The sequence below is a fragment of the Exiguobacterium sp. SL-9 genome (genome assembly GCF_004336985.1).
GTDB lineage: Bacteria > Bacillota > Bacilli > Exiguobacteriales > Exiguobacteriaceae > Exiguobacterium.
Genome location: NZ_SJUO01000002.1, coordinates 113,545 through 169,934, shown reverse-complemented (window position 1 = coordinate 169,934; position 56,390 = coordinate 113,545). Strand labels below are relative to the sequence as shown.

At 53.4% G+C, this 56,390-nt stretch carries 63 protein-coding genes (2 of these 63 only partly in view); 49 read left to right on the top strand and 14 right to left on the bottom strand.

The window, feature by feature from the left end:
- A protein-coding gene (gene gcvPB, locus EVJ34_RS05375) for an aminomethyl-transferring glycine dehydrogenase subunit GcvPB (RefSeq protein ID WP_131484915.1) crosses the window boundary here: on the top strand, positions 1-880 show its 3' portion. It extends 596 nt beyond the left edge of the window; 880 of the gene's 1,476 nt are visible here — the last part of the coding sequence; its start codon lies beyond the left edge, outside the window; its stop codon occupies positions 878-880.
- 93 nt (positions 881-973) lie between these two features.
- Here gcvPB and EVJ34_RS05370 read toward each other — a convergent pair whose 3' ends face one another.
- Entirely contained in the window at positions 974-1,354 is a 381-nt protein-coding gene (locus tag EVJ34_RS05370; protein ID WP_131436617.1) for a rhodanese-like domain-containing protein, read from the bottom strand.
- Between the two features lie 164 nt (positions 1,355-1,518).
- Between EVJ34_RS05370 and mntR the strand changes: the two genes are divergently transcribed.
- Both mntR and hpt read left to right on the top strand, forming a co-directional pair.
- A complete protein-coding gene (gene mntR / locus EVJ34_RS05365) occupies positions 1,519-1,947 on the top strand; it encodes a transcriptional regulator MntR (protein WP_131484914.1) in 429 nt (142 codons plus the stop codon).
- Between the two features lie 178 nt (positions 1,948-2,125).
- Positions 2,126-2,653: a hypoxanthine phosphoribosyltransferase gene (gene hpt, locus EVJ34_RS05360; protein WP_131436702.1), complete on the top strand. Its 528-nt coding sequence runs from the start codon at positions 2,126-2,128 to the stop codon at positions 2,651-2,653.
- Between the two features lie 55 nt (positions 2,654-2,708).
- Here the strand turns inward: hpt and EVJ34_RS05355 are convergent, their stop codons facing one another.
- A complete protein-coding gene (locus tag EVJ34_RS05355) occupies positions 2,709-3,122 on the bottom strand; it encodes an SA1362 family protein (protein WP_131436613.1) in 414 nt (137 codons plus the stop codon).
- 16 nt (positions 3,123-3,138) lie between these two features.
- The gene (locus EVJ34_RS05350) at positions 3,139-4,083 is read right to left on the bottom strand and encodes a DUF1385 domain-containing protein (protein WP_131484913.1); all 945 of its coding nucleotides are present in this window, start codon (positions 4,081-4,083) and stop codon (positions 3,139-3,141) included.
- A gap of 142 nt (positions 4,084-4,225) precedes the next feature.
- Between EVJ34_RS05350 and aroQ the strand changes: the two genes are divergently transcribed.
- The 15 genes from aroQ (at position 4,226) to spo0A (ending at position 17,952) form a co-directional block, all read left to right on the top strand.
- Entirely contained in the window at positions 4,226-4,663 is a 438-nt protein-coding gene (aroQ, locus tag EVJ34_RS05345) for a type II 3-dehydroquinate dehydratase (RefSeq protein WP_131436609.1), read from the top strand.
- Complete coding sequence (locus EVJ34_RS05340) at positions 4,659-5,726, top strand: M24 family metallopeptidase (RefSeq protein ID WP_131485288.1); 1,068 nt, start codon at positions 4,659-4,661, stop codon at positions 5,724-5,726. Before aroQ ends, EVJ34_RS05340 begins: the two co-directional genes overlap by 5 nt.
- 29 nt (positions 5,727-5,755) lie before the next feature.
- Entirely contained in the window at positions 5,756-6,322 is a 567-nt protein-coding gene (gene efp, locus EVJ34_RS05335; protein WP_131436607.1) for an elongation factor P, read from the top strand.
- A gap of 113 nt (positions 6,323-6,435) precedes the next feature.
- Positions 6,436-6,891, top strand: a complete 456-nt coding sequence (gene accB, locus EVJ34_RS05330) for an acetyl-CoA carboxylase biotin carboxyl carrier protein (protein ID WP_131484912.1) — start codon at positions 6,436-6,438, stop codon at positions 6,889-6,891.
- 7 nt (positions 6,892-6,898) lie between these two features.
- Complete coding sequence (accC, locus tag EVJ34_RS05325; RefSeq protein ID WP_483297321.1) at positions 6,899-8,242, top strand: acetyl-CoA carboxylase biotin carboxylase subunit; 1,344 nt, start codon at positions 6,899-6,901, stop codon at positions 8,240-8,242.
- A gap of 112 nt (positions 8,243-8,354) precedes the next feature.
- Positions 8,355-8,738, top strand: a complete 384-nt coding sequence (gene nusB, locus EVJ34_RS05320; RefSeq protein WP_034777985.1) for a transcription antitermination factor NusB — start codon at positions 8,355-8,357, stop codon at positions 8,736-8,738.
- 83 nt (positions 8,739-8,821) lie between these two features.
- Positions 8,822-9,658: a bifunctional methylenetetrahydrofolate dehydrogenase/methenyltetrahydrofolate cyclohydrolase FolD gene (gene folD, locus EVJ34_RS05315; RefSeq protein WP_131484910.1), complete on the top strand. Its 837-nt coding sequence runs from the start codon at positions 8,822-8,824 to the stop codon at positions 9,656-9,658.
- Positions 9,651-11,000 (top strand): exodeoxyribonuclease VII large subunit, encoded by a 1,350-nt coding sequence (gene xseA / locus EVJ34_RS05310; protein ID WP_131484909.1) that lies wholly within the window; start codon positions 9,651-9,653, stop codon positions 10,998-11,000. The genes folD and xseA overlap by 8 nt, the downstream gene beginning before the upstream one ends.
- A complete protein-coding gene (gene xseB, locus EVJ34_RS05305) occupies positions 10,969-11,199 on the top strand; it encodes an exodeoxyribonuclease VII small subunit (RefSeq protein ID WP_131484908.1) in 231 nt (76 codons plus the stop codon). Before xseA ends, xseB begins: the two co-directional genes overlap by 32 nt.
- Entirely contained in the window at positions 11,196-12,074 is an 879-nt protein-coding gene (locus EVJ34_RS05300) for a polyprenyl synthetase family protein (RefSeq protein ID WP_236634590.1), read from the top strand. Before xseB ends, EVJ34_RS05300 begins: the two co-directional genes overlap by 4 nt.
- Positions 12,075-12,197: 123 nt before the next feature.
- Positions 12,198-14,090 carry a 1-deoxy-D-xylulose-5-phosphate synthase gene (dxs, locus tag EVJ34_RS05295; RefSeq protein ID WP_201739919.1) on the top strand — a complete coding sequence of 631 codons (1,893 nt, stop codon included), beginning with the start codon at positions 12,198-12,200 and terminating at the stop codon, positions 14,088-14,090.
- A 6-nt stretch (positions 14,091-14,096) separates the two neighbouring features.
- The gene (locus EVJ34_RS05290) at positions 14,097-14,918 is read left to right on the top strand and encodes a TlyA family RNA methyltransferase (protein WP_131484906.1); all 822 of its coding nucleotides are present in this window, start codon (positions 14,097-14,099) and stop codon (positions 14,916-14,918) included.
- 141 nt (positions 14,919-15,059) lie between these two features.
- Positions 15,060-15,509 (top strand): transcriptional regulator AhrC/ArgR, encoded by a 450-nt coding sequence (ahrC, locus tag EVJ34_RS05285; protein WP_131436591.1) that lies wholly within the window; start codon positions 15,060-15,062, stop codon positions 15,507-15,509.
- A 13-nt stretch (positions 15,510-15,522) separates the two neighbouring features.
- Positions 15,523-17,220: a DNA repair protein RecN gene (gene recN / locus EVJ34_RS05280; RefSeq protein ID WP_131436589.1), complete on the top strand. Its 1,698-nt coding sequence runs from the start codon at positions 15,523-15,525 to the stop codon at positions 17,218-17,220.
- Complete coding sequence (gene spo0A / locus EVJ34_RS05275; RefSeq protein WP_131436587.1) at positions 17,221-17,952, top strand: sporulation transcription factor Spo0A; 732 nt, start codon at positions 17,221-17,223, stop codon at positions 17,950-17,952.
- Positions 17,953-18,565: 613 nt separating this feature from the next.
- On the opposite strand, the gene EVJ34_RS05270 is transcribed toward spo0A, so the two are convergent.
- A complete protein-coding gene (locus EVJ34_RS05270) occupies positions 18,566-18,814 on the bottom strand; it encodes a DUF2627 family protein (RefSeq protein ID WP_131436585.1) in 249 nt (82 codons plus the stop codon).
- A 130-nt stretch (positions 18,815-18,944) separates the two neighbouring features.
- Between EVJ34_RS05270 and EVJ34_RS05265 the strand changes: the two genes are divergently transcribed.
- From EVJ34_RS05265 to EVJ34_RS05230, 8 genes are all read left to right on the top strand, one after another.
- Positions 18,945-20,582 (top strand): sigma 54-interacting transcriptional regulator, encoded by a 1,638-nt coding sequence (locus EVJ34_RS05265; protein WP_131484905.1) that lies wholly within the window; start codon positions 18,945-18,947, stop codon positions 20,580-20,582.
- A gap of 122 nt (positions 20,583-20,704) precedes the next feature.
- On the top strand, positions 20,705-21,601 hold the full coding sequence (yqiS, locus tag EVJ34_RS05260) for a phosphate butyryltransferase (protein ID WP_131484904.1): 897 nt from the start codon (positions 20,705-20,707) through the stop codon (positions 21,599-21,601).
- 19 nt (positions 21,602-21,620) lie between these two features.
- Positions 21,621-22,742, top strand: coding sequence for a Glu/Leu/Phe/Val family dehydrogenase (locus EVJ34_RS05255; protein WP_131484903.1), 1,122 nt, complete (start codon positions 21,621-21,623; stop codon positions 22,740-22,742).
- 1 nt (position 22,743) lies between these two features.
- Positions 22,744-23,835 carry a butyrate kinase gene (gene buk, locus EVJ34_RS05250; protein ID WP_131484902.1) on the top strand — a complete coding sequence of 364 codons (1,092 nt, stop codon included), beginning with the start codon at positions 22,744-22,746 and terminating at the stop codon, positions 23,833-23,835.
- The gene (lpdA, locus tag EVJ34_RS05245) at positions 23,819-25,228 is read left to right on the top strand and encodes a dihydrolipoyl dehydrogenase (protein ID WP_131436576.1); all 1,410 of its coding nucleotides are present in this window, start codon (positions 23,819-23,821) and stop codon (positions 25,226-25,228) included. The genes buk and lpdA overlap by 17 nt, the downstream gene beginning before the upstream one ends.
- 21 nt (positions 25,229-25,249) lie before the next feature.
- A complete protein-coding gene (locus EVJ34_RS05240; RefSeq protein WP_029595280.1) occupies positions 25,250-26,248 on the top strand; it encodes a thiamine pyrophosphate-dependent dehydrogenase E1 component subunit alpha in 999 nt (332 codons plus the stop codon).
- Complete coding sequence (locus tag EVJ34_RS05235) at positions 26,248-27,225, top strand: alpha-ketoacid dehydrogenase subunit beta (RefSeq protein WP_131436574.1); 978 nt, start codon at positions 26,248-26,250, stop codon at positions 27,223-27,225. Before EVJ34_RS05240 ends, EVJ34_RS05235 begins: the two co-directional genes overlap by 1 nt.
- A gap of 11 nt (positions 27,226-27,236) precedes the next feature.
- Positions 27,237-28,559: a dihydrolipoamide acetyltransferase family protein gene (locus EVJ34_RS05230; RefSeq protein ID WP_131484901.1), complete on the top strand. Its 1,323-nt coding sequence runs from the start codon at positions 27,237-27,239 to the stop codon at positions 28,557-28,559.
- A gap of 77 nt (positions 28,560-28,636) precedes the next feature.
- Here the strand turns inward: EVJ34_RS05230 and EVJ34_RS05225 are convergent, their stop codons facing one another.
- The gene (locus EVJ34_RS05225; protein WP_131484900.1) at positions 28,637-29,413 is read right to left on the bottom strand and encodes a sporulation protein; all 777 of its coding nucleotides are present in this window, start codon (positions 29,411-29,413) and stop codon (positions 28,637-28,639) included.
- Between the two features lie 100 nt (positions 29,414-29,513).
- Between EVJ34_RS05225 and EVJ34_RS05220 the strand changes: the two genes are divergently transcribed.
- The 8 genes from EVJ34_RS05220 to EVJ34_RS05185 all read left to right on the top strand — a co-directional run bounded on the left by EVJ34_RS05220 (position 29,514) and on the right by EVJ34_RS05185 (position 35,266).
- The gene (locus tag EVJ34_RS05220) at positions 29,514-30,698 is read left to right on the top strand and encodes a class I SAM-dependent methyltransferase (protein WP_131484899.1); all 1,185 of its coding nucleotides are present in this window, start codon (positions 29,514-29,516) and stop codon (positions 30,696-30,698) included.
- A 34-nt stretch (positions 30,699-30,732) separates the two neighbouring features.
- Positions 30,733-31,161, top strand: a complete 429-nt coding sequence (locus tag EVJ34_RS05215) for a BrxA/BrxB family bacilliredoxin (protein ID WP_131484898.1) — start codon at positions 30,733-30,735, stop codon at positions 31,159-31,161.
- A 55-nt stretch (positions 31,162-31,216) separates the two neighbouring features.
- Entirely contained in the window at positions 31,217-31,558 is a 342-nt protein-coding gene (locus EVJ34_RS05210; protein ID WP_131484897.1) for a DUF952 domain-containing protein, read from the top strand.
- Positions 31,559-31,741: 183 nt separating this feature from the next.
- A complete protein-coding gene (locus EVJ34_RS05205) occupies positions 31,742-32,530 on the top strand; it encodes a transporter substrate-binding domain-containing protein (RefSeq protein WP_131485287.1) in 789 nt (262 codons plus the stop codon).
- Positions 32,531-32,586: 56 nt separating this feature from the next.
- Entirely contained in the window at positions 32,587-33,246 is a 660-nt protein-coding gene (locus EVJ34_RS05200; RefSeq protein WP_131436562.1) for an amino acid ABC transporter permease, read from the top strand.
- Positions 33,243-33,965 carry an amino acid ABC transporter ATP-binding protein gene (locus EVJ34_RS05195; RefSeq protein ID WP_131436560.1) on the top strand — a complete coding sequence of 241 codons (723 nt, stop codon included), beginning with the start codon at positions 33,243-33,245 and terminating at the stop codon, positions 33,963-33,965. The genes EVJ34_RS05200 and EVJ34_RS05195 overlap by 4 nt, the downstream gene beginning before the upstream one ends.
- 39 nt (positions 33,966-34,004) lie before the next feature.
- Positions 34,005-34,679, top strand: coding sequence for a metal-dependent hydrolase (locus tag EVJ34_RS05190; RefSeq protein WP_131436558.1), 675 nt, complete (start codon positions 34,005-34,007; stop codon positions 34,677-34,679).
- A 2-nt stretch (positions 34,680-34,681) separates the two neighbouring features.
- Positions 34,682-35,266: an HD domain-containing protein gene (locus tag EVJ34_RS05185; RefSeq protein WP_236636648.1), complete on the top strand. Its 585-nt coding sequence runs from the start codon at positions 34,682-34,684 to the stop codon at positions 35,264-35,266.
- A 32-nt stretch (positions 35,267-35,298) separates the two neighbouring features.
- On the opposite strand, the gene fadH is transcribed toward EVJ34_RS05185, so the two are convergent.
- Positions 35,299-36,063 carry a 2,4-dienoyl-CoA reductase gene (fadH, locus tag EVJ34_RS05180; RefSeq protein WP_131484895.1) on the bottom strand — a complete coding sequence of 255 codons (765 nt, stop codon included), beginning with the start codon at positions 36,061-36,063 and terminating at the stop codon, positions 35,299-35,301.
- 92 nt (positions 36,064-36,155) lie between these two features.
- Positions 36,156-37,235 carry an N-acetylglucosaminidase gene (locus tag EVJ34_RS05175; protein ID WP_236636671.1) on the bottom strand — a complete coding sequence of 360 codons (1,080 nt, stop codon included), beginning with the start codon at positions 37,233-37,235 and terminating at the stop codon, positions 36,156-36,158.
- 67 nt (positions 37,236-37,302) lie between these two features.
- On the opposite strand from EVJ34_RS05175, the gene EVJ34_RS05170 reads away from it, so the two are divergent.
- Together EVJ34_RS05170 and EVJ34_RS05165 are read left to right on the top strand one after the other, a co-directional pair.
- Positions 37,303-38,292, top strand: coding sequence for an aromatic acid exporter family protein (locus tag EVJ34_RS05170; protein ID WP_131436550.1), 990 nt, complete (start codon positions 37,303-37,305; stop codon positions 38,290-38,292).
- A 179-nt stretch (positions 38,293-38,471) separates the two neighbouring features.
- Positions 38,472-39,602: a M20/M25/M40 family metallo-hydrolase gene (locus tag EVJ34_RS05165; protein ID WP_131436548.1), complete on the top strand. Its 1,131-nt coding sequence runs from the start codon at positions 38,472-38,474 to the stop codon at positions 39,600-39,602.
- Positions 39,603-39,646: 44 nt separating this feature from the next.
- On the opposite strand, the gene EVJ34_RS15795 is transcribed toward EVJ34_RS05165, so the two are convergent.
- Together EVJ34_RS15795 and EVJ34_RS05160 are read right to left on the bottom strand one after the other, a co-directional pair.
- Positions 39,647-39,820 carry a hypothetical protein gene (locus EVJ34_RS15795; RefSeq protein WP_167491781.1) on the bottom strand — a complete coding sequence of 58 codons (174 nt, stop codon included), beginning with the start codon at positions 39,818-39,820 and terminating at the stop codon, positions 39,647-39,649.
- A gap of 272 nt (positions 39,821-40,092) precedes the next feature.
- The gene (locus EVJ34_RS05160) at positions 40,093-40,614 is read right to left on the bottom strand and encodes a hypothetical protein (protein ID WP_131484893.1); all 522 of its coding nucleotides are present in this window, start codon (positions 40,612-40,614) and stop codon (positions 40,093-40,095) included.
- A 296-nt stretch (positions 40,615-40,910) separates the two neighbouring features.
- Here EVJ34_RS05160 and rnz point away from each other — a divergent pair, with 296 nt between their 5' ends.
- The 7 genes from rnz to EVJ34_RS05125 are packed head-to-tail and all read left to right on the top strand — an operon-like array spanning position 40,911 to position 45,566.
- Positions 40,911-41,816 (top strand): ribonuclease Z, encoded by a 906-nt coding sequence (gene rnz, locus EVJ34_RS05155; protein ID WP_131484892.1) that lies wholly within the window; start codon positions 40,911-40,913, stop codon positions 41,814-41,816.
- 1 nt (position 41,817) lies between these two features.
- Complete coding sequence (locus EVJ34_RS05150) at positions 41,818-42,708, top strand: hypothetical protein (protein ID WP_131436544.1); 891 nt, start codon at positions 41,818-41,820, stop codon at positions 42,706-42,708.
- Positions 42,705-43,115, top strand: a complete 411-nt coding sequence (locus EVJ34_RS05145; protein WP_131436542.1) for a DUF4430 domain-containing protein — start codon at positions 42,705-42,707, stop codon at positions 43,113-43,115. Before EVJ34_RS05150 ends, EVJ34_RS05145 begins: the two co-directional genes overlap by 4 nt.
- A complete protein-coding gene (locus tag EVJ34_RS05140; RefSeq protein WP_131484891.1) occupies positions 43,093-43,761 on the top strand; it encodes a hypothetical protein in 669 nt (222 codons plus the stop codon). Before EVJ34_RS05145 ends, EVJ34_RS05140 begins: the two co-directional genes overlap by 23 nt.
- Positions 43,730-44,692 (top strand): ATP-binding cassette domain-containing protein, encoded by a 963-nt coding sequence (locus EVJ34_RS05135; protein WP_131484890.1) that lies wholly within the window; start codon positions 43,730-43,732, stop codon positions 44,690-44,692. The genes EVJ34_RS05140 and EVJ34_RS05135 overlap by 32 nt, the downstream gene beginning before the upstream one ends.
- On the top strand, positions 44,665-45,210 hold the full coding sequence (locus tag EVJ34_RS05130) for a hypothetical protein (protein ID WP_131484889.1): 546 nt from the start codon (positions 44,665-44,667) through the stop codon (positions 45,208-45,210). The genes EVJ34_RS05135 and EVJ34_RS05130 overlap by 28 nt, the downstream gene beginning before the upstream one ends.
- Before the next feature lie 35 nt (positions 45,211-45,245).
- Complete coding sequence (locus EVJ34_RS05125) at positions 45,246-45,566, top strand: hypothetical protein (protein WP_131436534.1); 321 nt, start codon at positions 45,246-45,248, stop codon at positions 45,564-45,566.
- Between the two features lie 69 nt (positions 45,567-45,635).
- Here the strand turns inward: EVJ34_RS05125 and EVJ34_RS05120 are convergent, their stop codons facing one another.
- Entirely contained in the window at positions 45,636-46,430 is a 795-nt protein-coding gene (locus tag EVJ34_RS05120; protein ID WP_236636647.1) for an SDR family NAD(P)-dependent oxidoreductase, read from the bottom strand.
- Between the two features lie 150 nt (positions 46,431-46,580).
- On the opposite strand from EVJ34_RS05120, the gene EVJ34_RS05115 reads away from it, so the two are divergent.
- The 3 genes from EVJ34_RS05115 to EVJ34_RS05105 all read left to right on the top strand — a co-directional run bounded on the left by EVJ34_RS05115 (position 46,581) and on the right by EVJ34_RS05105 (position 50,214).
- Positions 46,581-47,483 carry a peptidase U32 family protein gene (locus tag EVJ34_RS05115; protein WP_131436531.1) on the top strand — a complete coding sequence of 301 codons (903 nt, stop codon included), beginning with the start codon at positions 46,581-46,583 and terminating at the stop codon, positions 47,481-47,483.
- 10 nt (positions 47,484-47,493) lie between these two features.
- Positions 47,494-48,747, top strand: a complete 1,254-nt coding sequence (locus EVJ34_RS05110; RefSeq protein WP_131484887.1) for a peptidase U32 family protein — start codon at positions 47,494-47,496, stop codon at positions 48,745-48,747.
- Between the two features lie 81 nt (positions 48,748-48,828).
- Positions 48,829-50,214 carry an MATE family efflux transporter gene (locus EVJ34_RS05105; RefSeq protein WP_131484886.1) on the top strand — a complete coding sequence of 462 codons (1,386 nt, stop codon included), beginning with the start codon at positions 48,829-48,831 and terminating at the stop codon, positions 50,212-50,214.
- Here the strand turns inward: EVJ34_RS05105 and EVJ34_RS05100 are convergent.
- Positions 50,209-51,078, bottom strand: coding sequence for a DMT family transporter (locus EVJ34_RS05100; RefSeq protein WP_131484885.1), 870 nt, complete (start codon positions 51,076-51,078; stop codon positions 50,209-50,211). The genes EVJ34_RS05105 and EVJ34_RS05100 overlap by 6 nt on opposite strands.
- A 126-nt stretch (positions 51,079-51,204) precedes the next feature.
- On the opposite strand from EVJ34_RS05100, the gene EVJ34_RS05095 reads away from it, so the two are divergent.
- Positions 51,205-53,334, top strand: coding sequence for a DNA topoisomerase III (locus tag EVJ34_RS05095; protein WP_131484884.1), 2,130 nt, complete (start codon positions 51,205-51,207; stop codon positions 53,332-53,334).
- A 29-nt stretch (positions 53,335-53,363) separates the two neighbouring features.
- Here EVJ34_RS05095 and ytzI read toward each other — a convergent pair whose 3' ends face one another.
- A complete protein-coding gene (ytzI, locus tag EVJ34_RS05090) occupies positions 53,364-53,531 on the bottom strand; it encodes a YtzI protein (RefSeq protein ID WP_131436521.1) in 168 nt (55 codons plus the stop codon).
- Positions 53,532-53,692: 161 nt separating this feature from the next.
- Between ytzI and EVJ34_RS05085 the strand changes: the two genes are divergently transcribed.
- Positions 53,693-54,805 (top strand): PP2C family protein-serine/threonine phosphatase, encoded by a 1,113-nt coding sequence (locus EVJ34_RS05085; RefSeq protein WP_131484883.1) that lies wholly within the window; start codon positions 53,693-53,695, stop codon positions 54,803-54,805.
- 39 nt (positions 54,806-54,844) lie between these two features.
- On the opposite strand, the gene EVJ34_RS05080 is transcribed toward EVJ34_RS05085, so the two are convergent.
- Positions 54,845-55,780, bottom strand: coding sequence for a magnesium transporter CorA family protein (locus tag EVJ34_RS05080; protein ID WP_131436517.1), 936 nt, complete (start codon positions 55,778-55,780; stop codon positions 54,845-54,847).
- A gap of 141 nt (positions 55,781-55,921) precedes the next feature.
- On the opposite strand from EVJ34_RS05080, the gene EVJ34_RS05075 reads away from it, so the two are divergent.
- A complete protein-coding gene (locus EVJ34_RS05075; RefSeq protein ID WP_131436515.1) occupies positions 55,922-56,299 on the top strand; it encodes an Hpt domain-containing protein in 378 nt (125 codons plus the stop codon).
- A 42-nt stretch (positions 56,300-56,341) separates the two neighbouring features.
- Here the strand turns inward: EVJ34_RS05075 and EVJ34_RS05070 are convergent, their stop codons facing one another.
- Positions 56,342-56,390: the 3' portion of a chemotaxis protein CheV gene (locus tag EVJ34_RS05070; RefSeq protein WP_131485286.1), read on the bottom strand. The gene runs 827 nt beyond the window's last position; the window shows 49 of its 876 coding nt (coding positions 828-876); its start codon lies off the right edge, out of view; it ends in the stop codon at positions 56,342-56,344.

The window sequence follows — 56,390 nt, the reverse complement described above, 5'->3', positions numbered from 1 at the left end:
CGATGATTTGAAGTCGAAAGTCGGCGCCGATACGGCAGCGCTCATGCTGACGAATCCGAACACGCTCGGCCTGTTCGAGGCTGACATTTTAGAGATTGCCAAAGTCGTGCACGAGGCCGGAGGTAAACTCTATTACGACGGCGCCAACTCGAACGCGATTCTAGGTATCGCCCGTCCTGGGGATATGGGTTTCGACGTCGTCCACTTGAACCTGCATAAGACGTTCACAGGCCCGCACGGCGGTGGCGGTCCGGGATCTGGTCCGGTCGGGGTGAAACGCGACTTGATTCCATACTTGCCGACGCCGATCGCACGTCGCACCGAGTCTGGTTTCACGCTCGACTATGACCGTCCGCAGTCAATCGGACGCATCAAACCGTTCTACGGGAACTTCGGCATCAATGTCCGGGCCTATAGCTACATCAAGACGATGGGCGCGGAAGGGTTGACGCGCGTCTCGCGTGAAGCGGTATTAAACGCCAACTATATGTTCGCTCGTTTGAAGGACGCGTTTGATGTCCCGTATGATACGTTCTGCAAGCACGAGTTCGTCTTGTCTGGAAAACGCCAAAAAGCGCTCGGCGTACGTACGCTCGACATCGCCAAACGATTGCTCGATTTCGGCTACCACCCACCGACGATCTATTTCCCGCTCAACGTCGAGGAGTGCATCATGGTTGAGCCGACGGAGACGGAGTCGAAAGAGACGCTTGATGCGTTTTGCGACGCGATGCTCCAAATCGTGAAAGAGGCGGAGGAGAATCCGGAAATCGTTCAGACGGCCCCTCATACGACGGTCATCAAACGGTTGGACGAGACGCTTGCCGCTCGGAAACCGGTGCTCAAATACGAACGACGCCAACCCTCATCAATCAATTGAATCGAAACCGCTCGCACCGTGCGAGCGGTTTTTTTTTTTCTTAAATTAAAAAACGTCCCTCCTCGGAGTGAGGAGTGGACGTATGCATCCGGGTCAGCCTTTTTTGACTTTCCCTTTCCAATTCTTGAAGCCACCGTCGAGCATGTAGATGTCGGTATAGCCATTTTTCATAAGCAGCTTGGCCGCCTGGTTCGAACGTGACTTGCCTTGGCAATACATGAGGATCGGTTGATCTTTGCGAAGTTCTTTCATGCGGAGTTTCAATTGTCCGACCGGGATGTTGCGGGCGCCGACAATGTGGCCTCCCTTGTACTCGTTCGGTTCACGGACATCGATCAATTGACCTTTACGAAGCGACGCACGAAACTCTTCTTGTTTCATTTTCTTCAAACCGCGTGCCGGCAAGAAACGCCAAACGATGTATGCGATGAGCGCAGCCCATAGGATGATGACGAGGATGGTTTCGATTCCCATTGATGTTCTCCCTTTCTCTATTAAGTTTCACCAACATCCATTATAAAGAATTTAAGGTCATGAGACAATGATTGACTGATGGATTTACCCGTTCTGCTTTCGGTTTCTAGAAGGTTACGTTAAAATAGAGGTTGCAGAACGGAACATAAGGGGAGGCTACGCCCATGCCGACACCGAGTATGGAAGATTACTTAGAACGAATTTATTTGCTAATGGTCGAGAAAGGATACGCCCGCGTGTCCGATATCGCTGAACATTTAGGGGTGCATCCCTCCTCTGTCACGAAAATGGTGCAAAAGCTCGACCGGGAAGACTATTTGATTTATGAGAAATATAGAGGACTCATGTTGACGAAAAAAGGTCAAAAAATCGGGAAACGACTCGTCGAGCGTCATGCGATGCTCGAATCATTTTTGCGCTTGATTGGTGTCGACGAGGCCCATGTCTACGAAGACGTCGAAGGGATCGAGCACCATTTGAGCTCGAATACGCTCGACTGCATGACCCAGTTCGTCGAATTTTTTGAAGATAAGCCTGAACTGATGGCTCAGTTTCGTGCGTTCCAAGAACTGAATCAGACGGACAATGAGTAAGCCCAAAAGACCGCTCCGATGACTTGAATCGGAAGCGGTCTTTTTCTACATGGATGTAACTGAAAACCGAACAATCACTTTTAAATTATGAAGTGAAGTCTATTTTTTAGCTCGTTTTATGATAGAATGGGTGCTGTTAAGACTGATAAGGGGGTGACGGCGAACAATCGCCGACATGATGGATATTCAAATCAAAGGGAAACTGTTTGACGAGGCACAGATCAAACAACGCGTGGCGGAACTCGCCGAACAAATCGAACGGGATGCGGCCGGGACACCGATCGTCCTCGTGGCGGTATTGAAAGGGTCGCTCGTCTTCGCAGCTGATTTGATGCGGCAGATGACGGGCAGTGTCCAATTAGATACGGTCGCGACGTCTTCTTATGGGAAGAAATCGGTTTCAAGTGGGAACGTCCAACTCCGTAAAGATTTAGATCTCGATGTCGAAGGGAAGTACGTCGTCATCATTGAAGACATTATCGATACAGGGCAGACGCTCAAATTCTTGTGTCAGCATATGACGTTGCATCAACCCGGACAATTGAAGATTTGTACACTTCTCGACAAGCCGGCTCGCCGACTCGTCACGCTCGACGCTGATTACGTCGGTTTCGAGATCCCGGATGAGTTCGTCATCGGTTACGGGATCGATTATGCCGAACAATATCGTAACCTTCCGTATATCGGCTTCGTCGAAACGGATTGATTTTCGAATCACGACAAAAAACGAACCAGTTCGCCCGTGGCGACCTGGTTCGTTTTTACATATTCGCTTTCTTTTTCTTCTTGCCTTTTTTTCCCTCGATGACGGTAAGGTGAGGGGCGTCACTGCGATGCGTCGAACGGGTAGGGCGCTTCGAGAGCTTCGTCACGTTCGAACCGGGTTTTACTTTCTTTTTCGTCGTAGCGGATGGCTTCACTTTAGGGTTCGCACCGGGCCGTTGCATCCGTTTTTTTGAAGCCTGGGCTGTCTTCCGGTACCGTACATCCTCGGCTGAGATTTTAGGCGCCATGAACACACGGTAAATCACGTAGAAGATTAACCCGAAAATACCGATGAAGAGCAACTGTCTGAACAATCGACCGGGGTCGGTCGCGAGCATATGTCCGACTCCGATGAATCCTAAGATGAACACGATCGTGGCAGCGGTCGTTCCGATTCTTTGTCTGATCATGGTGCTTTCCTCCTCTTTATCCCTCTCTTTGCACGGCCGGTTGACCAAGTTCTGAACGTTCCCATGTTTCGAAAGCCTCGATGGCGACGCGGATTTGATCGTCGTTCGGTTCGCGTGTCGTCAACAGCTGTAACGATAGTCCCGGCTTGCCGAGGACGGACAGGAAGCGATGTTCACGAAAACGGTTTGTGAATTGAAGCACCTCAAACGAGATGCCGATGACTACCGGTAACAAGGCGATGCGGCTGACGAGTCGAACCCAAAGCGGATCGATTGGGACGACCATATAGACACCGATGCCGACGAAAACAGTGAATAGAATGAAGCTTGACCCACAACGATAGTGGAGACGTGAGCTCGAACGGACGTTCTCCACAGTGATCGGTCGTCCGGACTCATAACAGTTAATAACTTTGTGCTCAGCACCGTGATATTGAAACACGCGGCGAATGAGTGGCGTCAAAGAAATCAAATAGAGGTAACTGAGTAGCAATACTAATTTTATTCCCCCTTCGAGGAGGTTTTGAATCACGTGACCGGACAAGGCGGGCACGCTTTGGAACATGGCGGCGAGGAGTGCCGGCGTGACGTTGAAAATGAGCTTGCCAAACACGTACGAGATAATCCCGACGATCGCGATCATGACGACCATCAAAATATTCTGTTTCTTTTCATCCGGCTTCGTCGCCTCGTCCTCGCTCGGGTCGACATCATAACGGTCACTGGCGAAATTCATGTGGGCGGAACCGTTTTTGAGCGATTCGTATAAGGCGACCACACCGCGCAGGAACGGGACCTTCTTTAAAGATTGGACCCAAGGGACGAGGATGCGGGGTTGCTGGAACGTTTCGACGGACCCGTCCTTCCGGCGGATGGCCGAGGCACTCTCGGCGCGTCCTTGAAACATGACGCCTTCCACAAGTGCTTGGCCTCCAACAGGGATCAGTGGTTTAGTTTTCATGGCATTTCCTCGATTCCTACAGTTATATAGTTGAATTATACCGTGATTCGTCCGAAAAACGAAACCAGATGAACGTCAATTGTCGCTACAACCGTTAAATTTGTTACAATAGAGGCGACTTGACGAACAGGGGGGGAGACTTGTGCATATACTTGTCTTGAATGGGCCGAATTTGAATCTACTCGGAAGACGCGAACCGGACGTATATGGTGACGTTTCATTGAAGGGGCTGACGGCGGAGCTGTTACTCGCCGCGCCAGATGACGTCCAGTTGACTTTCGTCCAATCCAACCATGAAGGCGAACTGATTGATGCCCTGCACGAAGCGTATGATTATGCAGGGGTTATCTTCAACGCCGGGGCGTATACGCATACGTCGATCGCGCTCCGAGATGCCATCGCCGCCATCAAGGCCCCGGTCGTCGAAGTACATATCTCGAACGTGCATGCACGAGAGTCGTTTCGTCATGAATCCAAGCTCGCCGCTGTCTGTTTCGGTGTCATCAGCGGCTTTGGGTTGACGAGTTACACGCTCGCGTTGCAGGCATTGATCGAACATTGGAGGAATCGACATGATTGAACGGGTCAGCAAACTGCAAGCTCAGCTAGAAGCGAACGGAATTGACGGATTACTCGTGACGAAACGGGAGAATATTCGCTATTTGTCGGGTTTCACCGGGTCGAGTGGCGTCCTCGTGATCACAGCGAAGACGGCGAGCTTCATCACCGACTTCCGGTATACAGAACAGGCCGCGAGCCAAGTGAAAGGATTCGACATCATCGAGCATAAGACGTCGCTCATCAAGTCAGTCGCAGATGTCGTCGATCAGGAAGCGGTCGTGCGCCTCGGTATCGAGCAAGATGACATGACGGTCGGTCAATTCCGGACGTATGAAAAAGACGTCAATGCCGAGCTCGTCGAGACGTCAGGCATCGTCGAAAAGCTACGCTTGATTAAGGATGAGTCAGAGATTAAGATAATGAAGGAAGCTGCGGCGATTGCGGATGCGGCGTTTACGCATATCCAGTCGTTCATCCGCCCGGGCCGGACTGAAAAAGAAGTCGCGAATGAACTCGAGATGTTCATGCGGGCAAAAGGTGCCGACTCGTCATCATTTGATATGATCGTTGCTTCGGGCCATCGTTCGGCATTGCCGCACGGTGTGGCCAGTGACAAGGTCATCGAAGCAGGCGAGCTCGTGACGCTTGATTTTGGGGCTTACTATCAAGGTTACTGCTCGGACATTACACGTACGCTCGCTGTCGGCGAAATCTCCGACGAGTTGCGCAACATTTATGATACGGTGCTTCGCGCGCAACTCGCAGGCGTCGAGGGAACAAAAGCCGGCATGACGGGAATCGAGGCGGACGCGTTGACGCGTGACGTGATTAAAGAAGCCGGCTACGGTGAATACTTCGGACATTCAACAGGACACGGCCTCGGGATGGAAGTCCACGAGGCGCCAGGACTATCGTTCCGTTCAGAGACGGTGCTCGAGCCGGGTATGGTCGTGACGGTCGAACCGGGCATTTATATCGCCGGAATCGGCGGATGTCGCATCGAGGACGATATCGTCATCACCGAGACTGGAAACTTCCGTCTCACGCAGTCGCCGAAAGAGTTAATTACGATTGAGGCTTGAGTCTCAGCTCATCTTAGGAGGAAATCAACATGGTATCAGTTAACGATTTAAAAACAGGATTAACGGTCAAAACATCGGACGGTTCGATTTGGCAAGTCATCGAGTTCCAACACGTCAAACCAGGTAAAGGCGCAGCCTTCGTCCGTACGAAGATGCGTAACTTGCGCACGGGCGCGATTCAAGAGACGACGTTCCGTGGTGGCGAACGCATCGAACGTGCGCACATCGAGCGTAAGCGTATGCAATACCTTTATCCGATGGGCGACACATACGTATTCATGGACACAGAGTCGTATGAGCAACTCGAACTCACGGGCGAGCAAGTAAAAGCGGCGCTTCCATACATGCTTGAAAACATGGAAGTGAGCATCGCAGATTACGATGGCGAAATTCTCGGCATCGAGCTCCCGACGACGGTCGTCTTGACGATTGTCGAAGCCGATCCAGGCGTCAAAGGCGACACGGCATCGAACGTGAAGAAAAACGCGACAGTCGAGACGGGCCACATCATCCAAGTGCCGCTCTTCATTGAGCCAGGCGAAAAAGTAACAGTCGACACGCGCACAGGCGATTTCACAGGGCGCTATAACGGGTAAAACAAAGGGTATCCATTCTTCGGAATGGGCCCTTTTTTTGTCGTTGCATTCACTGGTCTGACCAGTTATAGTAGAGTAGAGATTAGTACCAGGTATAAATAGGGGGTTATTTCATGCAAATCGAACAGATTAAAGAGCTGATAACATTGCTCGATCAGACGTCCGTCCACGAGCTGGAACTCGAGACGTCGGAGTTTAAACTTTCATTGAAAAAAGAAGCGGCCCTACAATTCGCCGCTACTCATACACCAATCGTGCACGCGGCCCCGGTCGCAGCACCTGCGCCGGGCGTTGAGACCGAACCAGAAGCGGCCCCAACACCTGCGCCGAGCAACTTGCGCACAATCACATCACCGATGGTCGGGACGTTCTATTCGCGTCCGGCACCAGACAAAGACGCATATGTGCAAGTCGGCGATCGCGTCGAAGCTGGACAAATCGTCTGTATTTTGGAAGCGATGAAACTGTTCAATGACGTCGAAGCGGAAATCAGCGGGGAGATCGTCGAGATCCTCGTCGCTGACGGCGATTTAGTCGAATACGGTCAAGCGCTCTTCAGCGTGAAGTGAGGTGTCTATGAAACTACTCATTGCCAACCGTGGAGAAATCGCGGTCCGGATCATCCGCGCCGCGAAAGAGTTGAATGTTCCGACGGTCGCCGTCTTCTCGGAAGCAGACCGCGAGGCGTTGCACGTCCGTCTGGCTGACGAGGCGTATTGCATCGGACCGAACCCGTCGAAAGACTCGTATTTGAATATCCCGAACATCCTGTCGGTCGCGTGCGCGGTCGATGCGACGATGATTCATCCGGGTTATGGCTTCTTGGCCGAGAACGCCGAATTCGCCGAGATGAGCGAGGCGTGCGGCATCCAATTTGTCGGACCGAGCAGTTATGCGATTCGGAAGATGGGCATAAAAGACGAAGCGAAGCGGACGATGATCGAGTCGGGCGTACCGGTCGTCCCGGGATCGAGCGGTGTCGTCACTGACGAGGAAGCGGTCGAGCTCGCCCGTGAAATCGGGTATCCGGTCATCATCAAAGCAACGGCCGGTGGTGGCGGGCGCGGAATCCGTGTCGCCTATGACGAGACAGAGCTCGTCAAAGGGCTCGCCGACACGCGTAAAGAAGCGAAGCAGGCGTTCGGTAACGGCGACGTCTATTTGGAGAAATATATCGAGTCGTTCCGCCATGTCGAGGTGCAAGTGCTTGCGGATCAATACGGCAACGTCATCCACCTCGGGGAGCGGGACTGTACGATTCAGCGTCGGATGCAAAAGTTGGTCGAGGAAGCACCGTCTCCGGCGATTGATGAGACGACTCGTCAAGCGATGGGCGACGCGGCCGTGAAAGCGGCCAAAGCGATTCAGTATTCGGGTGCGGGCACAATCGAGTTTATCTACGTCCCGGAAGTGAACGAGTTTTATTTCATGGAGATGAACACGCGGATTCAAGTCGAACACCCGGTCACCGAAATGATTACCGGCTTCGACCTCGTCCAAGCGCAACTCGAAGTCGCGCTCGGTCATCCACTCGCCATCAGCCAGTCGGACATCACGTTCAGCGGGCACTCGATCGAGTGCCGGATCAACGCAGAAGACCCGTTTGCGGACTTCCGTCCTATGGCTGGTAAAATCGATCAGTATATCGTTCCTGGCGGCATGGGCGTCCGGGTCGACAGTGGTCTCTATGCCGGTGCCGTCATTCCACCGTTTTATGATTCAATGGTCGCGAAACTGATTGTTCACGCACCGACACGGGAAGAGGCGATCGCGAAGATGCTTCGCGCGCTCGATGAGTTCACGGTATCGGGCATCCATACGACGATCCCGTTCCATCAACAAGTCATGGCCCACGAACGTTTCCGGGCGGGTGCGTTCGACACGAAATTTGTCGAAAAAGAAATGACGCTCACGAAATGATCCTGACCAGGAAGCCCGAACATTATTTGGGCTTCCTGGTTTTTTGTACTGAATTTATGGAGGCGTTATGCTAAACTATCAAAATGAAAGCATGCAAAAGGAGAGTATCTGAATGAAACGTCATGAAGCACGGGAAAAAGCGATTCAAACGCTTTTTCAAATCGAAGTATCAAAACTTGAGGTAGACGAGGCCATCGAATTTGCCCTCGATGGCATGGACTCCGATCCATTTTACGAACAACTCGTCGTGGAGACGTTAGAAAAGAAAGACGAGATTGACGAATTGCTCGTCGAAAACTTGAAAAACTGGAGACTCGATCGTCTCGGAAATGTCGAGCGGACGATTCTCCGCATGGCGACGTACGAGTTGCTCTACGTCGAGACGATTCCGGACAAAGTGACGATCAACGAGGCGGTCGAACTCGCTAAATCGTTCGCCGATGAAGAAGCGGCCAAGCTCGTCAACGGCGTGCTCGGAAACATCATCAAAGCGTAAAATAAAGAGAAAAACGCGTCAGGCAAACAGAGAAGACACCACACCAACTACAGAGAAACCTAAGACAACGGGGGATGAGAGAGATGGCAGTAGTGATCGACGGGAAACAAATCGCAGTATCATATCGGGAGACGTTAAAGGAACGAGTCAGCGCGCTGCGCGCGCGCGGCATCGTGCCAAAACTGAAAGTCATTTTAATCGGGGATGATCCGGCGAGCCACAGCTACGTCCGGGGGAAAGAACGGGCGGCGGCTGACATCGGCATCGATTCACAAGTGATTCGCTTCGATGACACGATTTCAGAACGTGAAGTGCTCGAACTCATTGATTCGATGAATGCGGACGACGCATTGCACGGGATTCTCGTGCAGTTGCCGTTGCCGAAGCATATCGATGAGAATCGCGTCATCATGCGCATCTCACCGGACAAAGACGTGGATGGATTCCACCCGACGAACGTCGGGAAGATGATGCTCGGTCTCGAGACGCTATTGCCATGTACACCTCACGGGATTCTGCACCTCGTCAAGACGCAGACCGACTTGGTCGGCAAACACGTCGTCGTCGTCGGTCGCAGCCAAATCGTCGGGAAACCGGTCGGGATGTTGTTCTTGAACGAATCGGCCACCGTGACATACTGCCATTCGAAGACGAATGATCTCGGGTCGATGACGCGCCAAGCTGACATTTTGATTGTCGCTGTCGGTCGGGCCGGTCTTGTCACAGCCGATATGGTCAAACCGGGAGCAATCGTCATTGACGTCGGTGTCAACCGCGTCGACGGCCGTCTCGTCGGGGATGTCGACTTTGAAGGCGTCCGTGACGTGGCGAGCGCCATCACTCCAGTTCCGGGTGGAGTCGGTCCGATGACGATCACGATGCTCATGCACAACACGGTCGAGGTCGCCTCACGTGGCTAATCCGATTCAAGTCTCCGAAGTCGTCCGTTATGTGAAACGTCAACTCGACGGTGACCCGGTGTTGCAACAAATCGCCGTCATCGGCGAGATCTCGAACTTCAAACGTTACGCATCGGGGCACTGCTACTTCACCCTCAAAGACGAAACGTCCCGGATGAAGGCGGTCATGTTCTCACGTGACGCCCGAACGCTCAATTTTGAGCCGACGGACGGGATGAACGTGGTCGTCGTCGCCCGGGTGACGATGTATGAGTCGACGGGTGATGTTCAATTGTACGTCGAACTCATGCGGCAAGACGGCATCGGTATGTTGTTCGAGCGGTATGAGGCGAGAAAGCGTGAGCTCGAGGCGAAGGGCTGGTTCGCAGCGGAACGGAAACGTCCGCTGCCGGCCTTCCCAGAGCGCATCGGCATCATCACCTCGCCGAAAGGCGCGGCTCTCCACGATATCGCCACGACGCTTAGACGGAGGGCACCGCACGTGGCGATTACGTTCGCGCCCGTCGCTGTGCAAGGGGATCAATCCGCTCCGCAAGTGGCGAGTGCGATTCGCTGGATGAACGAACGTACCGACTGCGACGTGTTGATCGTCGGACGCGGCGGCGGGTCGATCGAGGAGTTATGGGCGTTCAACGAGGACGTCGTCGTCGAGGCGATTTACCACTCCGAGATCCCTGTCATCTCGGCCGTCGGCCATGAGACTGATTTCACGCTGGCTGATTTTGTCGCCGACGTACGAGCGGCCACGCCGACAGCGGCGGCGGAGCTCGCGACGGCCACTATCGAAGCGCAACGGAAAGACGTGGAACGATTAAGCCGCGCACTCACGCGGGTCGTGACGACTCAAATGGCCTCGCTTCGCGAACGAGTCGAGCGCATGAAAAACAGTTACGGCTTAAAATCACCTCGTTATACGATCATGCAAAAACGTGAACGGTTCGCCCAAGCCGAGATTCGACTCGAACAAAGTGCCACGAAACAAGTGACGCACGCGCGGCACCGTTTCGCAGCATCGGCGCAACGTCTCGATGTCCGCAATCTGATGCAAGTGTTCCGAGCGCAAGACGACCGCTTCCGTCAATACGAAGGACGGTTGGAACGCATTCGACCGCTCGAGAGACCGACGGATCAATTCGCGCGGTTGGCAGGTCGATTGGAATCTGTCAGCCCGCTCGCCGTTCTCGCGAGAGGCTATACGTTCGTCGAACAGGACGGGACGTACGTGAAAGATGTCAAACAACTACATGACGGTGTGGTGACGATCCGATTTCGGGATGGCCATGCCGTCGCGGAAGTGAAGGAGAGACACGATGACGAAGAAACAAGAAGAACTGACGTTTGAAGCGGCACTCGCCCGGCTCGAGGAAATCGTGACGCAACTCGAGACGGGAGAAGTCGCCCTTGAAGAAGCGATGACGCTGTATGAGGAAGGTGTCCGATTGTCGGCCCTCTGTCAAACTAAATTGACGGCGGCGGAACAAAAAATGGACGAAATCCTTGAACTCGACGGCACGCTCCGTGAAAAAGGAGGCGCAGTATGAGCATGCAAGTGCATCTACAGGCATGGAAAGAAGAGGTCGAACAGGCGACACGTCGTTTGCTCGACCCGTCTTTCATGCCGGAGCGTTTATTTCAATCGATGACCTATTCTCTCGACGCGGGTGGGAAACGGATTCGTCCGGCTCTTCTTTACGCCGTCCTCGATACATACGGCCGTCCACGGGCGCTCGGCCATGAAGCGGCTGTCGCCCTCGAGATGGTTCACACGTACTCGCTCATCCATGATGACCTTCCGGCGATGGATGATGATGACGTCCGCCGAGGCCGTCCGACGAACCATCGTCAATTTGACGAGGCGACGGCGATTCTCGCAGGGGACGCCTTGCTCACGGACGCGTTTCATCTTTTGGCGCGGGCCGATTTGGAAGCGACGAAAATCGTTGCCCTCGTTAAACGGTTCAGTGAGGCGGCAGGCAGTGCCGGCATGGTCGGTGGTCAGCTGGATGACATGCTTGCTGAAAAACGTACTGGCGTGACGTTGTCGACCCTTCAATCGATTCATGAACGAAAGACCGGGGCGCTTCTCGTGTACGCCCTTGAAGCAGGGGCGATTCTTTCGGATGCCTCGGAGACGGACCGCCTGGCACTCGGACGGTTCGGAAAACATCTCGGGATCGCCTTCCAAATCCAAGACGATATTTTAGATGTCGAAGGGGATGAGGCGCTGATCGGGAAACGAGTCGGCTCGGACGAAGGCAACGACAAAGCGACGTATCCAAAGTTGCTCGGTCTCGACGGAGCGAAAAAAGCGCTCGAACAGGAAGTCATGGAAAGTGAGGCCGCCTTGGCCGCATTGTCGGTCGATGCCCCGCGTTTACGGGAGCTCCTCGACTTCGTCGTACGACGCAATCATTAATCTCGGTGACACGATGAGCACATCGTGTCACCTTTGTTTTTGTGAATGTATAGCATCTATGGACACATTCTTGTAAAATATAAGGTACGAATCAGTAATAAGACAGGAGAAAGGATGGTCATCATGGACTTGACATCCATTCAAGACCCGTCATTTTTAAAAAGGATGTCGGTACCCGAGTTAGAAGCACTCGGCGCAGACATCAGACGGTTTTTGATTGAAAAATTGGCTGAAACGGGAGGGCATTTGGGGCCAAACCTAGGGGTTGTCGAATTGACGCTCGCCTTGCACCGTGTATTTGACAGTCCGAAAGACCAACTCGTATGGGACGTGGGGCATCAAGCATACGTCCACAAAATCTTGACAGGACGGACGAGTCAGTTCGACACGCTCCGTCAATATAACGGGCTATGCGGCTTCCCGAAACGTTGTGAGAGTGATCACGACGTCTGGGAGACGGGACATAGCTCGACCTCCTTATCGGCCGCGATGGGAATCGCCATCGCGAACGAATTGAAGGGACGCTCGAACGACCGGGCGATCGCCATCATCGGGGATGGAGCACTCACAGGCGGGATGGCGCTCGAAGCGCTCAATCATATCGGCGCCGAGAAACAAAATGTGATGGTCATCTTGAACGACAACGAGATGTCCATCGCTCCGAACGTAGGTGCGATGCACAACATGCTCGGCCGGATGCGGTCGTCACGTAAATTGAAGCACGCTCGCGAGGAAGTCGAGGCGCTCATCAAACATATCCCGATTGTCGGCAATTCGCTCGAACGGAGCGGAGAACGTGTGAAGGATATGCTGAAATCAGCGCTCATCCCAGGGACGTTCTTCGAAGAGCTCGGTTTCACGTACTTCGGGCCGACGGACGGTCATGATTTACGCGATCTGCTTGAGACGCTCGAGTATGCCAAGAAAATTGATGGGCCGGTCATCGTCCACGTCATCACAAAAAAAGGCAAGGGTTACCGCCCGGCCGAACTCGACGGTGTCGGTACGTGGCACGGCCTCGGGCCATACAAAATCGAATCGGGTGAAGTCATCAAAGGGAAAGTCAAAGGACCGAGCTATTCGAAGGTCGTTGCTGAGACGATCACAAAAGTCGCTGAGACGGACGAGCGGGTGACACTCATCACGCCAGCGATGAGCGTCGGTTCGAAACTCGATTGTTTTAACAAACAATTCCCAGAGCGCATGTTTGACGTCGGCATCGCCGAACAGCATGCGGTCACATTGGCCGGCGGACAAGCGACACAAGGGCTGAAACCAGTCGTCTCGATTTATTCGACGTTTTTCCAACGCGCCTATGATCAGCTCGTGCACGACATTTGCCGTCAAAACTTGAACGTCGTCTTCACGATCGACCGTTCTGGTCTCGTCGGAGCGGACGGGGAAACGCACCAAGGCGTGTTCGATATCGCCTTTATGCGTCACGTCCCGAACATTCGCATCTTGATGGCGAAAGACGAGGAAGAATTGCAGCATCTCGTCTATTCAGCGCTGAAATATGATGATGGTCCGATTGCCGTTCGGTTCCCGCGTGGCGAAGGGATCGGCACGCCGATGAGCGAGACGCTCCGCGAATTGCCGCTCGACGTCTGGGAGACGGTCGCGGAGGGGACGGATGTCGCCATCTTGACATTCGGCCCACAAGTGCAGGACGCACTCGAAGTCCGTGCTCTCCTCGAAGGGCATGTGAGTGTCCGTGTCATCAACGCTCGAACGATTAAACCGCTCGACGACGCCATGCTCTCCGCTTTATATGCGGAAGGCATCCCGCTCGTCACGTTAGAGGAAGCAGCGCTCGCCGGTGGATTCGGTAGCAGTGTGCTCGAACATGCGAGCGATGCCGGACAGTTCCCGCGTGTGCTCCGACTTGGTATTCCGGACCGCTATATCGAACACGGCGGCGTCAATCAGTTGCTCGAAGAAATTGGGCTCCGTCCGACGCAAATCGCTGACTCGGTTCAGCAGTTCGTTCAAGTGACAAATCGACAGAATGTGTGAGGAACTATGGAAAAACGAAAGAAAACTAGACTAGATGTGCTCATCGTCGACCGCGGCTTAGCGGAGACGAGAGAGAAAGCGAAACGGGCCGTCATGGCCGGTCTCGTTTATAGTGGGACCGAGCGGCTTGATAAGGCGGGGGACAAGGTGTTCGACGACATCCCGCTCGAAGTGAAAGGTCAAGTGTTGCCATATGTCGGACGGGGCGGACTGAAGCTTGAAAAAGCGCTCCAAGTCTTCCCGTTCGACGTGGGTGGCAAAATCGGCATCGATATCGGCTCATCGACAGGCGGATTTACGGATTGTGCGCTCCAAAACGGGGCGACGCAAATGTACGCCGTCGATGTCGGCTATAACCAATTGGCATGGAAGCTACGGAGCGACGACCGCGTCATCGTCATGGAGCGGATGAACTTCCGCCACGCCACTGCGGAACAGTTCCCGCTAGCGCCAGACTTTGCGACGATTGACGTGTCGTTTATCTCACTTCGGCTCATGATCCCGCCGTTGAAGACGATTTTGAAGCCGGACGGGATCGTCATGGCGCTCGTCAAGCCACAATTTGAGGCTGGGAAGGTCGATGTCGGTAAAAAAGGCATTGTCCGGGACCGAGCCATCCATGAACGTGTCGTCGACGATATGGTCCGCCATTTCGCATCGGAAGGGTTTCATGTGGCAGGTCTTGACTTTTCGCCGATCACAGGTGGGGACGGGAACATCGAGTTCTTATTGTTCGCCCGTTTTACCGGCGTCGGCGGAATTGATCCCGGACTCGACGTGAGTGCGGTCATCGATGCCGCCCACGCGCAATTGAAAAAGAACGCTTGAGCTGCAGACGTTTCGTCTGTAGCTTTTTTATGCGCGGATGCGACCGACTCGGGAAATCATCCTGCGAATGCTAGACCTTTTTTCGACAATACTTTAGAATGATACTGAGTATGTGAAACAACAAATGAGGTGTCAGCGAGTATGAATAAAGGACAGCGCTTGATTAAGATTCGAGAAATCGTGACCAATCGTGAAATCGAAACACAAGATGAGCTCGTCGACGAGCTCCATCGCTCCGGATATCCGGTGACACAAGCGACCGTGTCACGAGACATCAAAGAGCTTCATCTCGTGAAAGTGCCGCTCAACGACGGGCGCTATAAGTACAGTCTTCCTGCCGATCAGCGCTTCAACCCGTTCGGCAAGATGAAGCGGATCCTCGGGGACAGTTTCGTCTCGATCGACTCGGCTCAAAACTTGGTCGTCATGAAAGTGTTGCCGGGTAATGCGGATGCGATCGGTGTCTTGATCGACCATTTGTCATGGGATGAATTGATCGGAACGGTGTGCGGGGACGACACGATCTTGATGATCGCTCGTGACGAAGACCAGGCGAAACGAATCATCGAACGACTACTCGGAATGTTATGAGGTGAATTATCGTATGTTAGCAGAACTATCGATCAAACAATTTGCGATCATCGATGAACTGAATATCACGTTCAACCGTGGGATGACCGTATTGACAGGGGAGACTGGGGCCGGGAAATCAATTTTACTCGATGCCATCGGTTTGCTTGTCGGGGGCCGTGGTTCGAGCGAATTCGTCCGCTATGGACAAGACAAGGCGGAGATCGAAGGGCTGTTCAACGTCGAACCGGACCATCCGATCATCGATGCGGCGACCCAATACGGCATCGAAATCGAAGAAGGGACCGTCATTTTGCGCCGCGATTTACATAGCAGCGGGAAAAGCGTCTGTCGTGTCAACGGCAAGATGATGCCGTTGTCGACACTTCGCGAACTTGGACGGCTACTTGTCGATATTCACGGCCAGCATGAGCACCAACATTTGATGGATGCCGAATACCATCTCGGCATTTTGGATAGCTTCGCTGAAACCGAACTCGCTCCGCTTCTCGAGCATTATCGCGCCGCTTACGTCGACTGGAAGAACGTCGCCGATGAGTTGAAACGATTGAGTCAAAGCGAGCAAGAGTTGGCCCAACGCATGGACCTGCTCGCTTTCCAGACGAATGAGATCGAGGCGGCCGAGCTGAAGGTCGGTGAAGAGCAAGCGCTCACCGAGGAACGGAACGAGCTCGCCAATTTCGAACGGATTCATCAACACGTCCGCTTGTCGTATGAGGCGGTCGCGGATGAGGCGAAAGGACTCGACCAAATCGGCATCGCCATGCGTGAGATGGAGGAAGCCTCCGCGCTGTCGACATCGCTCGCGCCGATGGCGGAGACAATCTCAAACGCCTATTTTTTGCTCGAAGACGCAAAGTTCCAATTGCGAGATCAGCTCGATTCGCTCGAATTCGACCCGATTCGGCTCGATGAGATTGAGACGAGGCTCGCCTTGTTCCAACAATTGAAACGAAAATACGGGGCCACAATCGACGAGGTCATCACGTATGGGGAAAAAATCGCTAACGAGTTAAAATCGATGACGAATCGGGAAGAACATCTGCAAGAACTATCAGATCGTCTTGCCCGTCTCGAAGAGAAGGTCCGTATGACAGGAATGGCGTTATCGGCGGCCCGCAAACAAGCAGCGACCGAGCTCGAGAAAGCGATTCAGCGTGAACTGAAGGAATTGTACATGGAGAAGACCCAGTTCGAAGTCCGGTTCAAAGAAGGGCCGTTCAAAGCGGACGGACTCGATCAAGTCGAGTTTTATATGATGACGAACGTTGGCGAACCGTTCAAGCCGCTCGCGAAAGTTGCCTCGGGCGGTGAATTGTCCCGGGTCATGCTCGCTTTGAAGTCAATCTTCTCTCGAACGGTCGGTGTCGCGTCCATCATCTTCGACGAAGTAGATACAGGCGTGTCGGGGCGGGTCGCGCAAGCGATGGGCGAGAAGATTTTCCGTCTATCGGTCGGATCACAAGTGCTCTGCATCACCCACTTGGCCCAAGTGGCCGCTATGGCGGATCAACATTTGTATATCACGAAAATGGAAACAGATGAGCGCACGAAGACGAACGTCTCGACGCTCGGGCATGCTGAACGGGTCGATGAGCTCGGACGGATGATTGCCGGGGCACAGATGACGGATTTGACGAAACGACATGTGGAGGAGCTACTCACTATGTCTCTCCAATTAAAACGGAAGTTTATCGAAGGGGTGTCTTAATTGATCACATTATGCATCGCGGATGACAATCGAGAAATCGTCGATTTGTTGACCCGCCAACTCGAGTCCGAAGACGACTTAACAGTCGTCGGGACCGCCTACGACGGCGAGGCATGCTTAGACGTCGTCAAGACACACCAACCGGATGTACTCCTGCTCGACATCATCATGCCGCATCTGGACGGCATCGGCGTCCTCGAACGGTTACAGACGGAATTGGCGAACGCCAAACCGGAAGTGATCATGCTCAGTGCGTTCGGCAAAGATGAAGTGACGAAGCAGGCCGTTCAACTCGGCGCATCTTACTTTTTGGTCAAGCCGTTCAACATTCAACAATTGATCACGAAAATTCGTGAACTCGCTGCCGGTTCGAGTCGAGAGTTCGAGGCGATGTCGCCAGAAGAACTCGACATTTCACTGTTGTTGCAACAACTTGGGATTTCACCGCGTATCAAAGGATTCAAATACATTCGTCAAGCTGTCGTCTATGTCCGGGAGCGTCAAGAACTGCTCGGATTGATTACGAAGGAACTGTATCCGATGATTGCGAAAGAACATGAGACGACATCTTCCCGTGTGGAACGAGCGATGCGCCATGCCATCAAAACGGCGTGGGAGAACGGGATGCGCGACCACGAAATGTTCGATGGGCGGCCGGAGCGCGAGCGTAGTCCGAAAAATTCCGAGTTTATTTCTTATTTTGTTACGTATCAATCATTTAAACAGCAATGAAATGATCAGGAGGTCTCCTCCTGATTTTCTTTTACTTTGTTAAAGAAAGCGCTTGCAAATCGAGAGGAACTTGTTATAATAAAGGTGTACCAAGTTACTTGGACGAGCGTCAGATGAACGCTTTCTAACATGTTCCGGAACAGGTTAGAGCAAGAAATCATCTCGGACCGCTATCCGTCAATAGCTCAGAGGTGTGAACGACATCTCAAATCGTCATCGTCCCGACGAGAGGTCGCGACGCACGCTCATTTGCGAGGCGATTCCGGCATCAGTTCGAAGCTAGGGACTATGTCCGGGGAAAACGAATCGTTCAGTTGACCAAAAGGAGTGTTGTCAACCGTTGAACAGTTTATGGCAAGCGTTCGACTTCACGATGGATGGTTCGACATGACCCGATGAATATTCGTTAGTAACTAGAATGGGTACATTTCCGTTCACGCAAGACGGCAGTTACTAATTTCTTTCAAACTTCTTCATTAAGAAGACCATTGGACCTCATGTCACAAGATTGTAGCAAGTAGGAGAGGAGATCATCCGTAGTGATCACAATTCAATATGAATAAAAAGGTTCCGCACTTGAAATGAAGTCAAGTTTGGGAACCTTTTTTTGTGTTCAAGAATCTATTCGCGGTACTTTGCCTGTTTTCTTGTCACGATTGAAGATATAACCTGCGACAAAACCAATCCCGCCCATCGCGATTAACAGCCCGAACGTACCTTGGAGCATTGAGGCGGCTGCCACCGACTCGATCCAAGAGAATGGGACGCTCGTTTTGAGGAAGAAGCTGTCGCGAAGTAACTTGATGCCATAGACACCGAGCAGGCCAGGGATGATCAAGATCAGCAGTGCGATCATGCGCATAGGATCTCCTCCTTAACACTCATTATTTTAACAGAAAATACATACGTCGACACGGCCTTTTTTAGGAGGTTGCGAAATCAGTTTAGGTTCAGTAGCATGAATGAAGAAAGGTAAGATGGGGGATGTGAGAATGAATAAACGATTGATGATTGTCGGTGCGGGGAAAGGCGGGACCGAGGTGCTAAAGATGTTGCTCGACTCACCGCTCGTTACGGTCGTCGCCGTCATCGACCCGGAAGCAACGGCCGAAGGTGTGCAACTCGCGCGTAACCACGGCATCAAAACGGCTGGAGATTGGCGGGTGTGTGCCGATAAGCGCCTCGATTTCGTCATTGAGACGACGGGCCGCACTGAGACGTTTGATGAGTTGAAAGAACATTTCGTGGACGCGGTCGTCTTGCCTGGGGAATTTATTCGGATCGTCGTCGAACGCTTGAAGCAGAACCAACAGATGCTTGAGGCGATTATCGACTGTACGAGCGAGGCGATCTCGGTCGCCGACCATAACGGGAACACGATCTTGATCAATCCGTCCTATACACGGCTGACGGGATTTAAAAAAGAAGACGTCGTCGACAAGCCGGCGACAGCGGACATTGGCATGCAGGAGAGCGTCCATTTAAAAGTCCTCTCGACGGGGCAAGGCGTCCGTGACATCCGGATGCAAATCGGTGCGACACGCCGAGATATTCTCGTCAATGCCGAACCGATTATCGTCGAAGGAAAACTGCGCGGTTCGGTCGGCGTCATCCGGGACGTGTCCCAAATCCGGGCGCTCCGGAACGAGTTGCAGGAAGCAAAGACACGGATCCGAAACCTTGAGGCGAAATATCAGTTCGCCGATATCATCGCGACGAGCGAGAAGATGCGATTTGTCATCGAACAGGCTAGGCTCGCCGCCGTCACCCCTGTCACCGTGCTCATCCGAGGTGAGTCGGGAACAGGTAAGGAGTTGTTCGCCCATGCCATCCATGGCGAGTCTCCCCGCAAATATAAAAAGTTCGTCCGTGTCAACTGCGCTGCCATCTCGCCGACGCTCCTCGAGAGCGAATTGTTCGGTTATGAGGATGGAGCATTTAGCGGGGCGAAACGAGGCGGTAAGGTCGGGTATTTCGAAGAGGCTGATGGTGGATCACTTTTCCTTGATGAGATTGGTGAGTTGCCGGTCGATGTCCAGGTCAAATTGCTACGTGTCTTACAGGAGCATGAAATCGTCCGAGTCGGAGGCACGAGTGCGATCCCGGTCGACGTGCGAATCATCGCGGCGACGAACGCCGATCTCGAACTGAAAGTGGCCGATGGAACGTTTCGCGAGGATTTATACTACCGGATTAACCGGATGCCGATTCATATCCCGCCGCTCCGGGACCGGCTCGAGGAAATCGAACCGCTCTGTGAGCGTATCGTCCGCAAGTTGAATCAAGAGTACGGCCGCAGCGTGCGCGGTGTGAACCTAGAGGCGACCGAGCTGTTGAAGAGTCAACACTGGAAAGGCAACGTCCGTGAACTCGAGAACGTGCTTGGTCGGGCGATGATTTATATGGCGAGTGCGGATCAGTGGATCACCCCGCACCATCTCCAACTCTCGACCCGTGTCACTTCGACGCGGCCGGTGGACGCCCTGTCTCTTAACGACGCCGTCGCTCGTTATGAACGGGATTTGATTGAACGGGCAATCGAAGAGGCCGACGGAAATAAGTCGGAAGCGGCACGTCGCTTACACATTTCAATCCGAACGCTGTATAATAAACTTGACCGTATGCAATAAATTGCCTGCACATGTTTTCATACTAAGCAAATAAATGCATGGTAGTCCACTAATTAAAGCGCTTTCAAAGTTGGCATCAAACTTGCATGGTAATAAGAGAAGACAGGCAAGGGGGGACATACATGAATTTTGAACGGATGCTCGAACAAGCGAAACAGCTGCACGGGCGAACCGTCTCGATTGCTGGGGCGGCCGACTTAGAAGTCATCCGCGCTGTCAAGCTCGCGACCGATCACGGATTATCTCGATTTAAACTAATCGGGGATGCCCGAGAAATCAAACGGTTATGTGACGAACAGGGCATCGACGAGGATGCAGTCGACATCATCCACGTCAAGGGCGACAGAGAGATTGCCAAACGGGCGACGCTCGCCGTCAAGACAGGGGAAGCCGATGTGCTCATGAAAGGAATGGTCGCGACATCGACGTTTATGAAAGCTGTGCTCAGCCGCGAGGCGGGACTGAGGACGAACCGAACACTCAGTCATATCGCTCTGTTCCAAATCCCGAATCGAGAACGGCTGATCGGCGTGACCGATGCCGCGATCCACATCGCCCCGACACTCGATGAAAAAGTCGAGATCATTCACAACGCTGTTGCGGCGATGCATGACATTGGTTACGTGTCGCCTAAAGTGGCTGCGATTGGGGCGGTCGAGGTCGTTAACCCGCAGATGACAGCGACACTCGACGCTGCACTGCTCAGTCAGATGAACCGGCGCGGCCAGATCAAAGGCTGTGTCGTCGACGGGCCGCTCGCGCTCGACAATGCCGTCGATATGGTCGCGGCCCAACAAAAAGGCATCGCTAGCGAGGTCGCAGGACAAGCCGATTTATTGCTCGTCCCATACATAGAGGTCGGCAACGTCCTTTATAAGTCGATGATGTATTTTGCCGGAGCGAGCGTGGCGGCCATCGTCGTCGGTGCGGCCGCACCGGTCGTTTTGACAAGCCGGGCCGATACGGCCGAGGCCAAGCTTTACTCACTCGCGTTCGCGCTCTTACATGCCAAAAAATAAACTTATGGAGGAATCATTAATGATGGAAACAAACATGGAACCACGTTTTCGTATTTTCGACGTCTTACAGGCGGAGGACTATGAGCAAATCGTCTTTTGTCAAGACCAGGCATCAGGATTGAAGGCGATTATCGCAATTCATGACACGACGCTTGGACCTGCACTCGGGGGGCTGCGCATGTGGAACTATGCCTCGGAAGAAGAGGCGCTCACGGACGTCCTCCGTCTCGCCAAAGGCATGACGTATAAAAATGCGGCGGCTGGGCTCAATCTCGGGGGCGGCAAGGCCGTCATTATCGGGAATGCGAAGACGGACAAGTCAGAGGCGATGTTCAGAGCGTTCGGTCGTTACGTGCAATCACTAAGTGGCCGTTATATCACGGCAGAGGACGTCAACACGACGGTCGCCGATATGGACTTCATCCACATGGAGACCGATTATGTGACCGGCGTCAGCCCTGCGTTCGGCTCGAGCGGTAACCCGTCTCCAGTGACGGCGTACGGTGTCTATCGTGGCATGAAGGCGGCGGCAAAATGGAAGTTTGGTTCGGACTCGCTCGCCGGCAAGACGGTCGCCGTCCAAGGGGTCGGGAACGTCGCCTACAACTTGTGCCGTCACCTGCATGAAGAAGGGGCACACTTGGTCGTCACCGACATTAACGAAGAAGCGCTCAAACGTGCTGAGACGGACTTCGGAGCGACGGTCGTCAAACCGGACGAAATTTATGCGGTCGATTGTGACATCTTTGCCCCGTGTGCGCTCGGAGCTGTCATCAATGACAAGACGATTCCGATGCTTAAAGCCCAAATCGTGGCTGGTGCTGCGAACAACCAACTCGCCGAGGATCGTCACGGGGACATGCTCGAGGAGCGCGGCATTCTTTACGCGCCAGACTTCGTCATCAACGCGGGCGGTGTCATCAACGTGGCCGACGAGCTCGAAGGCTATAACCGTGAGCGGGCGATGAAGAAAGTCGAACTCATCTATGACAACATGCAGCGCGTCTTCGAGATCGCTGAGCGCGACGGGGTACCGACGCATGTCGCCGCCGAGAAGATGGCAGAGGAGCGGATTCAGATGATGTCGCGCTCGCGCAGCCAGTTCTTGAAAGTCGAAAAGAGTTTGCTCGGTGGGCGCTGAGATGACACGACAGCTCATTCTCGCCATCAACCCGGGTTCGACGTCGACGAAGGTCGGCTTGTTTGACGGAGCGGACGAGATGTTATCTCGTACCGTCCGTCACGAAGCCGACGTCACAGGATTGTCACTTCCGGAGCAACTGCCGCATCGTGAACGTGAAGTGCGGAACTTATTGGCTGAGACGGGCATCGCGGGCGAAGATTTGTCCGCGATCGTCGGTCGCGGCGGCTTGCTCGCCCCGATGACATCGGGGACGTACGCCGTCAACTCGCTCATGCGGGAAGACTTGGCGAGCGGTCGCTTCGGAATGCATGCCTCGAACTTGGGTGGATTACTGGCTTATAAACTCGGTGAATTATTTCAGGTACCGAATTTCATCGTCGATCCAGTCGTCGTCGATGAGCTAGGCCCGCTTGCTCGTGAGACGGGAATACCAGAGATCAATCGTCGCAGCATCTTTCACGCCTTGAATCAAAAGGCGGTCGCGAAACGTTTCGCAGCCGAAAATGGAAGCGATTACAAACAGCTCAACTTGATTATCGCCCATCTCGGAGGAGGTATCACAGTCGGGGCCCACGCCAAAGGGGCCGTCATCGATGTGAACAACGGACTCGACGGCGACGGGCCGCTCGCACCGGAACGGGCCGGCTCGATTCCTGTTGGACAGGTAGTAGAACTATGTTATAGTACCAGGTATAAAGAGTCGGAAATGAAACAGAAAATCGTCGGACGCGGAGGGCTGTTTGCCCACCTCGGAACGTTCGACGCGATCGAGATCGAACAGCGCATGGCAGATGGCGATGAACAGGCCGCTCTTCTTTACGAGACAATGGCATACCGCGTCGCCCAGGAAATCGCCAAACATGGCGCCACGTTACGCGGCGACGTCGACGCGATTCTGTTGACGGGTGGCATCGCCTATTCGACTTGGCTGACCGAGCAAATCAGTGCGCGCGTCGGCTATTTGGCGCCGGTCCACATCTATCCGGGCGAAGATGAGCTGAAGGCACTCGCCGAAGGCGCACTCCGGGCCATTCGACATGAAGAAGCAGTTCGAGAATATGAGGGGGATACACATGGCACGAGAATTTGAGATCGTCGTCATCGGCGGCGGTCCTGGCGGATATGTCGCAGCCATCAAGGCGGCCCAAGCCGGGAAAACTGTCGCAATCGTTGAGGCCGAGAAACTCGGCGGGACATGTCTACATAAAGGCTGCATCCCGACGAAAGCGTTGTTGAAAGCGGCCCACGTCTATCAGACGGCAAAACACGGGAGCACGTACGGTGTTGAGACAGAGGCCGTCACGTTCAACATGGAGCGGGCACAGTCGTTCAAACGCGACTTGGTCGCGGGACTAGAAAAAGGTATTGAGCACTTGATGAAGCAAGGTAAAATCGAGGTGTTTCGCGGAAAGGCATCGATTTTGGGACCTAGTATCTTCTCGCCGCAGCCGGGAACGGTCGCGGTCGAAGACGAATCCGGGGAGTCCGAACTCATCTTGCCGAACCAACTCATCATCGCGACAGGGTCGATTCCGCGCGAACTGCCAGGCCTGCCGTTTGACCATACACGCATCTTGAACTCGGACGACCTGCTTCAGTTTGAGCAGTTGCCAGAATCCATCGCCATCGTCGGCGGTGGGGTCATCGGTGTCGAATGGGCCTCGATGCTTATCGACCTTGATGTTGAGGTCACGCTGATTGAAGTCGGGGAGCGTCTGTTGCCGCTCGAAGACAAGGCGGTGTCACGGGAAGTCGAGCGACTCCTGAAAAAACGGGGCGTCCGTGTGTTGAAAAATGTCACCGTCGACCCGGAGCGTACAGAAGTAGCAACCGATGCTGTCTCGCTCGTGGTCGGCGAAGAGACGATCTCGGTCGAGTGTGTGCTCGTCTCGGTCGGACGGGTCGCCAATACGGAACATCTCGGGTTACAGAACACATCGATTGTCGTCGAGAACGGTGTCATCCAAGTTGATGAACAGTATCGGACGAAAGAACGTCACATCTTCGCCATCGGGGACTGCATCGGCAAGCTCCAGCTCGCCCATGTCGCCTCGGCAGAAGGTGTGAAGGCGGTCGAGACGATTCTCGGTCACGAGCCGACTCCGCTCGATTATGCGTTGATCCCACGTTGCGTGTACGGGGTGCCGGAAGTCGCATCGGTCGGCATGACCGAAGAAGGTGCCAAAGCAGCCGGGCATGAAGTGAAGACGGGCACGTATCGCTTCAACGGCCTCGGCAAGGCCCGCATCGAAGGACAGGCGGACGGATTCGTCAAACTCGTGTCGGACAAGTCAACGGACGACCTGCTCGGTGTGCATATCGTCGGACCAAAAGCGACAGAACTGATCACAGAAGGCGGACTCGCTCTCGTCTTGAACGCCACGGCATGGGAAATGGGCCAACTCGTCCATCCTCACCCGGCGCTGAGCGAAGCGTTCCAAGAAGCGGCACTGGCCGTTGACGGATTACCGATTCACGCCTAAGGAGGAAACAGAATGGAACAGATGACTGTGAATTCATATGAGGAACTAGGATTGACGAAACAAGACCTCGGTGCGATGTACGAGACAATGGTCCGTGCCCGTAAAATCGATGAGCGCATGTGGAAATTGAACCGTGCCGGAAAAATCCCTTTCGTCGTCTCGTGTCAAGGACAAGAGGCGGCCCAAGTCGGGGCGGCGTTCGCGCTCGAAAAAGGGACGGACTATATTCTTCCGTATTACCGTGATGTCGCCGTTGTCCTCCACTTTGGACAGACGGCTCGCGATTTGATGTTGTCGGCGTTCGCCAAGGCGGAAGACCCAAACTCAGGTGGCCGTCAAATGCCGGGCCATTTCGGTTCGAAACAGCATCGCATCGTGACGGGCTCGTCTCCAGTGACGACACAAGTGCCGCATGCGGTCGGTGTGGCGCTCGCCGCCAAACTGAAAAAAGAAGAGCTCGTCACGTTCGTCTCGTTCGGAGAAGGCTCATCGAACCAAGGTGACTTCCACGAAGGTGCAAACTTCGCGGGCGTGCATAAGTTGCCTGTGATTTTGTTCTGTGAGAACAACAAATACGCCATCTCGGTACCGCTCTCGAAGCAACTCGCTTGCGAGCGCGTATCTGACCGCGCCAAAGGTTACGGGATGCCGGGCGTCACGGTCGATGGGACAGATCCGATCGCCGTCTATGTCGCCGTGAAAGAAGCCCGCGCCCGCGCACTTCGCGGCGAAGGCCCGACGCTCATCGAAGCCGAAGTCGAACGTCTCGTACCGCACTCGTCGGATGACGATGACAAAGCGTACCGCTCGGTCGAAGAGTTGGCTGACCTTAAGAATCGCGACGGGAATCAATTGTTCCGGAAGCGTTTGATTGAAGATGGCGTCATGACCGAGGAAGAACTCGCAGAAATCGAGGCGAATGTCGATCGTGAAGTCAATGAGGCGACTGCATACGCCGATAAGGCACCATATGCGTCTCCTGAATCGACGATGGACCATGTGTACGAGGGGGAAATGTGATGAAAACGTTTATTGAAGCGATCAACGAAGCGATTCACGAAGAGATGGAACGCGATGAGAACGTCTTCGTGCTCGGGGAAGATGTCGGCGTTCGAGGCGGTGTGTTCCGCGCGACGCAAGGCTTGATTGAGAAGTACGGCGAGGACCGCGTCATCGATGCGCCGCTCGCCGAGAGCGCGATCGCAGGTGTCGGAATCGGGGCGGCCATGTATGGCATGCGTCCGATCGCCGAAATGCAATTCGCCGACTTCATCATGCCGGCGGTCAACCAAATCGTCTCCGAAGCGGCAAAAATCCGTTACCGTTCAAATAACGATTGGACGTGCCCGATGGTCATCCGAGCACCGTTCGGCGGCGGGATTCATGGCGCGCTCTATCACTCCCAATCGGTCGAGGCGATGTTCAACTCGACGCCTGGACTCAAAGTCGTCATCCCATCTGATCCGGTCGATGCGAAAGGATTGCTCAAGTCGGCCATCCGCTCGAACGACCCGGTCCTCTTCTTCGAACATAAACGGGCGTACCGCCTCTTGAAAGCCGACCTTCCGACCGACGACTATACGGTCGAAATCGGCAAGGCCGCCGTCAAGCGGGAAGGTGACGACATCACGATCATCACGTATGGTCTGTGTGTCCATATGGCCCAGGAAGCGGCGAAGACGCTCGAAGCCGAAGGCATCAGCACGCACATCCTCGATTTGCGCACGATCTATCCGCTCGACCAAGAGGGGATTGTCGAAGCCGTCAAAAAGACCGGGAAAGTACTCCTCGTCACCGAGGACAATAAAGAAGGCAGCATCATCGGGGAAGTTGCGGCCATCATCGCGGAGAAAGCGCTGTTCGAACTCGATGCGCCGATCGAGCGTCTGGCGGGACCTGACGTTCCGTCGATGCCGTATGCACCACCGATGGAAAAGTTCTTCATCGTATCCCCTGAAAAAATCGCGGAGCGGGCTCGTCAGCTCGCCGCCTTTTAAGGAGGGGTCATATGGAACAGTCAATTAACATGCCACAGCTCGGGGAAAGTGTCACGGAGGGGACGATTACAACGTTTCTCGTCAAACCAGGTGACCGCGTCGAGGAGTATGAGCCACTCGCCGAGGTTATGACCGATAAAGTAACCGCTGAGATTCCGGCGACAAGTGCCGGCATCGTGAAACAGATTTTAATCAGTGAAGGGGACACGGTCGCCGTCGGCACACCGGTCCTCGTCATGGAAGTCGAAGGTGGCGAGTCGTCGCCGGCGAAAGCAGAAGTGGAAGCAGAACCGGCACAAGTCGAAGCGGCACCGGTCGAGACGAAGCAAACGGTCACTGCAGCGTCGGCCGCGCCACGAAAACAGAATAACGGCCGTTTCTCGCCAGCCGTCATCCGACTCGCCAATGAGAACGCGATCGACTTGAACGAACTCGACGGCAGTGGCCTCGGTGGTCGCATCACGCGCAAAGATGTCCTCCGCTACTTGTCAGAAGGCCGTCCGGTCAAGCCGGAAGCGGCGACGCAGGCACCAGTCCAAGAGACGATGACACAAACGAAGCTCGACGTACCTGAGACGGTCGCCGCACCGGCTGTCACGGCGTCGGTAACGACAGCTCCTGACGTCTCATCGGACCGCGTCGAGTTGATTCCGACGGCAGGTGTCCGTCAAGCGATCGCCAACAACATGGTCCGCTCGAAACATGAGGCCCCGCATGCGTGGCTCATGATCGAAGTCGATGTGACGAACCTCGTCACGACCCGGGCCAAGTTGAAAGACGAATTCTTCAAACGGGAAGGTGTCAAATTGACGTTCATGCCGTTCTTTATGAAGGCGGCCATCGAGGCGCTGAAAAAACACCCGATGATGAACTCGGAATGGGCGGGCGATCACATCAAAGTCCACCAAGACATCCATCTATCGGTCGCCGTCGCGGCGAACGATGCCCTCTACGTGCCGGTCATCAAACATGCGGACGAGAAGAACATCAAAGGGCTCGCTGTCGCCCTTCAAGACGTGGCGGCCCGTGCCCGCGGCAACCGTTTGAAAGCGGACGAGATGCGCGGCGGCACGTTCACGATCAATAACACCGGTGCGTTCGGTTCGATTCAATCTGCGCCGATTTTGAACTACCCGCAAGCGGCGATTTTGTCGGTCGAGTCGATCGTGAAACGTCCCGTTTGGGTGAACGGGATGTTCGCGGCGCGTGATATGGTCAACTTGTGTATGTCGGTCGACCACCGCGTCCTCGACGGTCTCGTCGCCGGTCAATTCTTGCAGGCGATTAAGCAGTCGCTCGAATCGATCGACCCGGACACGTATACGCTCTACTGATTCACGTCCTGCCTTCGACCGAGGGCAGGATTTTTCGTATCAAAAAAGCCACGGATCTGTTTCCGTGGCTGCATGGTTCAGATGGAACGTTCAATCAACGTCTCGAGGTCGCTTCGGATGCGCTCGGGCGAGGCGAGCTCGGCGTTCGTGTAGCTGAGGCGGTGTGTCGACTCATCGGTCCCGGTCAAGTCGGCGAACAGACTGCCGAGATTATGGACGCTCTTGTCGACTTGGATCAATAGGTCAAGGGAAGACTCCGTTTGAAGCATGACGACTTCAAGCTCATCGAGTTTGCGCCCATAGCTCGTCCCGTTCGGTGAATATTCGAGTTCTTGGGCGATCGGGAGGCGACCAGAACGATGGCGGGCCGGAAGCATCTCCGTATCGGCTTTTTTCAAGCGGAAGCCGATATCGTCAAGCACGTCGAGGACGACTTGTTGCGCGTGATTTGGTTTGACGAGAATCGAGTCCTCGTCTTTCGGGTCGACGGCCTGGGCGATATCGAGCCCGGTCTCGATCCACGACTTCGATTGGCTTACCGAAATCGGCGTGTTAAACGGCACGTCAATTGTGAATGGGATTTCCTTCACTTCTTCGGGACCGATCATAAACGGCGCTTCGTTCAACAAGATTTTCTCGATCGTGAACGTCGAGTACGTCGTCTTGTCGTTCACCTCATGCTTGTAGAGCGTGTTGAAGAAGATGTAAATCCGGTCGACCGATTGCTCGGTGCTGCCGCCCTTGATATGGACGACACCATTCAGTGTTCCGCCTGGCACACAAGCACTCTCTTCGAGTCGCGTATCCACCGTCGCGGCACCGATTCCGATCGATGATAATAACTTTTTGAACATACAATGATCCTCCTTTGACGTTTGCACGTGTTCGTGTAATAGTATGTACGAATACACGTGACTAAAAGTTTCGAAACTATTGAAAAAAAGGATGAACGCAGTGGAATATACAGCATTAACCGAACGGCTGGCTGATGTGATTCGCCAGAACGAGCTCGTCACGGCGACAATCAGCCAACCCCGTCTAAAATCGAACGATTTGCGCCGGGTCAAGCTGAAGCCGGTCTTACTAAAAAGTGACTACCATATACAGTTCGAATACCAATTTGAACGAGTGATGAAACATAAAAATTTGACGCCGGACGAGGCGGTCATCGAGCTCGATGACTTGCTCGAGATGTTCCGCCAAGGACAGTTCCAGTTGAAGGCGTCCGAGTTCCACTTCCAACTGTCTAAAAAGTTCAAAGTGACGTTCAAAGAGCGCGAGACGGCCGTCAAACAAGTGAAGCTGAGCCATAACCGCGAGAAGCAGTACGTGTTACCGCTCGACGAGCCGGTACCGTTCCTGATCCGACTCGGTGTCCAGTCCGAGGATGGGAAAGTGAAGCGCCAAAAGTATGACAAATTCAAACAGATCAACCGCTTCCTTGAATTCATCGAAGACTCGATCAAACATTTACCGACCGACCGGACCATCCGAATTCTCGATTTCGGCTCAGGGAAGTCGTATTTGACGTTCGCCCTCTATCACTTCTTGCATGAAATGAAAGGCTATGACGTCCATATCACCGGACTCGATTTGAAGAAAGAAGTCATCGAGGAATGTGCCGGGATTGCGCGCGACCTCGGGTATGAACGTCTCGAGTTCCTCGTCGGGGACATCAACGAGTTCGAAGGCGAAACGGCGGTCGATATGGTCGTCACGCTCCATGCGTGCGACGTCGCAACGGATATGGCGCTCGCTCGGGCCGTGCGTTGGGGGGCGAAAGTCATCTTGAGCGTGCCGTGTTGTCAAAAAGAATTGAACCGTCAACTTGAGGCACCGAGCCTTGACGTCATGTTGCAGCATGGACTCGTCAAAGAACGGTTCGCGGCGCTCGCCACCGATTCGATTCGGGCCGAATTACTTGGACTCGTCGGCTATGAGGCGCAACTCCTCGAGTTCATCGATATGGAGCACACGCCGAAGAACATCCTCATCCGGGCCTATTTGACGAACCGGGAAGCGACCGCTGAAGCGCGGGCCCGCTATGTGGCCTTCAAGACGCTGTTGAACGCGACACCGTTCCTCGAAGGACAATTGAGCGATAGACTTGTCCTAACCGATCCACTAGACGTAAAATAAGAAAGAACAGACGCAAGTCGAAAGGGGAAACAATATGGATTTTCAATTATACTTTCAAGATGTAGTCGAACAAGCTCGCAATGAGGTACGCGCTGCAGGGTACACAGAACTCACGACACCGGAAGAAGTCGACGCGGCGTTAAAGAAAGAAGGCAAAACGCTCGTGCTCGTCAACTCGGTATGTGGCTGTGCTGGTGGCATCGCTCGTCCGGCAGCAGCGTACGTGAATAAGATGGAAGGCGTCAAACCGGACCAGTTCGTGACTGTGTTCGCTGGTCAAGACCGTGAAGCGACTGACCGCGCCCGTGAATACTTCGAAGGTTACGCCCCGTCGTCACCATCGATTGCGCTGTTAGAAGACGGCAATATCGTCACGATGGTCGAACGGAGCACGATCGAGTCATCGACGGCCGAAGAGCTCGTCGAGCAGTTACAGACGTTGTTCGATATTTACTACGCCTAAGAAGTGAGCGCAGAGGCCTGGCCTTTGCGCTTTTCCTTAAGAAGGGAACGATGAGATGGAACCAGTCGTCAAAATCATGAGCGAGGCCGAATATACGATCGCCTTGTCGCGTGGTGAGATCAATGAACCGACCCTCCAGACGGAAGGGTATATTCGTTGTTGCACCCCGCAACAAATCGGTAAATTCGTGCGTCGGCACTATCATGGACAGCGAGTCGTGCTCGTCTCGTTCCATGTCGGACGTCTCGGCAGCCTGCTCCACTACGAGTTTGAGGAGGACGGGGAACGCTACCCCCACGTGTATAGCGCCATCCCGATTGCGTCGGTCAAACGGGTGCAACCCTATGGCTCTCGCGACAACGGTACGGTCACTTATTTTGCTTACGAGCGAATGTGACCGTATTTTTTTATGTTTTATGCATGAATATACTTTACAAGTAATAATTATGTGTATATAGTGGTTGAAGAACAAGTCGGACATATGATGAGTCGAAGAACAGTTGAGCACCATTCACATATATGTCATAATTTTGTTAAAGTTCTGATAATTTCATCCTATATGAAGAAAGGGACGATGAAGATGAAAAAAGGTTTTCTAGCATTATGTATCGCGAGTCTCGCCGCTTTTACGGTAGCTTGCGGGGCAGACGTGAACGAAGGAGGTTCGACGTCGACCGACGAGGAGGATAAGGTCATCGTCATGGGCACGAGTGCGGACTACTTCCCATATGAGTTCGTCGATACGGCAAACGGCGATGAGATCGTCGGTTTCGATATCGATATCGCCAAGCAAGTGGCTGAAAACATGGGTTATGAATTAAAAATTGAAGATATGGACTTCGGGAGCCTGCTCGGAGCGCTCAACGCCGGTCGAGTTGACTTCGTCATGGCGGGTATGACGCCGACGGAAGAACGGAAAGAGAACGCTGATTTCTCAGACATCTACTTTACGGCGAAAAACTTGATCTTATCAAAAGGGGATGCCATCCAGACGCTTGAAGATTTGGACGGGAAGCAAGTCGGGGTCCAACTTGGTTCAATCCAAGAAGGGATCGCCAAAGAACAAATCCCGGGCGCAGAAGTTGTCGCCTTGAACAAAATCCCGGAAATCATCCAGGAAATCAAGACTGGTCGGATCGATGCGATGGTCATCGAGGACACGGTCGCGAAGAAATATCTTGATCAAGACAGTGAACTCACGACATTTGAAATCGTCGACGAGGAAGAGGCCGGTTCTGCCGCCGCCTTCCGTAAGGACGATGAACTCCGCGATCAATTCAACGAAGAATTGAACAAGATGATCGACTCAGGAGAAATCGAGAAGTTGGCTCAAAAATGGTTCGAACAAGAAGCAGCACCAGCTGAATAAAGATTGGAGAAGGCTGACTGAAAACATCAGTCAGCCTTTTTTAGGAGGAACTCACAATGGATTTTAGTCGGATTTATGATTCTATCCCGTATATTCTCGAAGGGATCCCGGTCATGTTTCAAGTCGTGCTCGTCTCGGCATTGTTCGGGGTCACGCTCGGGATCGTCGTTGCCACATTCAAAATCGTCCCGAACCGTCTCGTCAATTTTATCGGGCACGCCTATACGGCCGTGTTCCGTGGGACACCGCTCATCTTGCAACTCGCGATCATCCATTTCGGGTTGCCACAGTTGACTGGTTTCATCACGACACCGTACCAATCGGCTGTCATCGCCTTCTCACTCAATTCGGCAGCCTACATCTCGGAAATCATTCGGGCCGGGATTCAAGCAGTCGATAAAGGACAGTGGGAAGCATCGGACGCGCTAGGTGTTCCGTACGTCAAACAACTGCGGTCAATCATCTTACCGCAGGCGTTCAAAAACATCTTGCCGGCCCTCGTCAATGAGATGATCACGCTCACGAAAGAATCAGCGCTCGTCTCGACGGTCGGCGTACTCGACATCATGCGCCGGGCGCAAATCGTCGGTGGGCAAAAGGCGATCTACTTTGAACCGCTCCTGTTTGCCGGTGTGATATACTTTACAATAGTGATGGTGTTGACGTATCTTGGTCAACGTCTAGAAAAACGGCTTAGAAAGAGTGATGGCAGATGATACAAGTAAACGATTTATACAAACAATTCGGAGACCTCGAGGTACTCAAAGGCATAACGACATCGATTGAGAAAGGGGAAGTCGTCGCCGTCATCGGTCCGTCTGGTTCCGGTAAGTCGACATTCCTCCGTTGTTTGAACATGCTCGAAGTGCCGACAAGCGGTACGGTCAGCGTCGATGGTTATGAGTTGACGAAGAAAGGCGCCAACGTCTCGAAAGCGCGTCAAAACATCGGGATGGTGTTTCAACAGTTCAACTTGTTCCCGCACATGAATGTGCTCGACAACTTGACGTACGCACCAATCAATGTGTTGAAAGTGAGCAAGGCCGAGGCGATCGAACGGGCGAAAAAGCTCCTCGAACGCGTCGGATTATCAGAGAAGATTGATGCCTACCCGAGTCAATTGTCGGGCGGACAAAAGCAACGTGTCGCCATCGCCCGGGCGCTCGCCATGGAGCCGAACGTCATGTTGTTCGATGAGCCGACGTCAGCGCTCGACCCGGAAATGGTCAACGAAGTGCTCGACGTCATGAAAGGACTCGCCGATTCTGGGATGACGATGGTCGTCGTCACGCACGAGATGGGCTTTGCCCGCGAAGTGGCGGACCGCGTCCTCTTCCTCGACGAAGGCATCTTGATGGAGGAAGGCAAACCGGCCGACCTGCTCCTCAATCCACAAACCGACCGTGCGAAACGCTTCTTAGAAAAAGTCTTATAAGTGAAACGTTCCATCTGATATCAGAAAGGGAGGATTTCGATGAAGATCACATACTATGGCCACGCGACCGTACAACTCGATCTCGACGGGACGTCCGTCTTGATCGACCCGTTCCTGACGAGCAACCCGCATACAGACGTCAATCCGGCGAGCATCAAAGCAGATTATATCCTGCTTACCCACGCTCATTTTGATCATATCGAAGACGTCGAATTGATTGCGAAACAGACGGGTGCAACGATCGTCGCGACGCACGAACTGGCGACATACTATGAGAAGAAAGGCTTTTCGGTGCACGGCATGAATATCGGGGGCGGACATTCGTTTCCGTTCGGCCGTGTCACGATGACGCAGGCGTTCCACAGCTCGAGTCTTGATATGGGAGACGTCCCGGTCTATATGGGCATGCCGGGCGGGTTCATCATCGAGACGAATGCGCTCACGGTGTATCACGCCGGGGACACGGCACTATTCTCAGATATGAAACTATACGGCGAACGCTTCGAGATTGACGTCGCCTTCCTTCCGATCGGAGACAATTTCACGATGGGGCCGACCGACGCGCTCGATGCGGCGCACTGGCTTCAAGCGAAACGAGTCGTCCCAATCCATTTCGATACGTTCCCGCCGATCAAACAAGACGCCCGGGCGTTCTGCGATCAATTGCATCAACGCGGTCTCTTGATCGAGCCGAATACGACGATTGAGATTTGATGTTGCATCCAGCAATACTCGAAACTGAACGGTACGTGGCGAAGCTGCATGGCGGAGACCATACCGGCCACGACATGGCCCATCTCGACCGTGTCCGCCGTTTGACGACGCATCTCGCGGAAGGAGAGGCGGTCGACGGTCTCGCTTTGACGCTTGCTGCACTCTTACATGATGTCGAGGATGAGAAGCTCGGTCGTGACAAAGGTCTCGTCGCAAGTCATCTCGACACGTTGACACTCGATCCCAATCAACGGGCTCACATTCTGACGATGATTGAAGAGGCGTCCTTTTCAAAAGGACGATCCCCGTCGTCACGCGAGAGCGCGATGTTGCAAGACGCCGACCGGCTCGACGCGATCGGGGCAATCGGCATCGCCCGGACGTTCCAATTTGCCGGCGCACGGGGCAATAGCCTCCACGGCGAAGATGACCCGAAAAGCGCGGTCGCTCACTTCGAAGAGAAGTTGCTCCGGCTCGCGAATCAAATGCATACGGAGCGGGCGAGACGAATCGCCCGGGACCGCCACGCGTTCATGGTTACTTTTTTGGACCGGTTCGAAGCGGAATGGACGGGGCAAGACATATGAAACGGCCGAGGAATCCCTCGGCCGTTTTTTGGTTAGAATGGATGTTTATTGAGCCAATGGCCGCCGTCGAGCGAGATACATTCTCCGTTCAAATAGCGCATCTCGTCCGACGCCATCCAAAAGGCGAGGTCGGCAATCTCTTCCGGTGTCCCGAACCGTCCGAGCGGCACATTACGGCGGATGCGTTCGACTTCCTTGACGTGGACGGCGAGCTTGTCGGCTCCACCTGTTCGCTCGATTGGACCTGGACTGATCGCGTTCACGCGTGCCCCGAACTGATACCCCCATTCAACGGCGAGTGTGCGCGTCAAATTGAGCACACCGGCTTTGGCGGCAGCACTTGGTGCCACACCGGCCCCCGCTTGCCAGGCGTAGGAGGCGACCATATTGATGATCGAGCCGTCACGCAGTTGCTCCCGTTCCCAATGCTTGCCGAGCGCATGGGTGCAGTTGAACGTCCCGTTCAAGACGATATCGATGACGCTCGTCCAGCCGTTTGGCGTCAAGTCGAGCGTCGGGCAGACGAAGTTGCCAGCCGCGTTGTTGACGAGCGCATGCACCGATCCGAACCGTTCACTGATTTGGTCGAGTGCTTGCGTGCACGCCTCATAGTCGCGCACATCGTGCTGGACGGCGATGGCTGCTCCGGCCCCGATGGCCTCGAGCTCACCCATCGCTTCTTGCAGCCGTTCCTCGTTCCGGCCGCTGATGGCGACGTTCCACCCTTCTGTCTTGAATTTTAGCGCCATCGCTTTGCCCATCCCCGATGAGCCGCCCGTGATCCAGATTGTCTTCATACATATCCCCCTTTGAAATGAATGGTCGTTCATTTAGGTATTCGCTCAGCGAAGGGGGGATTCCTGCAAAAAAATGACGGCCGCTTGGGCCGTCATTGGAGCTGTTTTAAATAAGACAATCCAAGGTCGCGGTCGATGCGATACATCGTCCCGGCGACTTTCTCACCCCAGTACGGGTCCGAGGCGTAAAAGACGTTGACGCCTTCTTGTTTATTGCCAGGGAACGGTCCCCGCTCATAGGCGCCTGTTACGTACTTTTCGGCGAATAGTCGCGCCGCCGCATCGATGCTCGCCTCGACGGACGGGTAAGCCGCCGCATTTCCACTCGGGTCGTTATCGGTCGCCTGGAAGCCGAACAAGTTATTTTTTTCCCGGGCGATGGCAGACGTACCGAAACCGGACTCGTGTCCGGCTACCGCCATGAGGAACAAGGCGTTGATGCCGAATTCGGCCTCGGCGTCCTTGAAGGCGTCGCCTTTCCCAGCAAGCGGGCTATCGTCGAGTGATTCGAGGAACTCGTCGAGCTCGCGAGCCGAATACGGTGCCTTCGACGCGATTGAAGCGAATTGATACGGCGAATCGAACACGTCGCGTACGTCTTCCGTGTAATAGCGGTCGGACGACTGTTGCGGCGCCGGTCCGACGAGAAACGTCCCGGCCAAATTGCCGTTCGCCTCGACGGTATGGAACACTTGTCCGTCCTGCATCTGATAGAAGCCGCGCCGCTCGACGACGGCGTCGGGATAAAGCGTCATGTCGGCCGGCTTCACATAGACGTCGGCGCCGGAAATGTTCACCAACAAATGCTTGTCGGCCATCTGCACGAGACGGAGGCGGGTCCCGCCGGCGACATACGACTGCCGTTTCTTAAACTCGGCGTCTTGGTATAGGTTCGTGATTCGGTCGGTCGGGGTGACGGCGATGCCGGTGCCCGTGAAATCGATGACGTCTCCTGACGCATCGAGCAGGGCCCTATTGCCCCCACGTTCCATATAGGCCCGCGCCTCGTCGAGCGACTCGAACGTCCTAGTCGAGACGTCCCCGCTGTCATAGGTCTGAACGGTATACGACCCGCTCGGACGGTCTTGGAGCCATAGGAAACCTAAAACGGCGAGGGCGAGCGTGAGCAGCGTGGGAATCACGCCACGTTTTTTTCTTTTCAATACGATCACTTCCAAACATATGGATTGCCAAACGGAAGAAACTAGTGAACAATTTTGTGAGAGAGGAGGAGATTTTATGAAAATCGGATCACGTACGCTCAAGACGGCAGCAGCAGCTGGAATCGCCATGCTCATCTCGGAGACGATTCATCTCGATTACTACGTCTTCGCAGCCATCATCGCCATCCTCAGTATTCAGGAGACACGGAAAAAGTCGTTTCGGGCTTCCTATGAGCGGGTCATGGCCAGCCTGATTGCGATCGGCATGGGGGCATTGATGTTCACCTTGCTCGGTTATTCACCGGCGACGCTCACACTTTATTTTGTCATGTTCATCCCGCTTGTTCAACAACTCAAACTGCAGGACGGCATGATCACGAGTGTCGTCATCTTGACTCATTTGTATACGGAAGGACGGTTCTCGTTCGATTTGTTCGTGAACGAGCTGTTATTGATCGCTATCGGCGTCGGGGTCGGGCTCGTCGTCAACATGTATATGCCGACACTCGATAAAGAAATCGAACGCATCAAGGACAACATCGACCGCGCCCTCGCTGTCCATTTTTATGACGTGGCGGCCTGTGTCGAGACGGGCGTCTATAACGACCATTCGATGATGCTGTTGAAGACGCGGGATTATTTGAAACAAGGGAAAGACCTCGCGCTCCGTCGGATGGGGAACTCGATTGGGAAGCGGAACGAAGACATGGACTACTTGTATTTCCGGATGCGGGAACGGCAGTATGACATCTTGAAGCGCATCGCCGAGAACTCCCGTGAGATCACGATGGTCGTCAATGAGGCCAAACCGGTGGCGACGTTCCTCCGACGTGTCGGGGATAATGTCAATCCACGGGCCGATGCTTCGACGTTCTTGAGGGAGCTTGAGGAGACCATCGACCATTATCGAAAAAACGTACCTCTCCCCACGTCACGTGAGGAATTTGAGGTACGTTCGTCGCTACTAAATATTTTGTCGGACGTGAAGAGCTACTTGATTTTGAAAGAGCGGTATATCCTGTTGTTACAGGAACATGGCCACCCCGGACAAAAACGTGCTCAATAAAAAGATGGATACGATGACGACGACACCGATTTGAATGATGCGTTGGCGCTTTTTCTGTTTCTTACTCATGACGTTCCTCCAAATGTGTTTGTCCTCATTGTACAGAATGGAAAAGGTTCGTGCAAACGGCACGAGTTTGTTATAATAACCTAGAAATGTTTGGATGGAGGGATGTTTTCATGGTAAACGAGAAACGAGTGCTTGACACATTTTTACAACTGGTCGGGATCGATTCAGAGACGAAAGAAGAAGCAGTCATCTGTGAGCATTTAAAGGCGGTCTTCACAGAGCTCGGATGCGACGTCTATGAAGACGATGCGTCGACGAAAACGGCTCATTCAGGTAACAACTTGATCATCACGCTACCGGCGACAAAACAAGGCGTCGACCCGATTTATTTCACGGCGCATATGGATACGGTCACACCAGGTAAAGCGATCAAGACGAGTATTCAAGACGGTTACGTCGTGACGGATGGGACGACCATTCTCGGGGCGGATGATAAAACCGGATTGACGGCGATGGTCGAACTCGTTCGCGTACTGACGGAACAAGCGATTCCGCACGGTCAAATCCAGTTCGTCATCACGGTCGGCGAAGAATCAGGTCTCGTCGGGGCGAAAGTACTCGACCTCTCGAAAATTGACGCGAAGTTCGGGTTCGCGCTCGATTCGGACGGTCCGGTCGGCGACATTATCGTCGCAGCTCCGACTCAGGCGAAAGTGAACGCTAGAATTTACGGTAAGACGGCACACGCCGGTGTCGCTCCTGAAAAAGGGGTCTCGGCCATTCAAATTGCTGCGAAGGCGATTGCGAAGATGAAGCTCGGACGGATCGATGACGAGACGACGGCAAACATCGGTCGATTCGAGGGCGGTCGTGCCACGAACATCGTCTGTGATTACGTCGAGGTGCTTGCTGAAGCGCGATCGCTCATCCACGAGAAAATGGAAGCCCAAGCCGAGTCGATGAAACAAGCTTACATGGAGGCGGCAGCTACACATGGTGGCCGGGCCGAAGTCGACATCGACATCATGTATCCAGGCTTCAAGTTTGAAGAAGGGGACGAAGTCGTCGAAGTCGCGAAAGCGGCGGCTGCGGCTATCGGACGTCCGACCCGTATTTTACATTCAGGCGGTGGTTCAGACGCGAACGTCATCGCTGGGGGCGGGATTCCGACCGTCAACCTCGCTGTCGGTTATGAAGAGATTCATACGACGAACGAGCGGATGCCTCTTGTCGAGCTATACAAGTTGGTTGAATATGTCGTTCAAATTGTCGAGCACGTCGCGGCATCGAAAACGAAATGAAAAAGAGCCGACGTGATGTCGGCTCTTCCTATGTGTTCGCGTGATTATGCGGCGAACTCCAACGATTCCAAGACGAGTTCGTCTGAACAGTGAAGTTCCATCGCTATGTCGTGAATGTGGATTGAGGTGCCTAGTTCTTGTTGGTGTTTGCGATTCATTGAAGTCGCCCGTTCCCGGATCAGTTCATAGATCGAATCGGAATGTTCAACTTTATTCATCACGGATCACATCCTTTATCAATGATTGCCTACAGTATAGCATGTAATGGACTAGTAGAAAGGACAATATTATTTGTCAACAACCCACCACTTAACGAACTGACGGTCCGTTTGAAGCGGGGGCTTGCGTCCGTCGAGTCCTCGACGGCGCCTCTACCCTCGTAGAGTACGGTTACGCTCGTTCCTGCCCGGTAGTGCGGACGGCGCTCGTGCACCTCCTACCTTCGCGTGGCGGAACATCGGGACGGTCGACCTCGCCCCTGCCACGGGAGTCATGCTCCCGTGGCACCTGCACCGATGTGTTCGATGCCTTTCCGGTACAGGTTCATCGCGCCGACGACGTTGGTGACACGGGCGTCGTCGAGTTCGGGGAACGTCTTCGTCACGGGGATGTGCAGGAACCATTTCCCGTGTTTGTGCACCAGTTTGGCCGTGCCGAACCGCCACGTCCCGTTGAAGTATCGCCTCATGCCCTTGCGTGCATAGTCCAGCTTGATCCGGCCGTCCAGCGTGTTCACGCTGAACCGGTCCCCGGTGAGCGAGTAGTCGCGGTTCCAGACGAGGTCGTACTCGGGGCGCTTGAACTCGACCCGGGACCACGCGTGCCCGTTCGACCTCGCCGACTTGTACCGGGCGACCACCGTCTTCATGACCGACTGGGCCATCTGGCTCTTCAGGCCGAAGCGTTGGCGGAGCTCGGCATAGTGCGAGTCGTTGAGGCTCGCCTGATCCAGGTCCCTCGTCTCGAAGACGTGTCCCGACAGCCAGTCACAGGCCGACCGGTACGCGTCCATCGTTGCCCTCAGAGTAGCGGCTTGAGAGTCTTGGATGTAGATTTGTATTTTTGCAGTGATAGTGGACAACGTGTTCACCACCTTTCAATGGGAGTAGTATTATTTTCCCGTCATGAATGGTTTAAAAACTAAGTTGTAGGAGGGAGGAGGCAAGGTAGGAGCCGGGGATCGATGGCGGTGCCGTTCATGGGGTCGGGGACGTGCCCGATTCGACCCCGGCGGCAATTCCTCCCCCCACTTATCGTCGGGCTGTGCCCGGGACACGATTGAAGTAGGGGTATCCTTGCCGATTAAAGATGAAGTTACAATTTTTAGGAACCGGATCTGGCATGCCCTCGAAACAGCGGAACGTTTCTGGTCTGGCGCTCACGCTTTCGAAACAGACGTGGCTCATCGATTGCGGGGAAGCGACTCAGCACCAAATGCTCCACACGAAAGTCAAACCGCGCAAAGTCTCAGCCGTTTGGGTGACCCACCTCCACGGTGACCATGTGTTCGGCCTGCCCGGTTTCTTGTCGACGCGTTCAGCGCTCGATGGGTCAAGCCCGCTCACGCTTTACGGACCGAAAGGCATCAAGAAGTGGCTCGAGTTGACGATGAAAGTGACCGGGTCGTATCTCGGTTATGACTTGACGATTGTGGAGTATGAGGACGGCGATACGTTCGAACAGGACGGTCATCTTGTCACGGTTAAAAAACTGGAACATCGTTTCCCGTCGTACGGCTTTCGGATCGAGGCACCTGAACGGCCGGGAGCGCTTCTCGTCGATAAAGTGAAGGCGCTCGGGATTCCGAGCGGTCCGATTTATCGGACAATTAAGCAGGAAGAGACGTTCGAGTTTGAAGGGAAAACCTATCTGTCTAAAGAATACGTCACAGAAGCGGTCCGTGGACCAATCGTGGCGATTCTTGGGGACACTGTCCCATGTCCGAACGCCGTCTCCCTCGCCGAAGGGGTTGATGTGCTCGTCCACGAAGCGACGTTCATGCACGGAGAGGCAAAGCTCGCCCGTCAATACGGTCACTCCACGACGGTCGAGGCGGCGACGCTCGCGAAGACGGTTCAAGCCGACTGCTTGATCGTCACCCATATCTCGGCCCGCTATCAAGGGCGGGATGATGAATTTTTAGATGAAGTCCGGACCGTGTTCGAACATTGCTTAGTCGCCAATGACTTCTTCGAGTATACAGTGGGGGATTAACGTGACGATACAACTATACGTATGGCTTGGTTTTTTTGTCATTAGTACGTTGCTAGGTTTACGCTTGAATCAACTGAAAGAACCCGAACCGAACTTTTTCTTTAAATTTTTATTTTTCTCTTTACTCGGAATCGTGTCGTTTCCGATTGGAGGGTTCCACATCCCAATCGGTTTTCTCATGTCATTCTTATTTTTCCCGAAACGGAACAGTCGCTATAAATGGTATGGCGCCCTCGTCGGTTTCTTTTTCTTCATTGTTCTTTTGTTCGTCCCATTGTTTGATCAATCTGAGTTTCGGGCGGAGTCGCAACAAATCGGGGCGGTGTCGATTCAAGACGAGACGTTTGACCGGATGACGGACAATATTTTGCGCCGCATCAATAGCGATTCAATCAAGCTCGATCGGAGCAAAATCGTGTTTACTGAGTCCGGTGATTTGCGCTCTCTCGAGTATTTACTCATGGTCGAGCGCGCGAACTCGTTTCAACAGATTCGAATCAACTATGACGAGTCTGGAGAGCTGACGTATCGCCAAGTCGACGAGCTGAATACGGATTCTGGTGGAGCGTTTTTCGAGAAGCTGGTCGACTTTGAACACATGCTTGATGCCGTACGTGAAACGCCTTGGTCAGAATTTGCGGACCGAGTCGATGCACCGCTTCTCCAATTCTCGTTTGACGGTCTCTACGACATGTACACGTTCGAGAACGAGTCGATGCTGATGATCAATCGAGACCGCAGGCTCGTCAAGTTCTGGTTGCAACGCGAACCTGTGCTCGCGAACAGCATCCAATTATCGGGACTGACACGAGAGGGCCGAACGACGGGTGAAAAATATACGATTCTTTACAATTATTCTATCCATCAACGAGAGGATTTGACCGACCAATGAAAAAACTATTCCTGATGAGTTTACTCGTCCCACTTTTGACCGCATGCGGCGGGGAACAATCGACAAACGGAAATGCAGCTTGTGACGTCGAACCGACGATTTCCGTATATGATGCTTCGACCGAGGAGACGTTATTCAATGAGAAGAGCGTCTGTTTAGAGGACGGGGCGACGGTACTCGATGCCCTCGAAGCGACCGAACTCGACATCGAATCGGTCGGCAGCGGGGAAATGACATATGTGACGGGAATCGACGGTATCGAAGAGAAGTCGGCCGGTCAAGCGTCAGGCTGGGTTTACGCCTTTAATGGAAGCCCGGGCGACGAAGGCGCCGGGGCCAAAGAAGTCGAATCGACCGATATCATTCAATGGCGTTTCGAAGAAGATGCGATTTCTTTCTTCGAATGAGGCAGATTGGGAGCGCAGACATCCGGTCACGCTCCTTTTTTTCTTAGTGACCCATCTGTATATTTTGACATACTTGAATGACTCGTCCTGGTTCCTGTTTGGACTTGTCGTCTTGTTGCTCCTCGAACGGCGGTTTCCGCTGGCGATGCTCGGTGTATTGGCTGCGTTCGTGCTAATCTCGTTAGCACCGATTGTTTTCGGGTGGAACGTTTCTCTAAAGGGGATCACGAATCAATTGATTCCATTATCCGCATTTTTGTTCGGCATGATCTGGGTGAACCGGTTCATGCGCCTCGAGCGCTTATTGCCGTTTTTGAACAAATGGCCGCGCTCGACACGATTGCTCTATGGAGGATGGGCGCTCGTCCCGACGATGGAACGGGCGGTCCGTTTATCGTTGGCCAGTCATCCGCGACGTGACTGGCAAGAGGCCGTCGTCGTCGGCATCGACAGCCAACGCCTCGAGCCGGTATATGTGACGAATCGGATGAGACACTTCGAACGACATGACTGGGTCCAATGCCTCGTCCTCACTGGTTTCGGGGCGACTGCGGTTATGGTCACACCGGTCGTTTGGTTACTATATCCATATTTGACGAAGGGAGGGGTACGCGATGCGTTGGTTATCCTTGGCAGACGGACATGATGAATTCGAGGAGTGGGTGAGAGAAGAACAAGCGCGAGTCGTTCGTCTCGACACCCCGCTTGCCGGAAAAGTCGCATCGCTCATTTCTGGGAGTGACGCCCTGCGAGGAGCCGAACTGGCTGCTCTTCTCCAAATCGATCATCTGTTTCATAAGCGATTCGACGAGTGCTCAAGTGGGGAACGGCAACTCGTCCGAATCGCTCACGCACTCGCCGATTCATCCGAGTCGCTCGTCTTGATTGAACCGTTTCGACATTTGGATCGGTTTCGGGTCGAGCATTTGAAGATGTTGCTCAACAGGTTGACCGGGCTCGGCGTTCGAATTGCATACACGGACAGGGCGCGCGAACATACCCCGTCCGACGCGTTTCACGTCAATCCGACCATGAGTCAGCCCCAACTTGTCGTGACGGACGTGTCCTATCGCCATCCGTTGCAGGCTTCCTATGCGGTCGAGCATGTATCCTACGAGGCGAAGCAGGCGGGACTGACCATCTGTATCGGAACGAACGGGAGCGGGAAATCGACGTTGCTCGAATTGATTGCCAAAAGCGTGCGTCCCTTGTATGGGAAGGTCAAATGGGCCGAGCGGCCTGTTTATTTACCGGCCGAGAAAGAGTACGGTCCGTTCCCGCATGCGGCGAATCGTCGCGTCGCTCAACTGCAGGCCGTCTTCGACTCCGAAGCTTCGCTGTTCTTGTTGGATGAGCCAAGCGTGGGCTTGACCGAGCAAGAGCGCTCTCAGTTTGAACGAGCGTTAATCGAGAAAGCTGTGACGGCTCATGTTTTGTGTGCGACACATGATGAGCAACTGATTCGGGCGGCAGACCGAATCCTTTGCCTGTCGAACGGGGCACTCGTCTTCGATGGAAATCGCAGCGACTATATGAAACGGAGTGCGTTATGGTCACATATGTCATCGTCCTCATGATTGCAGCGGGAGTGATGTCGAGGTTCGAACGAATTGACGTCCCAATTGCCGTCTTGACGCAAATTCTCGCCCTCGCGGTCATCGGTCGCTGGCTGTTCGTGGCCATACCGAATGTGCAACCGTCTACGGCACTGCTCATGCTGACGGCCCTTTATTTTGGATTTACGAGTGCGGCGATGTTGGCATTGTTCGTCCCGATTTTATCCGGTCTATTGCTTGGGATCGGTCCGTTCGTCCTCTTTCAATTTTTAGGATGGCTGATCGTCGTGGCCGTCGTCACGTTCCTGAAGCCGCTGCTAAGTCGCTCCAGGTTGTTTCTTGCCGCAGTTGGTCTCGGGGCTGGTTATTTGTTCGGTTGGACGGCAAACTTGTCCTTCGCCGAAGTGATCGGGGTCGACTTCGTCAAATTGCTCGTACTCAGTTTGCCGTTCGATACGGCTCATGGCATCGGAAATGCCGTCTTTCTTGTCTTGTTGCATGACCTGTTCATCCGCATATTTGTACGAGAAGACGGGTAATTAATAGGTATCACACCGAGTGAGGTGACGCGTGCATGAGCGGATACGTCAATCTAGTTGAAATCGGTTGGTTCCTTTTCATTGGACTGTTGTTTATGGGACTCAATTTATTGTTGATGTCCCGTCGTCTCATTCGAACGCGCTACGGGATGCTGAGCATTCTCGGAGCGAGTGTATGGCCTGCGCTGATGATTGTCCTGTCCGTCCAAGGGGGACGCGTCCTAGACGGACTGACCGAACAAGCGGTCACGCTCGAGAGCGTGTTGTCTTGGGCGGTCGTCGTGGCGACGGTTCTGATGGTGTGTATCCCAGCTGTTTCGCTGATTCGACGAATGGTTGGGTTGGCCAGGAATTGAGATTTCAATACATGTGAAAGGAGGAGGTCCCACATCGGGAACCTCCTCCTTTCTTGTAGAATCTGGTCGTCAGGCCGTCGGTACATCTTCCGTTCCGGCGTCCGACGGTTTTTGGAACCGTCGTAAAATTTCTAAGCTGACCGCCCGTGGCATGAGTTTGGCCGCAGCGACGAGCAACTGATTGGAAACACCAGGAACGATCACGCGCTTGTTGTTCATGACGCCCTTGTATCCGAAGTAGGCGACAAGGTGAGACGGCATTTTCGACACCATCATTTCACTTCCGGCCCGATTGAAGAAGCCGGTATCGGTTGGACCAGGGCAAAGGACACTCACGTTCACGCCTGTCCCTTTCATTTCGGCATGGAGTGCCTCCGTTAGCGATAATACGTACGCTTTCGTCGCGTAATAAACAGCCATGTAAGGACCGGGCTGGAATGCGGCGACTGAGGCGACGTTCAAGACGTAACCGTGATTCCGTTCGACCATGCCTGGTAAATAGGCTTTCGTCAGCTCAGTCAAGGTGTTGACGTTCAAGCGGACCTCTTCTGCCTCGGTCTCGGCGTCGAGGTCGATGAACTCACCGGCTGTCCCGAAACCTGCATTATTGATTAAAAAGTCGACCGTCAGTCCGGCGTCTTCAATCGCGCTCGTCAACCGTTTTGTGGCCTCATGTTCAGATAAGTCAAGCGCGAATACGTGCACATGGACACGGTACCGTTTTTCGAGTACTTTTTTCAATTCGTGCAGACGGGGTTCATTTCGAGAAACAAGAATACAGTCAAATCCGTCACGAGCCGCCAAGACGGCCAGGTCGAGGCCGATCCCAGTCGAGGCTCCTGTAATTAATGCGGTTTTTGTCAAAATCGTCCACTCCTTCGATATAAAAAGTCATACATTGTTACTGATTTCTTCACGAGTTGTTAAATTCCTGCCCGGCCACCACATCAAAACGTGTGCTAGAGTATAGCAAGAATATGTGATTAGACTCACAAAGTGAGGAGAAAAAACGAGATGATGATTCAGCTAGTGACAACGGCACAAAGCGTCGAGCAAGCAGAGGCGCTAATCATGGCGGGCTCCGACCGCATCTATATCGGAGATTCAAAATACGGGCTACGCCACAAAGGTGACTGGTCGCTCACGGCTGTGCGAGAAGTCACAGCCGTCGCCCATCGATACGGCAAAGAAGTGACGGTCGCCGTCAATAATTTGATGCATAATGAGCAAATCGAGACGCTCCCTGAATATTTACAGGCACTCAAAGCAATCGGGGTCGACAGTGTGACGGCCGGTGATCCAGGTGCCATCCGCTTAATCCGTAATGCCAATATCCCCTATTGGTATGATGCTCAAACGCTCGTCACGTCGGCACGCCACATTCAGTTTTGGGGGAAGCGTGATGCCATCGGGGCAATTGCGGCCCGTGAAGTGACGCTGACCGAACTCGGAATGATTCAACAGCAGATCGGGTTGCCGGTCGAGGTGCAAGTGTACGGCCCGACGTGCATCCATCATTCGAAGCGGCCACTCTTGACGAACTATTTCAATGAAATCGGTCGATCGAATGATCAGTCGGAAAACCGCGAGTATTACGTCAGTGAACCGTCGGATGCGGACAGCCGCTATCCAGTTTATGAAGATGAGAACGGCACGCACGTGTTTTCTGAAGATTTGACGCTCATGGGTCAACTTCCTACGCTTTTGAAGGGCGGATTGCACACTTGGAAACTCGAAGGGTGGCACGCGGGAGATGCGTTCGTCGACATCGTCCGCCTGTTCGACAAGGCCCGCTCAGATTTATTGAACGGTCGGTTCGAGCGCCCCGTCATGGAACGATGTCTAGCTGAGCTCCAACCTGAACAGTTCCGGCTCGGGACCGGACTGCTGTTACGAAATCCAGAAGAGATCAAGTGAGGGATCAAAGATGAAAAAACGTCCAGAATTATTAGCACCAGCCGGTAACTTGGAAAAATTGAAGATGGCGATTCTTTATGGGGCCGACGCGGTCTTTATCGGAGGACAACAGTTCGGGCTCCGCTCCCGGGCCGGTAATTTCGGGTACGACGAGATGGCCGAAGGCGTCGCGTTCGCCCATGCGCACGGCGCAAAAGTGTACGTCGCGGCGAACATGGTGACGCATGAAGGAGACATCGATGGTGCGGGCGAGTTCTTTTGTACGCTTAGTGACATCGGTATCGATGCCGTCATCGTGTCCGATCCGGCCATGATCGAGGTATGTCTCACGGATGCACCGGGTCTTCCGGTCCACTTGTCGACGCAGGCGTCGGCGACAAACTATGAGACGCTTCGCTTTTGGCAAGAGGAAGGGTTGGAGCGGATTGTCCTCGCACGGGAAGTGTCGATGGAAGAAATCAAAGAGATGAAACGGCAAGTCGATGTCGAAATCGAGACGTTCGTCCACGGGGCGATGTGTATCTCCTATTCGGGACGTTGCACGCTATCGAACCATATGGCGCTCCGCGATGCGAACCGTGGTGGGTGTGCCCAGTCATGTCGTTGGAAGTATGGGTTCTTCGAGGCGGACGAACTGTTAACAGAAAAAATGGTGGTACGAGACGAGGAACCGTTCTCGATGAGCTCGGTCGATTTGGCGATGGTACGCCACATCCCAGACTTGGTCGATGCTGGCGTCGATAGCTTGAAAATCGAGGGACGGATGAAATCGATTCACTATGTGGCCACCGTCTGTAATGTCTATCGTCAAGTCATCGATGCCTACTGTGACGACCCCGAGGGCTTCGCGTTTAATCCGGCTTGGGAAGAAGAGATTTGGAAAGCGGCGCAGCGAGAGCTCGCGACCGGATTTTATTACGGCGTCCCGACCGAGAACGAGCAACTGTTCGGCAAGCCGCGCGCCATCCCGCAATATGCGTTTGCGGCACGCGTCATCTCGTATGAGCCATCGACACAGATGGCGACACTCGAGCAGCGGAACCATTTCCGACGCGGGGAAGAAGTTGAGTTCTTCGGTCCTGGCTTCGTCCGGTTCTCGCAGCGGATGGATGAGTTGTACGATGAATCGGGAGAAAGACTCGAGACGGCGAACCAGGCGATGATGACGGTGCGCGTCAAAGTCGAGCAACCGGTCGCGACCGATTTCATCATGCGCAAGCGAAAAGCCGGCGTTGTGAGTACCCCGGTGCCGAGCCCGGTCTGACACATCCGGCAAGACAACATAGTCGACCGTTCCATCCAATCTTGCTACCCTGTTAACATAGACGACAAAGGGGATGGAAGCATGAATCAAAATACAGAGCAACTTCGAACCGATCCAATCGGACGTTTGCTGTTCAAGCTGTCGTTACCAGCGATGATCGGCATGTTGGTGACGGCGCTCTATAATATCATCGACACGATTTTCGTCGCCCGCGGCATCGGGGCGTCCGCCGTGGCCGCCATTGGGATTGCCTTTCCGATTCAAATGATTCTGATGGCCGTCTCGAGTGCGGTCGGACTAGGCGGGGCCTCGATTAGTTCACGTAAACTTGGCAAAGGTGACGATGCGGGTGCCGCTGTCACATTCTTGAACGTTCTCGTCCTCGTCGGGGTGTTCGCCGCCTTCGCGGTCAGTTCCGCGTTTTTTATGTTGGATGAAATTTTGACCGTGTTCGGGGCGACGTCGGCGATTATGGAACTGAGCAGTCAATACTTATCCGTTGTCCTCATCAGCTCACCGTTCTTCATGTTCACACTCGCGGCGAGCGCGATGGTACGGGCCGAAGGACAAGCGCCTTATCAGATGAAAGTGATGCTCACGACCGTCGTCGTCAACTTGGTGACGACACCGCTATTCATCTTCACGTTCGATTGGGGCATTTACGGGGCGGCCTGGTCGACAGCGCTCGCCCAAGTCGTCGGGTCGGTCCTCATGCTTCGGTTCTTCTTCGCGAAAAAAAATCGCCGGACCGAGCTCGACTTCCAATGGCGGAAGTTTCGACTACGGTTCGGCGAGTTAAAAGAGATTATGGCGATTGGGTCGTCCTCATTTATCATGATGGTGTCGCAATCGATTTTATTCGTCGGCGTCAACGTCATGCTCGGGACATACGGTGGGACCGAGGAACTTGCCATCTTTGCGATTATCAATAAATTCATGGCGCTTGTCGGGATGCCGATTATGGGCATCGTCCAGGGCATGCAGCCAATCGTTGGGTATAACTTCGGGGCCAAACAATTCGACCGGATGCGGGAGACGATTTGGACGGCAATGCGGGCTGGAATTGCCATCGCCGTCATCATCTGGTTGACGCTCCAGTTGATTCCGGAACAACTGATGCGCATGTTCACGTCTGATGCGAACTTGATTACGGGAGGGGTAACGGCAATCCATGTGTTGTTTGCCGTCTCGTTCCTCCCGAGCGTCCAAATGCTCGTCAACGGCATTTATCAATCGCTTGGGAAAGCCCGCGTCGCGATGTTCTTGTCGCTGTCGCGGCAGACACTATATACGATCCCGCTCGTCTTCATCTTACCGAATTTCTTCGGCGTGTTCGGTGTCTGGCTCGCGTTCCCAATCGCTGATGCGATGACTTTCCTGACGGCGGTCGGGATGGCGATTTGGGATCGGAAGCTATTGTTCCGACCTGCTGAGGAAGAAGTTGAAGCGAGAGCGACAAATTTATGAACTGACGTCCGTTCTGGTGGAACGGGCGTCTTCTTTTAGGAACAAGTAAATCCCGCCGAGCAAGACGGCCGCGCCGACCCATTGCATCACACCGAGACGCTCCTCGAAAAAGGCGAATCCGAACAGCATGCCCCACAGCGCCTCGCCAAGAATGGTGATGCTGACGACAGTGGCGCTGACGCGAGCGAGCGCATAGTTAAACAAGTTATGCCCTAAAATCGTCGGGAAGAAGGCGAGGGCGAGGAAGTACCACCAGTTGACTGACTCGAAGTCGGTGAACGTCGTCCCACGTATAAGGAGCATGAAGCAGAGAACGAAAGTCGCGACGAGATAGACGCTGAACGAGTATGTATTCGTGTTCATCTCGGTCCGCACATGTTGACCGACGAGCCAATAGCCGGCGATGAGCAGAGCGGCGATTAAAGCGAGCAAGTCCCCGAACAGCGCTTCACGTCCAAGTTGAATATCACCGGCCGCGACAAGCATACCTCCTAAGACAGCGATGAGCGCGAACGCTAAACCTTTCCGGGTCGGATTCTTTTTAAAGATGATGGCGTTCCCGATCAAGACAAAAATCGGGCTCGATGTCACGAACAGCGTCGAACTCGCGACCGTCGTATAATCGAGCGATAAAAACCAAAGCCAAAAGTGAAACGCAAGCAGCGTCCCGCTGAGTAGTAAGGCATACCGCGTCATGAGGCGTGTCCGGATGAGTGACTTGAAATCGACGAACGGCAACAACATCAGACACGTGATCAGCATCCGGTAAAATGCGGCCGTTTCGGCCGGTGCGGACGTCCATTTGACGAACAAGACGCTCGTCGATAAGAAAAAGACGGCAGCGAATAAGATAAGATAAGACAAGAGACATCCCCCTTTGTGTTGTACATACTCTTCTAATGATATTATAGAAGAGATAGAAAAATACATTCTTTCTCGAAAGTGTCGTTCCGACGAGATATTTCGGATGACTGTGAAAGTAGGGATCTTATGAGATTAATCATTGCGGAGAAACCGTCGCAGGCACAAAAGCTGGCTGCGCCGTATCCATCAAAAAAGAAAAAAGACGAGATTGAAATATCTTCTTGTGCCCGTTTCCCAGAAGGTGCCATCGTCGTCTGGGCGGTCGGACATTTATGCGAGCTTCAAGAACCGTCTCATTATAAATCGGAATGGAAATCGTGGAAATATGAGTCGCTTCCGATTGTCCCGGACCGATTCGACTATCGCATCTCGAAAGGCAAATCGAAGCCGTTCCAGACAATCAAGAAGTGGCTGCACGATCGTTCGATTACCGATATCATCATCGCGTCCGATGCGGAGCGAGAAGGGGAAGCCATCGTCCGTCTCATTTTACGGCTCGCTGGTAATCAGAAACCGTTGTCACGTTTATGGATCTCGAGTTTGACGGAACAAGCGGTCGACCGTGGTTTCGCCGAACTGCTACCGGGCGATCAGACCGTCCCGTATTATCATGAGGCAATGAGTCGTGCCTGCGCCGACTGGCTCGTCGGTATGAACGCCTCAAGAGCATATACGACATTGTTGAAGACGATCGGCATCGAGGACGTGTTCTCGCTAGGACGTGTCCAGACTCCGACGCTCGCCTTGATCGTCAATCGCGAACGTGAGATCAAACAGTTCGTCCCGGAACCGTTTTTCGAGGTCGAAGCGACGCTCCAAAAAGGGCGGGGCACGTTCAAGGCGAAATACACACTCGGCAAGACGACGAAACTGAAGACGCGTGAACAAGCCGATGTGGTCGTCAGCCGAGCGACCGGGACAGCGACTGTCCGTTCGATCGATAAGGAAGATAAGACGGAGCAACCGCCGTTTTGGTTCAGTCTATCCGGTTTGCAGGCCGAGGCCGGCAAACGGTTCGGGTTCGGGGCGAAGAAGACACTCGATATTGCCCAGAAGCTGTACACGAAAGGGTGGATCAGTTATCCACGGACGGATTCTAGTTTCGTCACACCAGACGAGGCAACGCTGTTCCCACAGACGAAAGCGCGCCTGTTGAAGTCCGCGGCCTACGCCGGATTGAAAGACGTGTTGACTGAAAACCCGTCCCGAAACAGCCGCTATGTGAACGCGAAAAAGGTCAGTGATCACTACGCGATCATTCCGACCGAGGCGTGTGGCGATGTGACCCGGCTCAGCGGGGACGAAGCGAAGCTGTACGATTTGATTAACCGACGCTTTCTCGCGGCGTTCGCCCCGCCGGCAAAGCTTGAGAAGACGACAATCGACCTCATGGACGGAGACGACCTATATCGGGCGAAAGGGACGGTCGTCGTCAGCCCAGGGTACCGACAAGTTGTCGAGATGAAGTCCAAAGATGTCGAGCTCCCGGTACTCACGGTCGGTGAGGCGTTGACCGAAAAGAAAGTCGAAGTGTTATCGAAACAGACGGAGCCGCCGAAACGATATACGGAAGGGGCACTCATCATGGCGATGAAAGTCGCCGGCAAGCAGCTTGACGATGAGGAACTGATTCATATTATGAAAGAAGTCGAAGGGCTCGGCACCGAGGCGACGCGGGCCAATATTATCGACGGATTGAAGAAACGAGGTTATGTCGACCTTCAAAAGAAAGAGCTCGTCCCGACCGACAAGGGCCGTCTGTTGATTGATGTGCTCGGTGACAGCATTCTCGCCTCTCCGGCCATGACGGCGAAGTGGGAGAAGCGGCTCCACGAGATTGGACAGGCATCGGCGTCCGCCGCCGAGTTTATCGAACAGGCGAAGAAGATGTCGATCCATCTCGTCGAGGAAGCGAAGGCACGAGTTGAAGCGGCGAACCCCGAGGGCTATACGATCGAAGCGAGACGTTTTGGCAAGAAGTCAGCGGCAAGGCCAAAGGCCGCCTCGTTCGGCGTCTGTCCGAGTTGCGGCAAGGGACTCGTCGAACATCCGAAGTTCATCGGCTGTAGCGGCTACCGCGAAGGCTGCAAGTTCACGATGTCGAAACAAGTGCTTGGTGTCGGAATCGCGAAAGATGAACTGAAACAGATGATTAACGGTGGTCAGTCAAACGTGCATACGTTCAAAAAAGGGGACAAGACGTTCGACGCCAAGCTCTATCTTGAGAAAGGAGCGCTCCGGTTCGAATTTATATAAAAATAAGAGCCATCCGTCGGGGATGGCTCTTATTTTTTCTGCTGTTCATCTTCGGTGATGCGTCGGTTAATCTCCTCGTAATCGAGCACGATGTCGTCTTTGTTGTCTTTATAGGCATAGCCCTTTTGAATGACGACGATTGAGGCGATCAAGACGAGCAAGATGATCAAACCACTCACAGCGAATATCCATCCCATGTTGCATTCCTCACTTTCTTATTTCTAGTATGCCAAAAACGGAAGGGATTCTCCATCTTTCGGGTACTTCGAACTGTCACAGCTTTGAAATACTTAATGATGCGATTAGATATGATACAATAATATATAGAAAAACACTGACAGAGAAGGTAGGGATGACTATGGCGATTCTGATTGTGGACGACGAACCGGTGAACACGATGGTTCTCGAACAATTACTGCATCAACATGATTATGAGACGATTTCTGTCTCGAGTGGTGAGGATGCGCTCGCACTTCTGATGGATCCACAAGCCCCGTCGCTATATGATCTCGTCCTGCTTGATGTCGAGATGCCAGGAATCTCTGGAATCGAGACGTGCAAACGAATTCGTCAAATGACAGGTTACGAGGAATTGCCCGTGATCATGGTGTCTGGTCGGACCGAAGAAAAACAGATTGCAGAAGGACTCGACGCCGAGGCGTCTGACTATACGACGAAACCGATTAAAATCACGGAACTGCTCGCGCGAATCCGTTCGGCGCTTCGTTACAAAGCAGCCGTTGATGAACGGAAAAAATATGAGGCACGGCTTCAATATGACCTTGACCTCGCGCAAAAAATTCAACAAAGCGCATTGACTCCACCAATCAGCAATGATGAGATAGACGTCCGTGCTTTATATTTGCCGTCTAAAAAACTGGCCGGGGATATGTATGCCTGGTTCCAGGTCGCGCCTGACCGCTACGGCGTCATCATCTTTGATGTGATGGGGCACGGCGTGTCGTCGGCGTTGATTACGATGGGAATCCGTTCGATTTTACCGGGTCTCGTCGGCAATGTGCAATATCCGGTCGATGTCATGACGGAGCTGAATCGCCAGATGACGTTCTTGTTCTCAGGCGACGACATGCAGAGCTACTTCACGGCCGTATACTGCTATATCGATACGACAAAGCGTCAAATCGAGTTCGTCAACGCCGGGCATCCGCCTGTCATCGTGACGTCTAAAACAGGTGTAACCCGCCTCGAGACGACCGGGGTACCGGTCGGTATGTTTGAAGAGCCGAACTATGAGTCGAACGTGGTGGATATCGAACCGGGCATGACGATGCATATGTATACGGACGGATTGATGGAATGTTATAGCAAAGATATCGATGACGGTATTCGTTGGCTTGAGAAGGACATCGCGTCCTATGGCCTTGACTACGCGCGTCACGTCGCGGAACAACTCGTCCCGAAAATCGAGATTGACGATGACCTCTGTCTCGTCACGGTAAAATTGATGTGAAAAAGATGGTGTCGCCCGTTGTGGCGACACCATCTTTTTTTAAAAATAACGCTTACGCCATAAGATATAAAAGGCGAGGCTTGAGAATCCGACCATCATCGCGAGCGCGATCACGAATCCGATCGACTGGCCTTCCCAAGGGACTTGGACGTTCATCCCGAATATCCCGGAAATCATCGTCGGGATACTGAGCACGATTGTGATTGAGGCCAAAAATTTCATGACGAAGTTGACGTTGTTCGAGATGATCGAACCGAAGGCGTCCATCTTGATGCTGATGATATCGTTATAAATCGACGCCATCTCCATCGCCTGGCGATGCTCGACAAAAACATCTTCGAGCAACTCTTCATCTTCTTCGTGCTTCTCGAGACTCGGTGTCTTGACGATCCGATCGAGGACGCTATCGTTCGCTTTAAGTGAGGTCATGAAATAAACGAGCGACTTCTGTAAGTTCATCAATTGAAAGATTTCCTGATTTCGCATCGAACGTTGCAACTCTTGTTCGAGCTCGTCCATGCGTCGATCGATTTGGCGAAGAAAACGCAAGTACGTCATGCTGACTCGGTGCAAAATCTGGAAGACGAACCGGCTCCGATAGTTTGTCCGGAACAAACGGGCTTTTCCGTTGGCGAACAAGTTGAGCACGTCGAGGTCACGTGAACAGACAGTGATGAAATGTCGTCCGGTGACGATAATACCGAGTGGAATCGTGTTATAGGCACGTCCTGTGTCATCTTCTTCGACGTACGGGACGTCGATGATCATAAGGAGTCCCTCATCATCTTTTTCAAAACGTGGTTTTTCTTCAATATCAAGCGGGTCGTAGACGAAGTCTTCAGGAATGCCGGAGGCGGCGATGACTTGATCGGCCTCATCTTTCGTCGGATTGACGAGTTGAATCCAGCTTCCTTTGTCAAAGTCGTCGATTTCGTCGACACGCCCAGATGCATCGGTACGGTAAATCGTTAGCATAATGTTCCTCCTACCTTAGCTCAACCTAATTATAGGTAGGCGATTGAGAGAGTGCAATCGGAAAAGGAGGAGTTTTTTTGTTTTTTCTCGAAAACATGCTACAGTGGGAAAGAATGGTAGTAGGATTGAGTCAAAGGAGGGATGGAGTTGTCACAAACGCCCCAAAATGCTCTGTTTAACGAAGATAAGTTGGCGGAGCTCCATCAAATTGCTAGCGGAAATAAAGAATTCTTGAAAAAGATTGCCGATACGTATGTGCGCCAATTCGAGGCGAAATTCCCTGAATTGAAACAGATGGTGCGTGAACAAAATCACGAAAAAATCGAACAACTGGCCCACTTGTTGAAAGGAGCTTCCTATTCGGTTGGGCTCGACGAGATGGCCTCTCGGTTCCATCAGCTTGAAATGGCTGGGGAGACGAACGAGACCTCGAACCTCGAACCGATTCTCGATGAGATTGAAGCGGATATGCGTCGCTTCGATGATGAATGGGACGCCCATCTGAACGAGTTACCATAAAAAAACGGGATTTCGCCACGATGCGAAGTCCCATTTTTCAATTCAAGCTAAAAATTCGTCGAGTGTGGAGATTAACATGCCGATTTCTGGC

Bases quoted from the DNA above. Each gene is read 5' to 3' on its own strand.
- EVJ34_RS05370 (WP_131436617.1), bottom strand. From the start codon at position 1,354: ATGGGAATCGAAACCATCCTCGTCATCATCCTATGGGCTGCGCTCATC.
- mntR (WP_131484914.1), top strand. From the start codon at position 1,519: ATGCCGACACCGAGTATGGAAGATTACTTAGAACGAATTTATTTGCTA.
- hpt (WP_131436702.1), top strand. From the start codon at position 2,126: ATGGATATTCAAATCAAAGGGAAACTGTTTGACGAGGCACAGATCAAA.
- EVJ34_RS05355 (WP_131436613.1), bottom strand. From the start codon at position 3,122: ATGATCAGACAAAGAATCGGAACGACCGCTGCCACGATCGTGTTCATC.
- EVJ34_RS05350 (WP_131484913.1), bottom strand. From the start codon at position 4,083: ATGAAAACTAAACCACTGATCCCTGTTGGAGGCCAAGCACTTGTGGAA.
- efp (WP_131436607.1), top strand. From the start codon at position 5,756: ATGGTATCAGTTAACGATTTAAAAACAGGATTAACGGTCAAAACATCG.
- accB (WP_131484912.1), top strand. From the start codon at position 6,436: ATGCAAATCGAACAGATTAAAGAGCTGATAACATTGCTCGATCAGACG.
- accC (WP_483297321.1), top strand. From the start codon at position 6,899: ATGAAACTACTCATTGCCAACCGTGGAGAAATCGCGGTCCGGATCATC.
- nusB (WP_034777985.1), top strand. From the start codon at position 8,355: ATGAAACGTCATGAAGCACGGGAAAAAGCGATTCAAACGCTTTTTCAA.
- folD (WP_131484910.1), top strand. From the start codon at position 8,822: ATGGCAGTAGTGATCGACGGGAAACAAATCGCAGTATCATATCGGGAG.
- xseB (WP_131484908.1), top strand. From the start codon at position 10,969: ATGACGAAGAAACAAGAAGAACTGACGTTTGAAGCGGCACTCGCCCGG.
- EVJ34_RS05300 (WP_236634590.1), top strand. From the start codon at position 11,196: ATGAGCATGCAAGTGCATCTACAGGCATGGAAAGAAGAGGTCGAACAG.
- dxs (WP_201739919.1), top strand. From the start codon at position 12,198: ATGGACTTGACATCCATTCAAGACCCGTCATTTTTAAAAAGGATGTCG.
- EVJ34_RS05290 (WP_131484906.1), top strand. From the start codon at position 14,097: ATGGAAAAACGAAAGAAAACTAGACTAGATGTGCTCATCGTCGACCGC.
- ahrC (WP_131436591.1), top strand. From the start codon at position 15,060: ATGAATAAAGGACAGCGCTTGATTAAGATTCGAGAAATCGTGACCAAT.
- recN (WP_131436589.1), top strand. From the start codon at position 15,523: ATGTTAGCAGAACTATCGATCAAACAATTTGCGATCATCGATGAACTG.
- EVJ34_RS05270 (WP_131436585.1), bottom strand. From the start codon at position 18,814: ATGCGCATGATCGCACTGCTGATCTTGATCATCCCTGGCCTGCTCGGT.
- EVJ34_RS05265 (WP_131484905.1), top strand. From the start codon at position 18,945: ATGAATAAACGATTGATGATTGTCGGTGCGGGGAAAGGCGGGACCGAG.
- yqiS (WP_131484904.1), top strand. From the start codon at position 20,705: ATGAATTTTGAACGGATGCTCGAACAAGCGAAACAGCTGCACGGGCGA.
- EVJ34_RS05255 (WP_131484903.1), top strand. From the start codon at position 21,621: ATGATGGAAACAAACATGGAACCACGTTTTCGTATTTTCGACGTCTTA.
- buk (WP_131484902.1), top strand. From the start codon at position 22,744: ATGACACGACAGCTCATTCTCGCCATCAACCCGGGTTCGACGTCGACG.
- lpdA (WP_131436576.1), top strand. From the start codon at position 23,819: ATGGCACGAGAATTTGAGATCGTCGTCATCGGCGGCGGTCCTGGCGGA.
- EVJ34_RS05240 (WP_029595280.1), top strand. From the start codon at position 25,250: ATGACTGTGAATTCATATGAGGAACTAGGATTGACGAAACAAGACCTC.
- EVJ34_RS05235 (WP_131436574.1), top strand. From the start codon at position 26,248: ATGAAAACGTTTATTGAAGCGATCAACGAAGCGATTCACGAAGAGATG.
- EVJ34_RS05230 (WP_131484901.1), top strand. From the start codon at position 27,237: ATGGAACAGTCAATTAACATGCCACAGCTCGGGGAAAGTGTCACGGAG.
- EVJ34_RS05225 (WP_131484900.1), bottom strand. From the start codon at position 29,413: ATGTTCAAAAAGTTATTATCATCGATCGGAATCGGTGCCGCGACGGTG.
- EVJ34_RS05215 (WP_131484898.1), top strand. From the start codon at position 30,733: ATGGATTTTCAATTATACTTTCAAGATGTAGTCGAACAAGCTCGCAAT.
- EVJ34_RS05210 (WP_131484897.1), top strand. From the start codon at position 31,217: ATGGAACCAGTCGTCAAAATCATGAGCGAGGCCGAATATACGATCGCC.
- EVJ34_RS05205 (WP_131485287.1), top strand. From the start codon at position 31,742: ATGAAAAAAGGTTTTCTAGCATTATGTATCGCGAGTCTCGCCGCTTTT.
- EVJ34_RS05200 (WP_131436562.1), top strand. From the start codon at position 32,587: ATGGATTTTAGTCGGATTTATGATTCTATCCCGTATATTCTCGAAGGG.
- EVJ34_RS05195 (WP_131436560.1), top strand. From the start codon at position 33,243: ATGATACAAGTAAACGATTTATACAAACAATTCGGAGACCTCGAGGTA.
- EVJ34_RS05190 (WP_131436558.1), top strand. From the start codon at position 34,005: ATGAAGATCACATACTATGGCCACGCGACCGTACAACTCGATCTCGAC.
- fadH (WP_131484895.1), bottom strand. From the start codon at position 36,063: ATGAAGACAATCTGGATCACGGGCGGCTCATCGGGGATGGGCAAAGCG.
- EVJ34_RS05170 (WP_131436550.1), top strand. From the start codon at position 37,303: ATGAAAATCGGATCACGTACGCTCAAGACGGCAGCAGCAGCTGGAATC.
- EVJ34_RS05165 (WP_131436548.1), top strand. From the start codon at position 38,472: ATGGTAAACGAGAAACGAGTGCTTGACACATTTTTACAACTGGTCGGG.
- EVJ34_RS15795 (WP_167491781.1), bottom strand. From the start codon at position 39,820: ATGAATAAAGTTGAACATTCCGATTCGATCTATGAACTGATCCGGGAA.
- EVJ34_RS05160 (WP_131484893.1), bottom strand. From the start codon at position 40,614: ATGGACGCGTACCGGTCGGCCTGTGACTGGCTGTCGGGACACGTCTTC.
- rnz (WP_131484892.1), top strand. From the start codon at position 40,911: ATGAAGTTACAATTTTTAGGAACCGGATCTGGCATGCCCTCGAAACAG.
- EVJ34_RS05145 (WP_131436542.1), top strand. From the start codon at position 42,705: ATGAAAAAACTATTCCTGATGAGTTTACTCGTCCCACTTTTGACCGCA.
- EVJ34_RS05140 (WP_131484891.1), top strand. From the start codon at position 43,093: ATGCGATTTCTTTCTTCGAATGAGGCAGATTGGGAGCGCAGACATCCG.
- EVJ34_RS05135 (WP_131484890.1), top strand. From the start codon at position 43,730: ATGCGTTGGTTATCCTTGGCAGACGGACATGATGAATTCGAGGAGTGG.
- EVJ34_RS05130 (WP_131484889.1), top strand. From the start codon at position 44,665: ATGGTCACATATGTCATCGTCCTCATGATTGCAGCGGGAGTGATGTCG.
- EVJ34_RS05125 (WP_131436534.1), top strand. From the start codon at position 45,246: ATGAGCGGATACGTCAATCTAGTTGAAATCGGTTGGTTCCTTTTCATT.
- EVJ34_RS05115 (WP_131436531.1), top strand. From the start codon at position 46,581: ATGATGATTCAGCTAGTGACAACGGCACAAAGCGTCGAGCAAGCAGAG.
- EVJ34_RS05110 (WP_131484887.1), top strand. From the start codon at position 47,494: ATGAAAAAACGTCCAGAATTATTAGCACCAGCCGGTAACTTGGAAAAA.
- EVJ34_RS05105 (WP_131484886.1), top strand. From the start codon at position 48,829: ATGAATCAAAATACAGAGCAACTTCGAACCGATCCAATCGGACGTTTG.
- EVJ34_RS05095 (WP_131484884.1), top strand. From the start codon at position 51,205: ATGAGATTAATCATTGCGGAGAAACCGTCGCAGGCACAAAAGCTGGCT.
- ytzI (WP_131436521.1), bottom strand. From the start codon at position 53,531: ATGGGATGGATATTCGCTGTGAGTGGTTTGATCATCTTGCTCGTCTTG.
- EVJ34_RS05085 (WP_131484883.1), top strand. From the start codon at position 53,693: ATGGCGATTCTGATTGTGGACGACGAACCGGTGAACACGATGGTTCTC.
- EVJ34_RS05080 (WP_131436517.1), bottom strand. From the start codon at position 55,780: ATGCTAACGATTTACCGTACCGATGCATCTGGGCGTGTCGACGAAATC.
- EVJ34_RS05075 (WP_131436515.1), top strand. From the start codon at position 55,922: ATGGAGTTGTCACAAACGCCCCAAAATGCTCTGTTTAACGAAGATAAG.